A 57671-nucleotide genomic window follows, 5' to 3' on the forward strand; every position below is an offset into this window, starting at 1 on the left:
CATCGCGGCCAGCGGTCGCCGGATGCCACGGATCAGCAAAGCGCAGGACAGCAGGAGGAGGATCGCGACAATGGATGCGCCCGCCAGCGCCAGCCGCCTGCTGCGTGCCAGCCGATGTTCCGCCGCCTCGACCCGCACCGTCTGCAGCGCCCGCTCCTCATCGAGGAAGCCTTGCGTACGGACGGTGATCGCATCCATCAGTTCGCGGCCGACCCCGCTTGCCACAAAGGCGCGCGCGCCGGCGAAATCCCCTGCCCTACCCAGATCGAGCGGACGACGGAGCGCAATGGATCGCTCCGCCATCAACCGGGCGATCTCACGCGTGCGGGCATGCTGGACCGGGTTATCGGCGGTCAGAGCCACGACCCGCGCCATGTTGGAGGCGGCACTCTTGATGCGCTCATCGAACGTCCGCGCATAGGCCGGGTCATGGGTCAGGACGAAGCCGCGCTGCCCCGACTCTGCCTCCCGCAGATCGCCCAAGGCTTCATCGGTCGTCTCGATGATCGCGGCCGAGTGGGTTACCCAGCGAAAGCGACTGCCAGTCTGATGCGCTGCATCGGACAGCAGCCAAGCCAATGACGCGAGTGCCAAGATGACGACAAGCGCGAGTGCGCCGATACGGGTGTAGAGAGAGGTAAACACCCATGTTGGATTATGTCCAATTGGTTAGCAGCGGATTAGCGGCCACTTATAACACCTTGATCGTTGATGCGATTCAGTGGCTTGAGCAATACCCAACAACAAAGCAGGTCAGGCATACACAGCAAAGAACCGCAGGCATAATGCCTCAAAATGGGACACTTTCTGGTTAACACGTTGTACACTGATTGGCTCTTCTTTCTCCTTGGTATGTTCATGCGTGCTGTGCTCGCTACGCTTCGAAGGGGGTGTTGTGTGCACACGAATGAAACGTATAGAATTATAAAGAGGCGCTAACTTGTCCGTTACAATCTACGATCCCGCGCCCTTGCCTTCAAATGAACCCGCCCGAAATCAAGCTGTCTACGCATCCGGATTGCTGGAGAATAGCGACGACACCGCCTTGAACAGGCTATCAGTGCTGGCGAAGGATTTGTTTCGAGCCGATTGGGCCGGCATCACCCTCATATATGATGACGTTCAATGCGTTATTGCCTCATCGGGGGGGCGATTGGGACACTATGATCGCGCGAGGTCGATGTCTGCATATGCGATCCTCGCACCCTCGGAGGTATTTTGCTTAGCGGATGCAAAGGAGGATGATCGATTTGGCGCCAACCCGTTCGTCAGGGTGGGCTTGATCCGGTTTTTCGTTGCTGCCCCGGTCATCGATGCGCAAGGCTATGCGCTTGGTACGCTCTGCGTCTCCAGTCGCCTACCACGACACGCCATCGACCCAGAGGCTCTGGCAAAGTTGCAAAATTTGGCAGCGCAGATTGTCCATAGAGCGGCGGCCTGAATAATGTCTCGACAAACTATCCTGTCGGACACTGCCTTGCATCAACGTCCCACGTCTGGATAAGCTTGTCGAGCAGGTCTATATCGTTTTTCAATACATCAGCCAGTTCGGCGATACCCTGCCGTATTTCTGACTGCCGATTGTCCGGCCATTCTGCTAGCGCGTTCCTGAAAGTACGAAGTTCTGTGTCTTTTTCGGCACGCATCACCAGGTAGGCATCACGCGCTACCCGGTCGGGCTTCTCATTCATATTGCATCCTGACGCACTTGCACCTTCCAACAGCGAGAATGGGATTTGTATTGCGCCTCGCCACCACCATCGGCATTCGATCCTCAACTACTCACACGAATAATTCGTTGCGTCACAGGACGTGATCAACATGTGGTCCAAGATTGTCTTTCTGGCATCGCCGCCTATCGCTCATATGCCCGCACTTCAACCATCAGCGCGTCTCCCGCCAAACTACCAAGCACGGGCCATGGACGCGTGCATTGTTAAATAACGTTCATCTTTGAGCATGAGCAAAGTTAGCAAGGACTAGTTAGTGGTTGCGCTCTACCGTGCCAGCATGACCGATCCTTGCGTTGTCGCAACCGGGCTGGAGACGGCCCGGCTGACGAGCCTGCTGAACATGAAAATCCTCGATACGCCGCCCCAGCAGGAGTTCGACGAGATTACCCGGCTCGCAGCACTCGCCTGTGATGCGGCAAGCGCAGCCATCACGCTGGTTGATGCGGACCGCGGCTGGTTCAAGTCGCGTGTGCGTGTAGGCGTCCCGGAGGTACCACGCGAGCATGCCTTGTGCAGCCTGGAGATTGATCGGCCGACGCTGCTCGTTATTCCGGATACCCATCTCGATAGGCGCTGCGCTGACAATCCGCTGACGCAGGGCGATGATGCGATCCGCTTCTATGCCGGGGCACCCCTCATTACCTCGACGGGGCATTGTATCGGCCGATTGTGCGTGATGGGGCATGAGCCCCGTGTCGGCCTGACCGATGGGCAGCACGGGGCGCTCACCGAGCTCGCCCGTATCGTCTCCGACCGGATCGAGGCGCGGCAAAACCGGCAGATTGGCCTGATTGCCAGCCAGGTCGTGGATGTGACCTCGGACGCCATTCTATGCGCGGACGCGATTGGACGCATCACCTTCTGGAATGCAGCGGCCGAGGCGATGTTCGGGCGGCCGGCAGCCGACGCCATCGGCGCCGAACTCAGCATCATCGTACCCCAGCGCTTTCGAGCAGCGCACCGCGCCGGCTTTGCCGCCGCTGCGCAGGGCGGGCACATGAAGCTTGCCGGCCAGATGGTTGCGTTGACCGCGGTCAAGGCGGATGACTCTGAGTTTCCGATCGAACTCTCGCTCAGCCGCTGGCAGAGCGAGAGCGGCTCCCCTGCCTTTGCAGCGATCATCCGCGACATCTCGGCGCGTAAGCTGCTCGAACGTGAGCGCGAACAGGCCTGGGATTTCCTCAACACCGTCATCGAACACCTGCCAGCAATGCTGTTCGTCAAGGACGTCCAGACGCAGCGCTATCTGCTGATGAACAAGGCCGGCGCTGAGATTGCCGAGCTGCCACAAGCGGACTTCATCGGCCGGACGGACAGCGAATTGTTTCCCGGACGCGGTGAAGGCTATGAAGCGCGTGATCGCGCTGCCTGTGAGGTGCCGGGCGTCCATGTTCACGAAAGCCAGCATGTTCGCACCGATGGTCAGCAAGTCCATCTTCGCACCAAACGGTTGAGGGTCGACTCCCTTGAGGGTCAGCCGCGCTACCTTCTTGGCTTGATCGAAGATGTTACCGAGGCACGCCGCGCCCAGGCAGAAGTTGCTCGACTGGCAACGTATGACTCCCTGACGGGATTACGAAACCGGGTAAGCTACATCGAACGGCTCGGCATGCTGGTCGAAGCACGTTCGCCATTTGCCTTGCTCAGCATCGATCTCGACCGCTTCAAGGCGATCAACGACCAGTTTGGTCACCTGGTGGGTGACGATGTCCTGCTGCGGGCTGCTCTGCGCCTGAGTGGCTTGGCCAGTTCAGGTGATCTCCTCGCGCGCGTTGGCGGCGACGAGTTCGTGATGGTGTTGATTGGTGGCGATGCCGACAAGCGCTGCCGGCGGGTCGCATCCGCAATCGTGACGGCACTGGAGGAGCCGATCGCAACTGACAGGGTTCGTGCTCATATCGGTGCCAGTGTTGGCGTTGCTCTCTTTCCTAGGGACGCCGAAACGGTCGACGCCATACGACAGGCCTCGGACCTCGCCTTATACCGGGCCAAGGATCAGGGCCGTGGTACGGCCTGCTTCTACAGCGAGGCGATGGATGCCACGATGCGCGAGCACCAGATGCTCGAGATTGCCTTACGCGAGGCGATCGAAGCCGATGCCATCACCCTGGCTTTTCAACCGGTTCGATCGCTTGAGACCGGACACATCACGAGCTTCGAGGCGCTTGCCCGTTGGACGCATGATGTCCGCGGCAGCGTCCCTCCGTCCGAGTTCATCCCCCTTGCCGAGGAATGCGGCCTGATCGAGAAACTGGGTGCCGGATTGCTGCGGAGGGCCTGTAACGAGGCAACGCGGTGGCCAGACCACATCCGTGTGGCCGTCAACCTGTCGCCACTCCAGTTCCAGAACGACCGGTTGTGTGAAACCGTACGCCAGGTTCTTAAGGACACTGGTTTGGCATCTGAGCGGCTGCAGCTGGAAGTCACCGAAGGCCTCTTGATCCGCGACGTCGATCGCACCTTCAGGCAGCTGCAGCAGCTCCGCTCACTCGGCATTCAGATCCTGATGGACGATTTCGGCGTGGGCTATTCGTCGCTCAGCTATTTTGAGCGCTTCCCATTCGATAAGGTCAAGATCGATCGTACCTTCGTCGACACAGCGCCGACCTCAGCTGCGTCACAGGCGATTATCAAGGCAGTGGCCCAACTCGGCACAACCCTTGGCATGGGCGTGGTCGCCGAAGGCGTGGAGACGAAGGAGCAGTTGCAATTGCTGACGACCTATGGATGCAGCCATGTGCAAGGGTATCTCACTGGCAGGCCGATGACGCCGGCCGATGCCTATGACGCTGTACTGACGGAGCAGAAAACCGTAGGAAATCAAGACTTTGTCATCTGAACAACACCGGTTAGCGTCCGTTAGATGCTGATGGGAGGCACCAAAGGAATGGTGGAGCATGATCGAAAGGCCCGCCTGGCCCAAGCGATCCTGAACAATCGCAAGCAGCGGCTGGATGGCCTGCCTCACGAGATGTTTGGCGAGTTCGCCTGGGATGCTCTACTCCACCTGTTCGTGGCCGATGCTGCAAGTCAGCGGCTGGACGGTCATGCGCTGGTCAAACGCATCTCCTGCCCGGCTTCCGTTATGCGGCGGTGGTTGGTCTTCATGTCGGAGCAGAAGTTGGTGATCGGCGACGGTGACGGCGATCTGTCCGATCTGCTTACCTTATCAGCCGAGGCACTGGCGGCGATCGAGACCTACCTTGCGCACACCACTGATATGGCAAGAAGCTTGTTCAGCTCACACGCATAGTCTTTAAACAAGGCAGCATATGCGTGACCAGCTTCAATGCAAAATATACTTCGATGAACCCCGTCGCCATCAGACAAATAATTATGATCAGATGTTACCACCACTTTGACATCGATTTTGATTGAAGCGATTGCCGTTGACCCTTACCACATATTGGCCAGATTAGGGCGTAGTAGATGTTTTCGGGGGAGGCAATTTATGTCACGAACGCTCAAGGTCGCTGATGGCAAGGAACATGTGGTCAGCACCACCTCCACGATCAAGCTTGCCGAGCGCATGCTGGCATCGTCACGTGTGATTGCTTGCAGCTTGCCCCCCGGCTTGCACCCACCATCCCCAGTCACGATCCTGCTGGAGCTGTACCTTGCCGAAGACGAAGCACTTTATCCCAAATCGTCAGGTTTGGGGCTGACCGATCATATGCACCCGATCGTGGCGGAGCGCTGGGTTGCAGCTCTCCTGAAGCAGGGACTGGTCGAGCAGCAACACGGCAGGGTTGCTCTGAGCGCCGCAGGATACCGAGCAGTGACGGATATGCTCGAAGTCCTGTTTGCGGTTCAACGCGCTTTGGACTGAGGAAGCCGCATCAACTCCTCCAGACGGGCAATTGCCGTGGCAACGTGCGCGGCGACAGCCTGATCGCAGCGATCCGCTTCACGGAGTGCCGCCTCGAGCAATTGCTGTAGGTGAGCAAGTTCGGCAGGTGGTTGCTGTGTCATGCCCATGCCTCGATCGGGTGAAGATAAGCGGGTCTGAAATCGCACGCCCTACGTAGGGCATCTACATCCTGGATGCGCAGAGTTCCATGGCTAAACTCAACAAGCCCTTCGTTGCGCAGCTTCTGCAAAACGCGATTGGTGTGGACGCTGGTGATGCCGACGGCGTCGCCGATATCCTGTTGGCTCAACGGAATACGGCACCGCCCAATCTCCACCAATCCCACATTATCGGCCCGAGTGTGCAACTCACATAGCAGGTGCGCCACTGCCTGATAGGCAGAAGCGGAGTTAAGCAGCCAAGTGCGCAGCTCATCGCTGTATAGCTGAAACGCCCCGTCGCGCATTTGATTCAGCCTGACTCATGCGGCTTGCGGGGAACCCGGCCGCCGGCATGATTACGACATGGATCACACCATCACCCATGCCTGCGGCCACCTGCAGATCCACCACGTGCTGGGGTTCACGCAGCAGCAGCTGCGTAAGATCGCTCGGCTGGAAAGTGCACCTTGCGATAATTGTCGACGGGCAGCCAGACAGGTGAGCAGCACGGCTTATGGTGCGGAACAGGCTGCAACGCTTGCCCACCTTGCGCTTGCCAACCTCAGTGGCAGTCCGCGTCAGGTCGCCTGGGCAGAGAGCATCCGGGTCACTCGCCTCACCAGCCTGCTTGCTGATCGTGAGGACGGCACGCCAGAGGCATGCAGAGCTTGCGCTGCCGTTACAGAGGCCCAGTGGTGGATCGATCACCGCGATTTGCCCTTGGCCGACCTTGCTGCTGGCGCGATAGCGGCCGCTACGATCGGCAGGAAAACGGTTGCCGCCGCAGCCTGAGGCAAGATTACGCGCTTCAACTGTGTCCCATTATCGGCATCCGGGCCCCTGCCCTAACCGCATGGCTCATGCTACAGGCATGGCCATGCTGAAATCTCGAATGAAGCGGCTCGACCATGCCCGTGAGCAAGCAGCGATGCGTCTTGCCGATGTTGAAACCTCACTGCTGAGCCTGGACAATGAGGATCTGCTTGATATCGCAGATATATTTCGAAGCCAGCCGATGTCTGTGATCGGCCAAATAGTCTTGGCGGAGATGAGAAAGCGTCATATCAGCCTCTAGTGCGCGCTATGCGGACATGTTGACGTGAGTATGATGTATGACTGAGCAAACGAATATTGTTGAGCTGGCGACCGAGCTGACCATTGCCTGGCTGAGCAATCCCAGCACTCGCACCAGCTCCGAAGACGTGCCTGCCTTCCTGCGGTCGATGCACAATGCCTTGGCGAACCTCTCCTCGCCGGAGGCCAACACGCCTGAGCCGAGCAATGAGGACGTGATCCCTGCCGTCAGCGTGCGCAAGTCGCTGGCCTCGCGTGATCACATCATCTCGATGATCGATGGCAAGCCGTACAAGACGCTGCGTCGCCACCTCGCCACCAACGGCCTGACCCCGCAGGAGTACCGCGAGCGCTACGGTCTCAAGGCCGACTATCCGATGGTCGCACCCGCCTATAGCGAGAGCCGCAGCGCCATGGCCAAGACGATCGGCCTTGGTCGCAAGCCCAAGGCGGCAGCGGACGACGCTGCCGAGTGAAGAAGAAAGGGCGGGTCACCTCCACCCGCCCTTTTCCAAGGCGCGACGGCTACAAGGCATCACTCACGCATGAAGGCGTTTAATCCCGGTCTATCGACATCAGAGCGGGCGTCGCCATAAATCCGGCTTTATGATGTGAGTGCGGCAGCGTGGCCGCCGCGGAACCTGCCCTTGAGTGTCAATGACCCGATTGTTCTGGACACGTGAGAAAGAGATTGAACTGGCCAGGCGCTATGTCGACGGTGAGAGCATCGACGACATCTGCAAAGCGTTTGGCGCCACACATAGCATGGTCAAGGGGCGGCTCAGTACGCTTGGCATCCGCCGACGGGTGACCAAAAGTGATGCCGATCGGCACGGCAATGCGGCTTTGCTGCTTGGTCAAGCATTGCGTACGGCAATGCCAACAAAAGCGGACAGCTTTGCCGACGACCTGTTGGAGGCCCTCGATACCGTCAACAAGGTTTAGTGACCCTCCGCAGTCGTCATCGCCGGTGTAGAGACATGAGGCGCTCCGAATGTCGGGGGGACATCGGAGCGCCGAACCGGAGCGGCAGGCCGTTCGGTTCGCACTCTTTATAAAACGATGATTGCCTCCCTTGTCAAAACGGGGCGAGATCAAGGCTGAAGCAAACTCCCTCGCCGCTGTTTGTTTACGGTCCACTGGCTTCCATGGCTTCGGTTTGTTCCGACATTTGATGGTCAGATTGGGTCGCAAGCTTGGCCCGATGCAGTGCCGTTACGCGTTTGACCTGCGCGATGCTGCAGCCGGCGAGGTCAGCTGTTTTGGCAATGCTCATGCCGGCTTCACGGAGACCGATAATCCGGCGGTGATGCGCCAGGTCGGGCTTGCGACCGGTATAGCGCCCTGCCCGCTTTGCAATCTCGATGCCCTCACGCTGCCGCTCTCGCCGGGTTTCATAGTCGTCACGCGCGGTCTGCAATGCAACCCGCAGCAACATGTCCTGTACAGCTTCGAGCACGATGCGCGCGACACCGGCGCTGTCAGCCACCAGATCCGACAAATCGACGATCCCCGGCACTGCCAGCCGCGCGCCCTTCCCTCGGATCGTTGCAACCAGCAGTTCCGCCTCAGGCAATGGCAAACGGCTGATCCGGTCGATCTTCTCGGCAATGACAACCTCCCCGGGCTGGAGGTCTTCAACCATGCGCAGCAACTCAGGCCGGTCGGGCCGCGCCCCCGACGCCTTTTCCCGGTACACCGCTGCTACATAGAAGCCGGCTGCCCGCGCTCCGGCCACGATCGACTCCTGCCGCGCCAGATCCTGTTCGTCGGTGCTGACCCGCAGGTACACGCGCGCCGCCCTCACCGCATTGCTGTTTTGCTGGTCCGTCATCGTTCCTCGGCTAAAGGGGGTATACCCAAGATAGCTATGTCTCGCGGTTATGGCTACTAACCGGGAGTAGCCGTGCTGCGTAGCCTAGCCAAGCTAACCGGCTCATATGAGCCATTAGTCGCTCTCTGAACGTCGCATCTAGAATATCGTACTCAGACCGACACTTCGAATGTCATTCTGCAATGACACCAGATCGAGGTTGTGGTACCTTTTTCATTGCTGGGTCGTAATGAGGAATTGGCAAGGTGGAAGCGCAGCGGGTCAAGATAGTCGAAGGCGGAAAATTGGTCATACCAGCCGTCATGCGTCGAGAGCTTGGTATTGGCGCTGGGGATACCGTCATGGTTGATATCGACAACGGCGAGCTGCGGGTACGATCCATATCGAAAGCATTGGAGCGTGCACGGGCTATCCTGCGTCGACATATCCCCGAAGGATCGAACTTGGCTGATGAGCTGATCATGGACCGGCGTGCAGAGGCTGAGTGTGAGTAACAGGATCGTACTCGATGCATCAGCGCTCCTCTGCCTGCTCAATGATGAGCCCGGAGCCGATAGGGTCGCAGAGGTTTTAACCCGATCATTGATTGGTGCCACGAACCTCGCAGAGGTTGTGTCCAAGCTGCGCGAACGTGGCCTTTCGCTCGATGAGGTCAAGGAAGCCCTGGGCGGACTGCATCTCGACGTCCGGCCGTTGACCCCCGGTCAGGCGATGCTGATCGGTGACCTGCGTCCCGCCACCCGGCCGCTCGGCCTATCGCTGGGAGATCGCGCTTGCCTGGCTCTGGCGATCGAACTCGATGCAGAAATCTATACGACCGATGCCGCTCTGACAAAGGCGGACGTTGCCATCACCGCGACAAATATACGTAGCTAGCTGTCGGTATGGCAGAACTGCTACAGCGTATCGGCCCGTACCACACATCGATCTATCGTTGTATCGGCATGTGCATGTTTCCCAGGAGAGTGCCTGTTGGCGCAACAAACCCTTGCGCATGGCATGCGGGCATCCTTCGTTGCCAGATCGCGGCACCAATTGCTCGGCGCGAGGCAGAACAAGCGGTTCTCGGCAGGTAGGGCAGGGCGCCGCCAAACGCAGCCACTGAATTAGCTGGACGTATCCCAATTTGCTTCGTCGGTTGCCGCTTCGGCAACTGTTTGAAGGTGCGTTGCGTACTTTTCGAACAGCGGCACGGTGAAGGTGACGATCACAGGGTCGGCTTCGGGCTCCTTGAATGTCAGGACGACAAACCGGGTACCCGTCTCATCGATCATGAGGCCGGTTTCCATAGCCCCAGGTCCACTGGGGGAGATCACAACCTCGGCCATTGGTCTGTTCGCCTTCTATCTATCGCTTCGGGGAAGGGCTCAACGTACGGCGGTCACTTTCGGCGTATGACGATCGGAAACGTGATTGTCGATCGCCTCAAAAATACCGAAATTGCTGATCAGGCCGGTTTATCGTTGATCCGATCCACCAAATGCCGGGACTGAACACCGAGACGCGGCCACCGGAACCGCGTCGGTCCTTTCAAGGTTAGAACGAGCGGAAGCGAGGAAGTCGGCATGATCGCATGCCTGCCTCCCCAAAGCGAATATAAGAATGGTCGAAGTCGGCCGGCATATTGCCCTTATGGATCCAGGTGTGACCCGTAAACGGGCATTCACGCCCCTTTTCCACCCCCGCTCAGGCGTCCGTTCACCTCCGCTTCTATGCTCCACTTGATGCATCCGAGGCGGCGGGAAGTCTCGCGATCGGGCCAAAGGCCGAACATCGGTCGCTAGAAAAGCCCAGCGAAAAGACGTGATTTTAATATCCATACACAGTGGATTTAATGTCTAATTCTACCAGATACGCGGTAGTGGGCACACACCCGGAGGCAAGTGGCTGTAACGCCACGACACGACCTCTGAAGGCCCTCCGCCCTGTTGCCGTCGCGACGATCCGGGTTTTTATCGAGCCGTTACTGGAATGAGGGGCCTTCGGCCCGTTATTCAGCTCCTCAACAGTTACCCGCTTCCGCTACTTCGCGACCGTCTTCGGGTTGATCCCCAGTTCACGGCTTAGCATCGCGAGCGAAGCTTGCGATCGCTGTATCGCTGCTCGGACGGCGTACCTGTCCCGCACGGCTTCCATTCCAACGAAAGGATCGCACTATCAAACCGTGGGATCAAACACCTAGGAAGGAACCATGTGCCCGGCATTAACGTCGCCAACGCAGAGACGCGTACCAGAAACGACGAACCAGCAAGCCCCAGCTCACGTGATGCGTGTGTTACACGCCACGGCTTACCGCGTAATCTAGCCCAGGTCTATTTTTCAATTAGTTCCAGCGACCGCTCATGATAAAAATTCATGCGATCAAAGGCGTCATCTGAAAGCCTAATTTTGTCACCGTCCGTTTCAGCCATGCCTTCGTTAGTCAAATGCTTGATCCAGCGATCTCCGATTGATTTATTTTTTGACGTCAAGTTGACAATATTGTCAATGTACATAATTTGACATCTCAGGCCGGCAATGTACATGTGAAGCATCATGTCCCAAGCATACTCATCGAATATATCTGCTGGAAAGTGACCGTAACGCAATGCCCGCAATGCAACCTGTGTTTTGGCCAAATCAAGGGTATCATTGAATGCAGCCATAGCCAGCTCCTAGCAAGCGGAGCGGTGGTCACTACGCAATGGACGTGATACCAGCATTATGTTGGCTGCCTACCCCTCGCCAGCTTGGTGCTAAAATGCCTGATAGCAAAAACCTAGAGCGTCTCCTCGGTATGGTGCGGGATGCGCTAGCTGAGGCGGATCGACAGAACAACACGCTGGTCGCGCGCTGCTGGCGGAATGTGAGGAAGCGCTCCGTCGAAGCCGCCTCGATCCTTAAACGGCCTGCATAAACGGGCTTGCTAATGCCGCTGCTAACGAACGATCCCTCGAGGACCAGAGTGGCTCGCGCTTGCCCCGCATCCTGAGGCTGAGACGCCCGCCCTGGAACTCGGCGACGGAGTGCCGAGATTGACCGCACCTGCCGCTCCGACCTAGTCAACTATCGGATACCCTTGGTCAGGCGGGCGTCGCTGCTGATCCTTCGCAGGTCTCTATCGGTCACCATCTTCTCCAGCACCCTCAGCGCCTTGCGACTGTCCACGCCAAATCCTTCGATCGTCGATTGCTAGGGTCCAGACCCAATTATCCGATAAGCGGATAATTGTCAGTGACGACGAGGCATAGCGTAGGATTTTACGGCTTTTTGGGACGCTTCCCCGCTGGTTCCTCGTTGCAGAAGAAGGCGACATAACAGTCATAAGCGTTAATTTCGTCGTCGAGCCAGCAGTGGATGACCACCCCGTATTCCGGGCCACCTTGCTCAAGACCGCCATACCGAACAAGAGTTCCAGGCAGCAAATATGGGCCTGACGTGGCTTTATCTTCGGTCATGATCTACCTTCACTTTTCAACGCCGTCATAGCCAGAACGCGACTGCGGTAGCGAGGGCCACACCGCAGAGGAAGTTGGCAGCGAGCTTGTCATAGCCGGTGGCGACACGGCGGAAGTCCTTGAGGCGGCAGAAGGCGTTCTCGATGAGGTGGCGGCCGGCGTAGCGGTTTTTGTCGTAGCGGATGGCGCGCTTGGGGTTGCGCCGGCCCGGGATGACCGGGACGGCGCCGGCATCGCGGGCCAAACGAAGGAGCCGGTCGGCGTCGTAGCCTTTGTCAGCAAGGAGGTAGAGCATGCGACCGGCCCGTTCGAGAAGCGCAGGCGCTGATTTCACATCGCTGACATTGCCGGCCGTCAGCATCAGCGCCTGGTCGCGCGCGTGACCTTCGATGTATGCCATGCTCACAGCATACGCCGATCCGCGATCAGGCGGAATCGCAGACGTGCCTTTTCGCACGGTCTGGAACGGCCAGCGAGACGGTGCGGGCGTTCTCGGAATCGATCGAATATTGGGAAACCTATCGCGAGGCGATCACGTTCAGCAAAGCGTCCGCAGCTTTCGTGCGGTAGCGCTCCTTGTGTCGTAATCCGAAGAAGGGGCGAGGCTCGAACGCGGTCGGGGCGACGTGCAGCGTACCTGCCTCAATGGCCGGTCCCACCGCCAGCGCCGACAGGACGGCGACGCCCGCCCCCGCCTCCACAGCCGTCCGGACGCTCTCGTTAGAGGGCATTGTCAGTGCCACGTCGAGCGTGGTCGGATCGACACCCAAGCGGCGCAGGTGGCGGTCGAACGTCGAGCGCGTGCCGGACCCCGATTCGCGCAGCACCCAGCGCGCCTGACGCAGCCAATCGGCGTCGATCGGCGCATTCCCGAACGGGCTGGCTCCGACCAGTAGCAACCGATCCTCGCCGATCGGCCAGTGCGCCAGCGCCGGATCGTCGATCTGCCCCTCGACGATGCCCAGGTCCGCCTCACCGTCATGGACGCGGGCGGCTGCCTGCTCGCTGTTGCCGATCGCAAGGTCGATATCGATCGCCGGGTGACGCGCGTGGAAGGTCGCGAGGAAGGGCGGCAGCCAATAAGCGGCGATGGTCTGGCTGGCGACGACCCGGAGCGTGCCGCGCTCCAGCCCGCCCAGTTCACGCAGCACCGTCTCGGCCGCTTCCGCCCGCGCCAGAACGCCGCGCGCTTCTGCCAGGAACATTCGCCCGGCCTCGGTCAGCATGATACCGCGCCCGACGCGGTGGAACAGCTTGATCGCATGCCGTTCCTCCAGTGCGGCAATGGCCGCTGAGGCCGCTGACTGGGTGACGTTTAGGGCGCGGGCAGCCGCCGTCATATGCTGGCGCTCGGCCACGGCGACAAAGGTGCGAAGCTGCTCCAGCGTCATTGAGCGTTGCTACCGCGATCGATCAAATTTGGCGATCGGAATCACAATATACATGCGTTGGATCGATCGGTGATCGCGGCATAGATGATGCGGCGGAAGGAACATCCCCCGTGACCACCGTTGCCCGACCCACTGCTGTAGCCATCGGCCGGTCTGACCGACTGCTCGCCCTTTTGCCGGGTATCGGTCTGTGCCTGGCCGTGACCGGCGCCGCCTATGCGCTGGAAGCCGGCGAGCGCGCCATCGCGGGCAAGGCGTGGCTGGAGGCGCTGGTGCTCGCCATCCTGATCGGCACCGCGATCCGCAGCTTGTGGACGCCCAGTGACAGATGGCACGACGGCATCGCGTTTAGCGCCAAATATCTGCTGGAGGTCGCGGTCGTCCTGCTCGGGGCCTCGGTCAGCGCCGCCACCATCCTGGCCGCTGGCGTACCCCTGCTTGTCGGCATCGCCGGCGTGGTGGCCAGCGCGATCCTGCTCAGCTTCGGCATCGGTCGCCTGCTCGGCCTGCCGACGCGCATGGCGCTGCTGATCGCATGCGGCAATTCGATCTGTGGCAACTCGGCCATCGCCGCGGTGGCACCGGTGATCGAGGCTGACAGCGATGACGTCGCCGCTTCCATCGCTTTCACCGCCGTGCTGGGTGTCGTCGTGGTGCTGGGGCTGCCGCTGCTCGGGATCGCGCTCGGCATGAGCGGCATCGCCTTCGGGGCGCTGGCCGGACTGACCGTGTACGCGGTGCCGCAGGTGATTGCGGCCGCCTCGCCACTGGGCGCTGCGGCTGTGCAGATGGGGACGCTGGTCAAGCTCGTCCGCGTGCTGATGCTGGGGCCGGTCTGCCTCGTCCTGTCGCTGATCGCACCGCGCCTTGCCCCGCAGGAACCGCCCGCGGGAGAGTTTGTGGCAGGCACCGCAGCGCCAAGGAAGTTCGACCTCGCCCATCTGGTCCCGTGGTTCATCGTCGGTTTTCTCGTGATGGTCGCCTGCCGGTCGTTCGGGCTGGTGCCGACCGCCGCGATTCCGCCGATCGGCCGCATCGCCACCTTGCTGACTGTGGTGTCGATGGCAGCGCTGGGACTTGGCGTGGACGTTCGCACTGTCGCCAAGGCAGGCGGCAAGGTGACGACTGCCGTGGTGCTGTCGCTGCTCGGCCTGGGCGCGATCAGCGTGTCCCTGCTGGCGCTGTTGCACATCGCCTGACGGCCAATCGCGGCCGAAGCGGATCGAATACCATGGGTTTATGTTGAGCCGGATGCGTGGATCCGCCGTGTCCGACCGAATGGAGTTGCCGATATCGTGAGAATCCCGCTCAAGACAGCGCTCGCCGCTGCCGCTCTGTTCAGCGGGGCGGCGCTGGCCCAGACCAGCGACTTCGCCACCGCGATGGCCGGCGCAATGCAGCGCATGCATCAGGCGATGGCAGTTCCATCGACTGGCGATCCCGACCGCGACTTTGCCGCGATGATGATCCCGCACCATCAGGGCGCCATCGACATGGCCGAGGCGGAACTCCGCTTCGGCAAGGACGAGCGGCTGCGCCGCCTGGCGCAGGGAATCATCGTCGAACAGCGGCAGGAGATCGCCGTGATGCAGGCCATTCTAAACGAGAAGGGCGGCGCTCCCGCTGCGCCTCAATACCACCACCCGGAAGGAACCCATCGGTGAAGCAGCTGATCCTCGCAGCCCTTGCCGGCACCATGCTGGCCCCCGTCGCGGTCACCGCGCAGCAGGTGCCGAACGCCCAGCCCGACATGCCCGTGTCGCCCAGCGACCGATTCTATACCTCGGACCAGTTTTCCAACACCGTGTCGGTCATCGATCCATCCGCCAACCGGCTGCTCGGCGTCATCAAGCTGGGCGATCCGACGCCGGTGAACCTCAGCCCGCTGTATCGCGGGCAGTTGCTGGTCCACGGCATGGGCTTCTCGCCCGACCGGCGGACGCTCGCTGTCGTGTCGATCGGATCGAATGCGGTCAGCTTCATCGACACCGCCACCAACAGCGTGCGGCACACCACCTATGTTGGCCGCAGCCCGCACGAGGCCTTCTTCCGCCCCGATGGCCGGGAGGTCTGGGTCAGCGTGCGCGGTGAGGACTATATCGCCGTCCTCGATGGCACGACCTACAAGGAGACAGGGCGCATTGCCGTCCCGAACGGTCCCGGCATGACGATCTTCTCCCCGGACGGGAAGTATGGCTATGTCTGTTCCAGCTTCTCGCCCGAAACCCTGGTGATCGACACCGCGTCGAAGCAGATCGTCGGCCGGGTGAAGCAGGAAAGTCCCTTCTGCCCCGACATCGCCGCGACGCCCGATGGCAAGCAGGTCTGGCTGACGCTGAAGGACATCGGCAAGGTCATGGTGTTCGACGCCAAGCCTCCGTTCGCGGTGCTGAAGAGTTTCGCGACGGGTGCGATCACCAACCACGTCAATATCGCGAAGACGCCGCGCGGGCAGTTCGCCTATGTGACGGTCGGCACCGAGAATGTCGTGAAGGTGTTCCGCACCGATGATTTCACCCAAGTCGCGACGATTCCGGTCGGCGCGTTGCCGCACGGCCTGTGGCCCTCGGGTGACGGCAGCCGCATCTATGTCGGCCTGGAGAATGCCGATGCGGTGGCCGCGATCGACACCGCGACGAACAAGGTCATCGCCACCGTGCCGATCGGGCAAGGCCCGCAAGGGGTCGCCTATGTCCCGGGTGCGGTGCCGTCAGGCGACGGCATGGCCGGTCTTCAACCGCTCGCCAAGGCAGGCGAGAAGGTTCAGCTGACGCTTTCCGGCACCGGACGAAGCCAGGTGACGTTGTTCGATCAGGGGCAGGTGCAGATCCTGCAAGCCGCCGTCGCAGGCCTGCCGCCAAAGATGCCGTTCGTGTTGGGCCTGGCTACCAACCCCGATGGTGACGGCCCGGTCGAACCGCTGGCCAAGTTCATGACCAACCCCGCCGGCGGTTCGATCGTGAATGCGGTTGGACCGCTACGACAGATCGTCACGCAGGCCGCCCCCGCAGGATCGCGCCGCTATCTGGTGATCGCTTCCGGTCAGCCGGACGCGGTGGGCAATGTCGTTCAACGGCAGGTCAAACAGTAACGGAAACCCGTTCTGAATCGAGTATCGGGGACGCCCCCGATGCTCGATTCCAACTACCCATTTCCAAAATGAACGGCGATTGAGATAGCTCAGGCTTTCTCAGCGGGATCGAATATCGGGAAAGGAATGACCTTCTCAAAATCTCGATACGATGTCCGAGTTGATACGCCGGCAGCCCTGATCTGAAACGACGGCCTCCGCCGCGCACCCGTTTAATCGCCTCAAATTTGGCCAGCGTCCTGCGCTGCAATTCTCTCGTATCCGCCCGCCTCATACCTAGCTAAGGCTATGCAGGTCCGGGGGGACGGCCATGCTATTGAAAGGGGCGGGGATTGCCACAGAGTCAGGCTGCACGTCGTGCAGGCGCGCTAAGAGAATTGGCGGTGCTCGACACTCTTGAAGAGCAGGCGTTCGACGACATCGTGTTCATTGCGTCGCGGACGTGTGACACGCCGATCGCGCTTATCAGTCTCCTCGATCATAACCGGCAATGGTTCAAGGCGCGCGTAGGCCTGGACGTGGGAGAGACAGAAATCGCCCAGTCGGTGTGCCAGATCGACATCGATGAAGCCGATATGCTCGTCATTCCCGATCTGACCTGCGATCCCCGCACTGCAAAGAATCCGCTGGTGACCGGCGAGCGGGCGTTCCGCTTCTACGCCGGCGCGCCGCTGGTTCTGCGCTCCGGTGTCGTCGTCGGACGTCTATGCGTGATCGATACGGTACCGCGCCCGGAAGGCCTGACGCCCGAACAGTTGACGCTCCTGCGCGCGCTCGGACGGCAGGTGTCCGACCAGCTTGACCTTCGACGCGCCGGACAGATCAGCGCCCGCCTGCTGGAACTGCAATCGGCATTGATCGAAATCAGCGAGTGCATCCGCGCCAGCGAGGAGGCAGTCGAAATGACCTCCGCAGCGGCTGCCGTCGTCGGTCGCGTCCTTCAGGTGGAGCGAGCGAGCTTCGGCCTAGTCGATCCCGACGTGGAAATCGTCGATGTCGAAGCGGACTGGACCGCGCCGGGCGTCGCCAGCATCGCCGGGCGTCACCGCTTCGCGGATTACGGCGCTTTGCGCGCCGATCTGGTAGCCGGCGAACCACTGGTCATCGAGGACGTGGCGACCGATCACCGCACGTCGGCCAATACCGCTGCGATGTACGCACTGGATATCGGCGCGCTGGTGAACATGCCGGTTCTGGAACGCGGGCGCACGGTCGCCATCTTCATCGTCAATGCCGCACGACCACGGACATGGACGCCCGACGAGCTGCTGTTCCTCCGCAGCGTTGCGGACCGTCTCGAAGCCGGTGTCGCCCGCCTGCGTGCCGAGCAGCAGCAAAGCATCCTCAACGGCGAGATCAACCATCGCCTCAAGAACATGCTCGCGATGGTGCAGGCGATCGCCAGCCAGACGCTGCGCGCCGTATCCGAACGCGAGCCCGTGGAGAGTTTCGAGCGCCGCCTAGTCGCGCTGAGCGCCGCGCATGACGTGCTGTTGCAAAAAAGCTGGAAGGACGCGGACCTGCGGACTGTTGCCGAGGCGGTGGTGGAGACGGTCGGCTTCGGCGAGCGCGTGACCCTTGATGGTCCTTCGGTGCCGCTGGGCGCGCGCGCCGCGCTGTCTTTTTCGCTCGTCATTCACGAGCTGATGACGAATGCGTGCAAATATGGCTCGCTCTGTATGGAGGGCGGACACGTCGAACTCACATGGATCATCGAGGGCAGCGGCCCCACTGCATCGCTGATCGTTCGCTGGCGCGAGCGCGGCGGTCCGCCGGTCGTCGCGCCGAGCCGGAAAGGCTTCGGCTCCAAGCTGATACGGCTCGGCCTGACCGGAACGGGCGGAACCGAACTTCGTTATAAACCGGGTGGATTCGAGGCCGACCTGCGGGCCTCCGTCGAGCATCTGGCACAGGCGTAGCAGGAACCGATGACCATCTCCCATCAAGGCTCCGTACCGATTGTCCTCGTCGTTGAGGACGAGCCGCTGCTGCGGCTATTCGCGGCCCAAGTAGTCGAGGACGCCGGCTACGAACCGCTGGAAGCGGCGAATGCTGCTGAGGCTATCACGATTCTGGAGAGCAGGCCGGACATCCGGATCGTCTTCACCGACATCGACATGCCCGGCGGGCTGGACGGCATCAAACTGGCCGCGTGCATCCGCGACCGGTGGCCGCCGATCAAGATCATCATGACATCGGGGAAGCCCCTCCCGCCGCGGACGGTCATGCCGGCGGAGACGGTGTTCTTCCCGAAACCGTACCGGCAGGACCGTGTAATCGCCTCGCTCCACAAGTTGGCCGCATAAGGCTTCTTCAGATCAGGAGTTCCAGTTGACGGTCGGGGATCAGGGCGACCGGAGCATTCCTACAGCACGGTTGATTGACGATCATTGAGGGCTGGCAAGTCATGGCCGGATCGAGAGGAATGCACTACGCATCGTAAATGACTGATCCGCTTTCGTTCGCCGGAGATGGCAAGGCGTCATGCCAGTTGCGCGCGTTCGATTGGGGTGAGTCCCCGCTCGGTTCGCAGGAACAATGGCCGGCGACCTTCCGCTTCCTGCTGTCGCTGATCCTCGCATCGCCGGAAGCGATGTGGTTCGCATGGGGGCCGGAGCGGCTGTTCTTCTTCAACGACGCTTACGTGCCGCAGCTCGGCAACAAGCTGACTGGTGCGATCGGACGCCGTTTCGCGGATGTGTGGGCCGACGTGTACGAGGACGTGCGCGACGCGATCGACCAGACGTTTGCGGGCACCGCATCGAAGTTCACCGAGCGGCCGCTGCTAATGGATCGCGACGGCTGCGGCATGGTCGAAACCTTCTGGACCTTCTCCTTCTCACCCGTACACAGCGATCAGGGCGAGATCGTGGCGCTGCTGTGCATCGCCATGGAGGAAACCCAGCGCAAGGAACGCGAGCGGGAGGGATCGACCGCGTTGCAGCTGTACCAGGATATCGTTCGATCCGACCCCAACCCGGTGTGCGCGTTCGACGCGCACCATGCCGTGATCGCCTTCAACCAGGCATTCAGCGACGAGTTCTTCCGGGTGTACGGGCATCGCGCCCGGCTTGGCGACACCTTCCCTGAGCTGTTCCTGCCCGACCAGGGCGTGCTTATCGGAAGCTACCTGGATCGCGCACTGGCGGGCGAGGACTTCACCGTCACCCAGCGGTTCGGTCATCCGGATCACGCGGTGCCGATGTGGGAGATATCCTACAATCCGTTACGCGATGCGGAGGGGCACATTGTCGGTGCGGTCCAGCATGGCGTCGATATCAACGATCGGGTCCGCGCTGAGGAGGAACTGGCCGAAGCGCAGGAACAGCTTCGCCAAAGCCAGAAGCTGGAAGCGATCGGGCAGCTTACGGGCGGAGTGGCGCACGACTTCAACAACCTGCTGACCGTCATACGGGGCTCGGTTGATCTGCTTCGTCGCGACAACCTCCCGGCAGAGAAGCGGGGCCGATACATCGACGCGATCGGCGATACGGCGGAGCGAGCGGCCAAGTTGACCAGTCAGCTTCTCGCCTTCGCGCGTCGCCAGTCGCTCCGGTCGGAGGTATTCGACGCCGGCAGCTCGCTGGAGGAAGTCGCCACCATGGTGCGGACCATGACCGGGTCGCGCATCGTCCTCGACATCAAGGTGCCGGAAGCGGCCTTCTTCATCGATGCGGACCGCAGCCAGTTCGACACGGCGATCATCAACATGGGCATCAACGCCCGTGATGCGATGAATGGCGAAGGGCATCTCACGATCGCGACAGGACCTGTGTCCGGCATCCCGGCGCTTCGGGGGCATGCCGCCCAAATTGGCGACTTCGTGGCCTTCACCATCACCGACACGGGAAGCGGCATCCCCGCCGATGTGGTTGAGCGCATCTTCGAGCCTTTTTTCACCACGAAGGGCGTCGGCGAAGGCACTGGCTTGGGCCTCAGCCAGGTCATTGGTTTCGCCAAGCAGTCGGGCGGAGATATCAAGGTGAATAGCTTGCCGGGCGAGGGCACGACCTTTACCCTTTATCTCCCACGCGCCTATCCGGACGGCCGCGAGGTGATCGATCTGAAAGCGATCGAGCGGGTCGATGGTGAAGGCGTGTGCGTCCTCGTGGTGGAGGATAACGCGCAAGTCGGCGAGTTCGCGACGGCTGCGCTGGCGGAGCTGGGCTACGACAGCGTCCTGGCGACGGACGGACACGCTGCGCTCAGCTTACTGCAGGAAGACTGCGACCGCTTCCACGTTATCTTCTCTGATGTAGTGATGCCCGGCATGGGCGGGATCGAGCTGGGCGGAGAGGTTCGTCGCCTTTATCCCGACGTGCAGATCATCCTGACCAGCGGCTATAGTCACGTACTTGCGCAAAATGGGCAGCACGGGTTCGAGCTGCTGCATAAGCCCTACTCGGTCGAGCAGCTATCCCACGTGCTGCGCAAGGCGATCACCTGGCAAGTTCGCAAGCGAGTTGTCCCGATAGTCTAACCCTCCATCCATTCTCTAAAACGAAGGGCAAGAGAGTGGCGAGCGTCGACTGGTGAGCTTCCTTTCGCCTCAGGTACGGCGCTTTCCCAAAATCCGTCCCCGAAACCATTTTCCCGAAATTGCCCTACGGACATGGAGTTTCGGGAAAGGCAGGATGGCCACGATAGGTCTTCGCCGAAAGGTCCAGCTGATGATCCCCCCTGCCCGCCCCTCCCGCAGAATTCTTCCTTGGCTGACCTGATCCCGGTGCCTTTTGGGTATACCCTCAGCGTTCCTACGCTGGCCGGTCCGATTTGCGCCGAAAACGAACGTCTAAAAATTTGGCTAAAATTGCCCGTCGGTCTGCCTGGAGCCCTAGCCAAGGAAGACCATACGGCACCCTATCAAACTGCACCGCAGCAGCTCCATGGGGGCGTCACATAAAGCGGACCCAGATATACGCTAACGCCTCGTCAGCGCACCGTTGAGCATCCCCATTGTGATCGCGAAATGGGAAAGTCGGGTCATTCCCAAAACCTGGTTATGCCGGAGTTTTGGGGCACCTTGAGGGCGGGGATCATCCTTGTCGACCGGTCGCCAGCCGAATGGTGACGCCGAACCCGCTGCCGCTTCCCGACAGGATGGCGTTGCCGCCATGCCCGACAGCGATTGCGCGGACCAGTGCGAGACCAAGCCCGTGCCCATCGGTTGAGCGCGACGTTTCAGCGCGGGCAAAGCGCTGGAACAGGCGTTCGGCATCGGTGCTCGGAGCGCCTGGTCCGTCATCCTTCAGCGTCACCTCGATCGCATCGCGCGTCGTTCGGGCAGACAGCGTTGCCGTCGTGCCTTCCGGTGTATGGCGCAGCGAGTTTTCCAGCAGGTTCGACACCGCCTGCGCCAGCAGGCGGCGGTCGCCCTCGACATGCAAACCGGGAGCGATGTCGGTCGCGAGGTGATGACCGGTGGCCTCGAAATCGGGGCGGTAGGTTTCGGCCATGTCGTCGAGCAGCGCCGACAGGTCGATCACGGCCATCGCGCGTCGTTTCGCCAGTCCTTCCACCTCGGCGATGCGCAGCAGCGCGGCGAAGATCTCCAGCAGGTCGTCGGCTTGACGCCGAGCGGCATCGATCGCCTCCGCATCGCCGGCCGCTGCGCGATCGAGGTGGTTGCAAAGGCGGGTGAGCGGCGTGCGCAGGTCGTGCGCGACGTCGGTCGATACCTGCCGCAGATTGTCCATCAGCGCCGCCATTCGGTCGAGCATCCGGTTGAGCGTCGCGGCGAGGCGATCGAACTCGCTGTCGGACCCGTCGCGCAGCACCCGCTGCATCAGATCTCCGGCGATGATCGCCTGCGCGGTCGCATCGATGCGAGACAGGCGGCGACGGGTGAGCCATCCCACCAGCACCGCCGCGCCGATCCCCAGCGCCAGCACCGCGCCCAGCGCTCCAGCGAACAGCGCCGCCAGCTTGCTGTCGATCGCGTCCAGGTCGCGACGATCGGCGACGACGACGAGAAGCCCGCCGGCCAAGGGCGTGGCGAGGGCTTGGCCGACGCCGGTGGTATCGCCGCGGCGAAAGCCGAAATGCTCCTGGTAGCCGGGTTCGGGCGGCGCGAGCGGGGCGATGGTGGCGGCGACCGTCCGCCCGTTGCGGTCGACCAACAGATAGTCGAGACTGGCTTCGTTCCGCGCATCCTCGCGCAGGCGGATGGCCTCGGCCACCCCCGCCAGTCCCGCTTCGCTCGCCTCGGCAACGAGCGCGCGCGTTTCCACCGCGACGCGGTGGTCGAGCTGTTCCTCCAGCGCCTCGTGCGTCACCTCATAAGCGACCGCGCCGATCGCGAGTGTCGCCGCGGCGAAGGCCAGCGCGACCAGCACGACGATGCCGAAGGTGGAGCGCCCAAGGCGGCGGATCATCGTCACGCGTCCCGGATCATGTAGCCCGCGCCGCGCACCGTCTCGATCGCGTCCACGTCGAACCCGGCGTTGAGCTTGGAGCGCAGCCGGCTCAGATGTGTCTCGACGATGTTGGTCCTGGGATCGAAGTCGAAGTCCCAGACGCGTTCGAGCAGCATGGTCCGCGTCATCACCCGGCGGGGGTTGCGCATCAGCTCGGCCAGCAGCGCGAACTCGCGCGGTTGCAGGGTCACACGCCGTCCGGCCCGTTCCACCGTGCGACGATGCAGGTCGAGCACGATGTCGCCGACCCGGAGCAGGTGCGCGTCGCCGCCGCGCGGTGCCGGCCGGCGCGCCAGCGCATTGAGGCGTGCGGCCAGCTCGGAAAAGGCGAACGGCTTGACGAGATAATCGTCGGCGCCGCCCTCTAGTCCCTCCACGCGATCCGCGATCCCGCCCACCGCGGTCAGCATCAGGACCGGCGTCGCGTCGCCGGCCGCCCTCAGCGCCCTGACCAAGGCGAGGCCGTCGAGGCCTGGCAGCATCCGGTCGACCACGATCGCGTCGAACCCGCCCCCGGTCGCCTGGAACAGGCCATCCCGGCCATCGGCGCTGACCGCAACCTGGTGCCCGGCCTGGCCCAGCCCCTGCGCCACGAAGGCGCGGGTGTCGGCATCATCCTCGACGATCAATATCCGCATCGCCCGGTTATCGCTTGCCGGCGTCGGTTCGCCAACCGCCGCCCAGCGCACGGAACAGCGCCACCTCATTCTGCGACACCGCCAGATCGGACTGGACCTGTTGCAGCGTCGCCGACGCGGTGGCGCGCTGCGCATCGACCTGAAGCAGGCCGGGCGCGTCGCCGAGGCGGACCCGCGCACCGGCCCGCCGCGCGTATGCCTGCGCCTCACGCGAGGCGGTCGCCAGATCGAGGTTGCGGCGCGTCTCAGCATCATAGGCCGCCAGCGCCGTCTCTACCTCGCGCAGAGCACGGAGCACGGCCACGTCCCATCCGGCGAGCGCCGCGCGCTCGGTCGCGCGGGCTTGCTCCAGGCGAGCGCGGGCGGGCGCCTGATTGGGGAACGCCCAGCTGACGAGCGGCGATGCGACGGCCTTAATCCCGCCCGACAGCAATCCGATCGCTCCCCCCAGATTGACGCGCGGGTAGAGGTCCGCCCGCGCCACCCCGATCCGCGCCGCAGCTGCGGCAAGGCGTCGCTCCGCCTCGCGGACGTCAGGGCGCCGGAGCAACAGCGCGGTACCGTCGCCGATCGGTGCGGCAGTCTTGAGGCGCGGCGCGGCGGTGCAGGTGAAGGCATAAGCACGCGCTTCCGCTGGGGGGCGTCCCTGCAGCGTCGCGAGCCGATACAGCGCGTTCGCCCGCTGCGCCTCGAACGGCGCGATGGCCGCGCGAGTGGCAGCGGCAATGGTCGCGACCTGTGATACTTCCAGCGGCGACACTTCGCCCGCCCGAAACTGTTCGCGCACGAGCGCGACCGACCGGTCCTGTGCCGCCGCGACTTCGCGCGCGGTCGCGATGGCGCGGGTCGATCCGCACAGGTCGACATAGGCCAGCACCGTGTCGGCCACCACGGCAACGCGCAAGCCGTCGACGACGGCGGCCTGCGCTTCGGCATCCGCGCCCGCCGCGGTCGCGGCCGATCGCAGCCGGCCGAACAGATCGAGATCCCAGCTCGCCGTCGCGGCAATATCATAGTCCGTCGTCGGCACGTTGCCCGACGCGCTCGGTTGCGAGGCGGGGTTGTCGACCCCCAGCGCGCTTTCGATCGTCGTCTGGGGCAGCCGCACCGCCCGTGCCTGCCGCAAAGCGGCGCGCGCACCGTCCAAATTGGCGTAGGCCACGCGCAGATCGGCATTGGCGGCCAGCGCCGATCGCACCAGTCCGTCGAGGACGGGATCGTCGTAGAGCTGCCACCAGTCATCCGGCACCGGCGCGATCGACGCGACGGGAAGCCGGGCGAATTCGCCCGTCGCGCTAGGCGGGGCGATCGTCGGCGGAGGTGCGGGCACGCTCATGCACGCGGAGGCGAGCAGCGCAACGGCGGGAAGAAGGCGACGGATCATGCCAGCGCCTCCTTGCCTGCGGTGGCAGGCGGCACGGTGCGGTCCTCGCCATAGCGGGCATAGAGCGCGGGCAGCAGCAGCAGGTTGAGCGCGGTCGACGAGATAAGGCCGCCGAGGATCACGATCGCCATCGGATGCTCGATCTCGTGCCCTGGCGCGTTGCCCGCGACGATCAGCGGCACCAGTGCCAGTCCCGCGCAGGCGGCGGTCATCAGGATCGGCACCAGTCGCTCTTCCGCGCCACGCAGCACCAGCTCGCGCCCGAACGTCATGCCCTCGTGCCGTTCGAGATGCCGGTAGTGCGACAAGAGCATGATGCCGTTGCGCGCGGCGATGCCGATGACGGTGACGAAGCCGACCAGCGAGCCAAGCGACAGCACCCCGCCGGTGACGGCGACGGCGACCACCCCGCCTACCAGCGCGAACGGCAGGCTGACACCGACCAGCGCGGTGATCCGGCGCGAGCGGAACTCCATCCACACCAGCAGCAGGATGCCGACGAGGCACAGCGCACCGATGCTCCAGAGGCGGCTGCGCGACTCCTTCAATGCGGCATATTCGCCCAGTACCTGCGGATGGTAGCCGGTCGCGAAGGGCACCTTCGCAACCGCGGCATCAACCGCCTGCGCGACCGTGCCCAAGTCCGCGCCAGCGACGTTCAGCGTCACGTCGAGCCGGCGCTGGCCGTTCTCGCGCTTCACTTCGTTAGGTGCGGGCGCGATCTCGATATCGGCGATGTCGCCGAGCCGCACCGGCGCCCCGGCGGCCGCATTGCCGGGAGCGGGCACCTGGATCATCAGGTCGCGCAAGGCGTGGACGCTGTTACGCACGGCGGGCTCGCCCCAGATTGCCACGTCGAAGGCACGCTGGTCGCGGTAGATTTCACCGACCTTGGCCTGCGCGACGAGCACCTGCGCCTGCCGGCGGACCTCGCCCGCGGTCAGGCCGAACCGCGCCAGTTCGCCCGCGCGCGGCCGGATGCGGATTTGCGGCACCAGCACTTGGGATTCCAGCTTCAGGTCGGACACGCCCGGGATGCCGCCGATCGCCTCGCGGACACGGGCCCCGGCCGCGCGCAGCTCCGCCTGATCCGGGCCGTAGATGCGCACGACGATCGTCGCGCCCGCGCCGGTCAGCACCTCCTTGATCCGCTCGCGCAAATAGGTGAGCACGTCGCGATAGAGGCCGGGATAGCCCTCGACCACCTCCTTGATGCGCTTCACCGACGCATCGTAATCGGCATTCTCGTCCAGGCTGATCCAGAGTTCGGTGAAGTTGGGGCCGACCACCTCGTCGGCCTGTTCGGCGCGACCGATATGCGCGCCGAAGTTGCGGACGCCGGGGATGCTGCGCAGCTCCTTCGACGCGCGGATCGTGATCCGGTCCATCGCCTCGATCGACGTCCCCGGCTTCTCGACGAAGTGCATCAGGAAATCGGTTTCGCGGAAGTCGGGCAGGAACTGGTCCTTGAAGGTCGCATAGCCGACACCCGCCAGCAGCAGCCCACCCGCGACGATCCCTACTGCCAGCGCTGGCCGTCCGACAACGCGCGGCAGAAAGCCGACATAGCGGCGCTTCAGTGCGGCCACGATGCGGGTGTCGCGCTCCTCGGTCAGCGGCGCATTCGGCAGGAGTAGCAGACACATGGCGGGCGTGACGGTCAGCGCGACCAGCAGCGACATGCCGATCGCCAGCACATAGGCGATGGCGAGTGGCTGGAAGAAGGTGCCGGCGACCCCGCCCAGGAAGAAGATCGGCACGAACACCAGCATCACGATCAGCGAAGCGAAGACGACCGCCGAGCGCACCTCAAGCGAGGCAGCCAGCACCACCGCGAACGCCGGCTTCGGATCAGCGGATTCGCGGTTCAGCCGCAACCGCCGCGCGATATTCTCGACGTCGATGATCGCATCGTCGACCACCTCGCCCAGCGCGATGACGAGGCCGGCGATAATCATGACGTTGATCGTCGCGCCCGACCACAGCAGCATCAGCCCCGCGCCGAGCAGCGACAGCGGGATCGCGACCAGGCTGATCGTCGCCTGCCGCCAGTCGCGGGTGAACAGGAACAGCACCACCGCGACCAGTGCGCAGCCGATCATCAGTGCGCGGGTGAGATTGTCGATCGAGCGTTCGATAAAGGTCGCCGGCCGGAAGATCGTCGTGTCGACCCTCACGTCCTTGAGACCCGGCTTCAGCTCGGCGAACGCGGCCTCGACCGCGCGGGTCAGCTCCAGCGTATTGGCGGTCGGCTGCTTCTCGACGATCAGCATGATGCCTGGGCCGTCGTCGATGATGGCGTTGCCGATCGGCGCATTGAAGCCATCGACCACGCGGGCGACGTTGCCGATCCTGACCGGCGCTTCGCCTCCCTGCCTGACGACTGCCTGTGCCAGCTCGGCCGCGGTCTGGACGGTGCCCGTCTGCTGGACGGCGAGGCGCTGGTTGGGCGTGTCGACGAAGCCGCCACCCCCAACCAGCACCGCGTCCCCCGCTGCCGCGCGTACCTCCGCCAGCGTCACCCCGGCCGCGCGCAGCCGGTCGGGATCGACGAGCACCTGCAACTGCCGATCGCGCTGGCCCCAGACCGCGACGTTCGCGACGCCGGGAACGGCCATCAGCCGCGGGCGGATCGTCCAGCGCACCAGCTCGGACAATTGCATCTGGTCGAGCTTCGTCGACGATAGCCCGACCTTCATCGCGCGGCTCGTGGAGGACAAGGGCGGCATCAGGACCGGCTGCCGCGCCGCGAGCGGCAGCCGCGGCTGCACCTGCGCGATACGCTCGCCGACCATCTGCCGTGCGCGGATCACGTCGGACCCGCGCTCGAACAGGATCTGCACCGACGACAGGCCCAGCACCGACTTGGATCGCAGCGTCATCAGTCCGGGCACGCCGTTGACCGCAGTCTCGATCGGCACCGTGACCAGGCTCTCGACTTCCTCGGTCGACAGGCCCGGTGCCTCGGTCTGGATTTCCACCATCGGCGGTGCGAACTCGGGAAATACGTCGAGCGGCACGTCGCGCCCTGCGCGAACGCCGAGGATCACCAACAGCGCGGCGAGCGCGAGGACGAGGATGCGCTGCGCCAGCGCGAAATGGACGAGCCGGCCGAGCATCAGTGCGCCGCCCCGAACTCGGTGCCGAACAGCTCCGCCGCGCCATTGGTCACGACCTGCGCCCCAGTGGACAGTCCGCGCGCCAACAGCGCCCGTCCGCCGCTCTCCGATGCCACCTCCACACGCTGGCGGACGAAGCTGTCGGGCGCGGTCTTCTGATAGATCCACTCGCCGCCATGAATATCACGAAGGATCGCAGCAGACGGTACCGACAATCCCTCGGTCTGCCCGGCGAACGGCAGGTCCACCGCGACCCGCTGGCCGACGCGGAAGGCGCGGTCGCGATTGTCGACGGCGTAATACAGGTCGACCGTGCCCGCGACGGTGTTGGCCGATGGCGGCGCCTGCACTGGACGGGCGCTGCGCGGCGCGCCGGCGTCCCCGAGCGTGCGGACCATCGCCGCGGCCTCTCGACGCACATTGCCCATGTCACTGCCGAACACCGACGCACGGACCCATAGCACTGCTTGCGAACCGAGCGAGGCAACCGCAGGCCCAAGCAAACGACGCTGCTGTCGTGCCGCGCCCAGCGCCGCCTGCGCTGCTGCGAGGGCTGCTGCGGCTTCGTCGCGCGCCCGGACACTGCCTGCTTCCTCGCGCACCAAGCTTTCGGCCCGGTCCAGCGCGATCCGGGCAAGGTGGGCCTGCGCCGATGCCCGCGCCAGTTCGGCATCGGCCGCGGCCTGCTGGCTGCCGATTTGCTGGAGATTGGTCGTTGAGTTCACCGGCACACCATTGGCGCTGATCGGCGGGACCACGATTTCGCCAGCTACTTCACGCGTTGCGGTAGCGGATCCTCCGCCGACGCGCACCAGGCTGATGCCCAAGCGATGTTGCGCCTCGGGCGTCAGCGTTAGCTTTAGCAGCTCGCTTTCGTGCGCGATCGTCTCGGTATGGGCAGGCGGTGCGGGGGGCTTCGCGGTCTTCTCGCCGCAACCAGCAAGCAGCATCGGGATCAGAAGAATGGTCTGGCGCATCGTGACGGCTTAGTCGCGAAAGAGTGGGCGCTACTGGAGCCGACTATACAAAGTCCCAATGTAGCGGCACCCGCTCTGATTGAGGACGAAGGGACCCAAGTTTATCCCCGACTCTTATTCGGTTTCTGCGGCGCGTGAAGCTCACACCCTCTTCAGGCGACGCCACACAAACCATATTGCCGCCAGCACGATCGCCCCCAGCAGAACCAGGTCAATCTTGTGAAACAAGCCCGACAATCGCGGGTCCGTCTTCCAACGGCTCCCAAGCACTTGGCCGGCATAGGCCAGCCCTAAGCACCAAGGCAGTGACCCTATGAATGTGTAGAGGTGAAAGCGCAGCAACGGCATCTGGGCGATCCCCGCAGGTAGCGCGATGAACGAGCGAATGCCTGGCAACATTCGACCGATCAGAACAGCCGCACCGCCAAAGCGTTCGAAAAACCGTTCCGATCGGTCAAGATCCTCAGATGTGAGCAGGAGCCAGCGTCCGTAACGCTCGACCATGGGACGGCCGCCGTGAAGCCCCGCCTCATACGCAAGAGCTGACCCGAGATTACAGCCGACCGCCCCCGCAATCGCAACCAGCCAGAGGTCCAGACGACCGGTTGAGACCAGATAACCGCTGAACGGCATAATGATTTCAGACGGCAGCGGGATGCAGGCGCTTTCAAGAGCCATCAAACCGATGATCCCAAAATATCCGGTCGCAGCGATCGCGGCGACGATCCAGCCCGCCAGCGTCGCAACCAAGTTGCTGATCGCAGTCATATCAAAGTTCCTATGTGCGGATCGCGATCGTCGGGCTTAGACAACCGGGCGAGGGCAGTATCCAGGCTGATCGGATGTGAGAGCATCACGCCGCAGATATCTGCGACAGTGCAAGACCGTAGGACAAACTGTCGTATGGCGTCGCCGTGTACGACGTTTGCGTCCGCGACGTGATGGCGTGCACGTCAGCGTGATCGCCGGGAAACACGATTGCGAGATCAAGTTCGGCAGCGGTTCGCACGAGTGAGGATAGACGATCAGGCTCGTACGAGACGAGAATCACGGCATCGAACACGCTCACGTCAAGGTTGGGGGGCAGGTCGGCTGACAAGAATGCGACGATTGCGTCGACGCCCAGCGCCCTTGCCCAATGTTCGAGCCGACGCCGGTGTCGACCATAGCCGATCATCGTCAAGCGATCACCCAGCTTCCCGCTGAGAGCAAAGGCCCGGATGGCAGTGACATAGCCCCGGCGATCGCCGGCCTTGCCAACGGCGAGGTAGCGCGTCGGCGTGCATGATCGCCGACGTGCGCCATCCGGGCCGTCACCACGTCGCACCGAGCGACGACACGCTTGCGCAGCGAGGTTTGATCCAGTCTGGTCAGTCGGTACAGTTTGGCTTCGAGACGGCGCAGGAACCAGGCACTGTTGGCTGCGGCAGTTTTCATCTTGCTGGACGTGTCTGCCGGCTCGCTCCGGCTGATCGTGCTCACAATGTTGGCGCCGATTTCCAAAGAAGCGTACCAGCCAGTTCACTTGGGTTCACTCACGCGAAGCGTCCGCTTCCCGAAGGTTCGTGATCCTCCGCCAATTCGTCGGGCGAAAACCTGGGTAACGGTGGCCGTCCAGCCCAAGCCGATTGCCCAGCCAGCTGCAACATCCGTTGGCCAGTGGACGCCAAGGACGATCCGCGACGCACCGATAGCAAACACCAAAAGCATGGCAGCGACGGCCACCAGATTCCATCGACGTCCGCCATCAGACCCTGCCACAATGGCGATAGCTATCGAGCCATAGACGAAGGCGGAGTCCATGGCGTGCCCGCTTGGAAAGCTTGCAGTCTGAACATCCACGAGATGCGAGACTACCATCGGCCTGGGCCGGCCCACCGCCGCCTTGATCGCACTGATGATGACGGCCCCGCCTGCGGTCGTGCCTGCGAGATAGGCGCACCATTGCCAACGTCGCCTTATTGCGCACACTGCGATCGCGACCGCAGTCGCGATCCACAGGGTGGCATTGTTTCCCATCACCGTCACGACACGCGAAAAGGCGATCAACCAACCATGATCGCCGGTGTGCCTGCGCATCCATAATAGAATGGCCGGATCGAAACCCGTCACGCGGCCCGTCTCGATTAGTGCTGCGACGCCAAATAATAGCCCTCCGCCAAGCGCAAGCAGTGCGGCCTTGGCGAGAATTTGTGCCGGCGCAGCGGTCCGGGTAATTCCACAAGGCCCGGTCACGCCGGCTTCACGACCAAGACCTTGAACGTGTCAGGCGTTGCGACCGGGCGGGCGCCAGGTTTGGCCGGCGGGCCAAACGATGCTGTCGGCAGGTAGATGGCACCACTTTCCGGATCGAGCGCCCCCGTCCTGGCACCTTCGGCAGTCTTGATACGTCCAACGCGCTTCACGACGGCGCCCTCGAGAGACAGGACGTCCAGCACTCCGTCCTTGCCGCAGGGAATGAGCGCCAAGCGACGCTGCGGATCCAGAATGACGGCATCGGGGCCTGTGGCGATGTCGACCAGCTGCGAAAGTTTGCGGTTCGAGCCGAGGACGATGGCCGCCTTACCGTTGGCACAGGCGGCGATGAGGCGATCCGTTTTCGCGTCATAGGCGAGGCCAGATGGCTCGGTGCATCCTGGTAAGGCGATCGGCGCAGCGACCGTACCGCGTCGGATGTCGACGACCTCGATCTCGTTTGCGTCCTCGTCATTGACGAACAGCGTGCCGTTCGGCGTCAGCGCGGCATATTCAAGGCCGGGCTTGAGCTGCACAGTGCGCAACGTCCGCATCGCTGTCGTGTCGATGATCGATACCGAGCCGGCCTTGGCATTCATGACAAAGCCGGTCTTGCCATCAGCGGAGACGATCGCAGCGTCGGGCTTTTCGCCGACCGCGACACGGCCCAGTTCCCGACCATCGGAGGTTGAGAGAAAGCGGACCGAGGCATCGTCGCCGCTCGTCGCCATGATGCGCCCGCCGGGAAGCGGTACGACCGCATGACCGTGCGCGAAGGTGCCGATCGATCCGACTGCCCGCTCACGTCTAGTGTCGATGACGGTGACCGACGTCGACCGCGCGATGTAGAGGCGGTGATCAACGGGATCGACGCGGGCATAATCCCATCCCCCGCCGTCTGGACTGGAGATCGTAGCTGCGACGCGGTAGGCTGGCACCCGCGGGGCAGCCCCCGCCGCAGCGAAGGATGCCAGCGCCAAGATGGCAGTCGTAAGTACGCTCTTCATGGTGCGGTTCCCTGTTCTGGAATGGCAGGATCATGGTCGGAATGCGGTAGGGTCAGCCGAACGAGCACCGGCATCGCCAAGAGCACGAGCGGATATTGCAGCAGCAGGCCGGCGATGATCGCGATCGCGAGCGGCTGCTGGATGCCCGCTCCCTGACCGATCGCGAGCGCCAGCGGCAGCAGCGTCAAAATCGCCGCCAGCGTCGTCATCGTGATCGGGCGCAGGCGATTGCGGCTTGCCTCGCGCGTCGCGACGACGGGCGGCATGGTGTGGCAGAGTTCCTCGAACTCGGAGACGTAGAAGATCGCCATCTCGGTGCCGATGCCGATAATCATCGTCATGCCCATCAGCGCCGTGATGTTGAGGTCGACGCCGGCGAGCCACAGGGCGGTGAATACTGCCGTGGTCGACAGCAGCGAGCAGCCGATGATGATAACGGGCAACCAGAACCGCCGGTAAAGCACAAGGAGCAACACCAGCTCGGCGACGAGGGCTGCGCCGAATATCTTGATGAGGCCTGCGAAGGCGATCTGCTGCTGCTGATAGAGGCCGCCCAGCTCGTAGCGGATGCCGGGTGCCAGTACGCCTGGCTGGTCAAGGGCCTTGGTTACGTCACCAACGGCAGCGCCGATCCCACGCCCTTGGATACGACCGGTCACGGCCACCATCGGTTCCAGGTTCTCGCGGGCGATCTGTGGTTGTCCGACGACCGCCTCGATGGATGCGACGCGCGACAGCGGAAACACATGGCCGTCGGTGGCACGGATGGGCAGTTGCGCAAGCCCCGCCTGGCTGATCGTCATCGCCTGCGGAAGCCGGACGCGCACGTCGATGGACTTGTCGGGTCGGGCAAGGGTTGTGGCGACAGTGCCACTCAGGGCGGTCGACAGCTGTGCCTCAACGTCTGCGGGCGCGACCCCTTCCACGCCGGCGCGGACCGGGTCGACGCGGACATCGAGTGCGTCACCTGCCAGTTGAACGCCGTCCTTCACCTCGACGACGCCGTCGATCCTTTCGATCAGGGCAGCGACCTTCTTCGCCTGGGCATCGAGCACGGTCGGGTCGGACGAGTAGAGTTTGACCTCGATCGGCTGCGGGACGGCCGTGAGATCGCCGATCAGATCCTCGATGAGTTGTGCGACCTCGACCTGGACGCCTGGCACCTTGACCCCGATCTCGTCGGCGACGCTGGCGGCCACCTCCTCGGTCGGGCGGCTGTGGTACGGCTTCAGCCGGACGAAATAGTCGCCGTGATAGCTCTGGCCGAGATCGCCACCGAGGCCGGTGCCGAGCCGCCGCGAGAAGGTCAGCACCTCCGGATTGGCCCGCAGCAGCTGGTCGATCTGACCGACCTGACGCCCGCTTTCGTCAAGCGAGGTGCCGGGAGCGGTGTAGTAATCCATGACGAAGCCGCCTTCGTCGACCTTCGGCATGAAGCCTGTCGGCACCTTGGAATAGCCGATATAGCCGACTGCCAGGAGCGGGACGAGGATGACAAGGAGCAGCCACGGTCGGGCCGACAGGCGATCAAGGCCCTTGTCGTGAATGACGGCGAGGCGTCCCTCGCCGGCGACGCCGGGGTCTCGCCATGTACGGAAGTCCACCAGCCACCGCACGAGGACCGGTACGACGAAAGCGGTCATCGCCCAGGAAATGGCGAGCGCGGCCGCCATCGTCACTGACAGCGCCTTGGAGAACGCGCCGGTCACACCGGTCAAGAACGACAGCGGCAGGAACACGATCAGCGTCGCCAGGCTCGATCCCGTCAGCGGTGCCATGAACTCGCGCGCGGCCGGGATGACAGCAGCGTTGCCAGCGACTTCCCCATCCGGCTTCATCTCACCGGCGCGTCGGGCGATATGCTCGACCATGACGATGACGTCGTCGATCAGCAGCCCGACCGCGGCTGCGATGCCGCCGAGGGTCATGATGTTGAAGCTCATGCCAAGGATGCTCAGCACCAGCATCGTGGTCGCCAGTGTGGCCGGTACGACGATGATGGCGACGAGCGTCACGCGCCAGCTGCGCAGGAACAGGAGGAGCACCAGCGCGGCGAGCGCAAGGCCGATCAGCACAGCGTCACGAACGCTCGCGACCGATTGGGTTACCAGCTCGCTCTGATCGTACCAGTTGACCAGCTTGACCCCGGCCGGCAGCTTCACGCCCGCCAGCTTTTCCTGCACTTGCCTTGCGATCTGGACCGCGTTGCCGTCTGGCTGCTCGTAGATATTGAACAGTACCGCGGGTTTCCCGTCCTCGACGATCCGCTGCCAGACGGGCACGGCACCGGTCTGCACGGTCGCGACATCCCGCACCCGAACGACCCCTGCCGGGGCCGCCTTGACGACGATGTCACCCACCTGCACGGCGCTGGCGACACTGCGATCGGCAATGACAAGCGAGAGCCGACCACGATCCTGGACTTGGCCCACCGCACTCAACACATTGCCATTGCGGATAGCGGTCGCAAGGTCCGCCATCGCCAGGCCGTAGCTTGCGAGCCGTTGCGGGTCCGCGAGTACCTCGACCTCCGCGGTGTCGCCACCCTGCACACCGACCTTGGCGAGACCGTTAATCGAGGACAGCAGCGGGGTGATCTGAAGTCGCGCGAAGTCCTGGAGCTGGGCCGGATCCGCTGTATCGGATACCAAGGCATAGGAGATGATCGGGAAAACGGTCGGGTCCATCCGGCGGACATTGTACTGCGTGCCAGCAGGCAGCGATGGCAGGATGCGGCCGACCGCGGTGTCGACCAGCAGCGTGCTCGCGATCATGTCGCGCCCCCAACCGAAGTCGATCGAGATCTGCGCCGTCCCGCGCGCTGTCTCGGAGCGGACGTTGTTGACACCGGGGATGACGCGGATCGCCTCTTCGACGGGGCGGGTGACGGTCAGCGCGGTCTGATCGGCGGGACGGCTCCCTGAATCGAGATCGACCACGACCCGCGGAAACGACACTTGCGGGAAGAGTCCGATCGGCAACGATAAGGCTGCGACGATCCCCGCGAGCGCCAGGGCCAGGCCGACAAGGACGAAGGCGCGCGACTGGGTGCGGAGGAGACGCTCGAGCATTACCGGCTCCGGACCGCGTCGCCGTCAGTGACCTGATAGGCGCCTGCGACGATCAGCGGGAGGCGCGGTGAGAGGGCACCGTCGACCACGTCGCCGGCGTCCGAGGAAAGCCGGACGACGACCGGAACCGCCTTGGCCTTGCCGCCCCGGATCTGGAAGATGCGCGGGCGACCGCCCGCGGTGACTACCGCCGCGTGCGGCACGACCCATCCGCCGACCTCGCCGGTACGGATGTCGACCTGCATCGGCTCACCCGGCAGCAACGCCCCCGCCGGAAAGGACAGGTCGACGTCGACCATCTTGGTCACGGCGTTCAACGCGCCGTCGACCCGGACCACACGACCCTCGAGCGTGCCGCCCCCGGACAGGCGCTTCAACGACGCACCTTGGCCGACGGTGACGCCTCCACGCTGCGAAGGATCGATCCCCACGGTTACGACGATCCCGCCTGACCGCGCGACCGTCAGGATCGTGGCGCCGGCAGCGGTGCGATCCCCTTGCGCCACGGCCACGGCGGTGACGACGCCAGAAAACGGTGCCGTGATGGTATGAATCGGCGCCCCGGCGCCCTCTGCCCGAAGCGCGGCCAGCACTGTTCGGGCGTCGGACACCGCCTTGTCGGCCTGCACCAGCTGATCGGTTGTTGCGAGCTGCTGCGCTAGAAGCTGCGCCGTGGTGGCGCGCGCCTTCTGCGCTGCGGCGAGAGCGCTCACCGCTTGTTCGTAGGTGCTGCGCGAAGTTGGCGCAGTGACGAAGGTTGCCAGCGGCTGACCCGTCTTCACGGCGCTGCCGGGCGCGACGAACAGCCGCGTGACCTGGCCCGGCTGCGCCTCGCTGAAGGTGCGGGTGCCGATCTCGGACGGTGCCACGGAACCGTAAGCGGTGACGATCGCCGGCAGCGCACCCTGGCGGGGTGCGACGGTGCCGACGAGGACGCTCGGCGTCGGGGTATCGCTGGCATCCGGCGTGGCGGACGTTCCGCTGCACGCTGCGACCAGCAGCAGAAGAAGGGCAGCGGAGATCCTCGTGGGTATTGGAGTCACCGGACCGTGCCCGCTTGCTCTGGCGGCAGGTCGGCCGTCGGCAGGCCGTCGCCGACCAGCGTCTGGATGGCGATCTGCCGATCGAACAGCGCGAGTTTCAGGGTCATGATCTCCTCTTCCTTGGCGAAGCGGTTGGAGACGAGGTCGACATAGCCGCGCTCGTCGATGTTGGAGGCGCCGAACGCCGCCTGCGCCCGGGCCGCGGCGGTACGAGCGGCAGGCAGATCGCGGCGCGCGATCGCAAGTTGCGCCGCAAGCTGTTCATATTCCCGCAGCAGCGCGCCAACCGTACCGGTAGCGGCCGCTAGCCGCGCCGCATAATCGGCTTGAAGCTGCGCCCGCGTCGCCTGCGCGATCGCGACATTGCCCTGGTTGCGATCGAAGATGGGCAGGCCGACCTGCACGTTCGGCCCACCGTTGATGACCTTCGAACTGTCGCTCGACGCCGAGCCGCCAAGAATCAGGTCAGGAAACTGCGACAGGATCGCGACGCGCAATTGCTCGTCCGCGGCGGCATAGCCGAGGCGCAGCGCGAGCAGGTCGGGCCGGCGATCAGGAAGGGTCGCAAGCTCAGCACGGATCGCCGTAAGGTCGAACGGCGGCAGGTCGGGCGCGGTTGCGAGCGGCACGACCGCATCGGGCGTCAGGCCCAGCAGGGCGTTCAGCTGGTGACGCTGTGAGAGCAAAGTCTGGTCGAGCGTGTTGAGCGATGTCCGCGCCGCCTGAAGCGCAACACGGTCCGGGGCGACGGTAACAAGCGTCACGGTTCGCGCCGCCAGCGCGCGCTCGAGCTTGCCGTTCCGGTCAGACAGGAGATCGTAGGCCGCGACATAGGTCGGGCGGCTGCGCGTGCCGATGATGATGTCGGTGGCAAGCTGGCGCGCCTGTCCGGCGACCTGCCATTCCTGCCAGACGAGATCGGCCGCGACCTGCCGGGTGCTCGCAGTGGCAGCGCGGCGTCGCGCACGATAGGTGACGAGGTTCTTGATGTCCTGTGCCAGTCCCAGATTCCAGGCCGGGACAGTGCCCGCCCCCGAAAGCAGAGGCAGGAAAGCGCCCGACAGGGACGGATTGGCGAGGATCGAGGCTTGCGTCGCCTGGCCCTCGGCAATGCCCCGCTTCAGGCGCGCAGCGCGAAGGTCCGGGTTGTTCGCCAGCGCCAACGTAACGACATCGCCAACCGACAGCGCTCCATGATCCTCCGCGGCCCCCTGGAGCGCACCGATTGACGGCGCGAGCGGTAAATCTCGCGTGAGCGGAAGTGGGGTGTAATGCGCGCATCCCGCCAGCAACGCTGCGAGCATAACGGGCTGAACGCCCTTCCTGGTCCCCCTGATCAGCATCTTTCTGTCGCGCCTCATGACCGGTGACGCTGGCCAATGCGCCGGCATCTCGATGTTGGTCAGTCCGGGGTTTTGCTCTCCGCAACATTCTCGAGGATCGCGCCGCTTCGCGCATCGATACCAACTTCATAAGGCTTGCCGTGGCTGGTGATGTCGAAGGAATAGCGCAGGCCGCTGCCGCCCTTCTCTTTTTCCAATTCCTGGTCGGTAATCTTGCCGGGACGCGCCTTGAGCGCGGTCTGCCGAGCCGTCGCGAGAGAGACTTTCGCCTCAGCGGCGTATTGGTGTCCTTTCAGTTTCGTTGGTGCCGCAGCGGCTGTCCCACTCATCGCTGCGACGGACAGCACACCCAGCATCAATCGCACCTCTTTCATGACACACACTCCTTGAGGCAGGTTACACCGTGCCCTTCTAGGAGCGGCAACCTTCGCCGCAGGTGAGGACAAGATTGATTATGCCCAACTTGCCGTCTCCGGCGCGAAACCGGATTATCCGTCGATGAAGCTCTTGTTGCTCGAAGACGATGCCGTGACGCGTGAGGACCTGCAGCGCGTGCTGAGCAGTGCAGGCCATGTCGTCGACGCCTGTACGACCGGGCAGGACGCGATCTTCCTGGCGTCTTCCAGCGATTACGCCGTTCTGATCCTCGACCGGATGGTGCCCGGCATTTCCGGCCTGCCGGCGCTCAAGGCTATCCGGGCGGCGGGGATACGAACCCCGGCACTCTTTTTGACGGCCATGAACGGCGTCGAGGACCGGGTCGAAGGGCTCGAGGCGGGAGCCGACGACTATCTGGCGAAGCCATTCGCGGCGACCGAGCTGCTCGCGCGGATCAATGCACTCGCCCGGCGCCCCCCGATCTTGGAAGTCGCTGCCACGATTGCGGTCGGTGACCTCGTCCTCGACCGAATCCGGCGCAGCGTCACGCGCGCGGGCCAGCGGGTGGAATTGCAGGCGCAGGAATTGAAGCTGCTCGAATATATGATGCTGCACGCGGGCGAGGTGGTGACGCGCACGATGCTCCTCGAGAATGTCTGGTCGTTTCACTTCGATCCCAAGACCAACATCATCGAGAGCCACATGAGCCGGTTGCGCGCCAAGGTCGATCGGGGTTTCGGACGTGAACTGATCCATACGGTGCGGGGCGCTGGATACCGGATCGATGCGGGTTAGGTCGTTCATGCCGGCCGCATTCGGAAGCGCGGCCTTTCGCTTCGCGCTGATGCTGGCGGTCGTCGTGGCGCTCGGCGCAGGCGCCCTGTTGTTCACCGTGGAGCGGCAGGTCGGTTATTTCGCCCGAGAAGCCAGCGATGGGATGCTGCGAGCAGAATCGTCGGTCCTGGCCGCGGAATATGCCCAGCTGGGTCTCTCGGGACTGACGGATGCCATCGCGCGGCACCGGGGAAGCGACGCTGATCCGCCCTATCGATATCTCCTGACCGACAAAACGGGACACCGACTGTCCGGCGACCTGCCGCTGCAAGCCGCCAGGATCGGTCAAGGAAGCGTTGCGGTGCCCGAGGATTTCGACGGCTCGCGACACGTCGAACGTCTCGCGACGCAAGTAACGCAGCTGCCCGACGGATTGCTGCTCGTCGTGGCGACCGACAGCTTCGACGTGCAGCAATTGCGGCACCGCCTCGGACGCTTCACGATCTGGAGCGGCATCGCCATCGCCGCCTTTGCATTGATCGGCGGGTATCTGGTGGGGCGCGTCTTCCTGCGTCGGCTCGCAACAGTCAATCGCGCCATCGACCGGATCATCGATGGGGACGGCGCGGAAAGGCTGCCGATGATCGGGTTCGGTCCGGAGTTCGACGACCTCACCCGGAACCTCAATCGCATGCTCGAGCGGAAGGCCGCTGCGATGGAGGCTTTGCGGCAGGTGTCGACGGATATCGCGCACGATCTGCGCACGCCACTCACCCGGCTCCATCAGCGGCTCGAACGACTGCAGGTGGCAGGTGCCGGCGATCCCGACAGTATCGATGCGGCCGTGAAGCAGACCAACGGACTGCTCGCGACGTTCGAGGCCCTGCTGCGGATCGGGTCGATCGAGGGAGGTGTCGGGCGACGTCGTTTCGCGACCGTCGACCTGACCGAACTGCTAGACCGTATCCATGCGGCCTATGTGCCCGTGGTCGAGGACTCCGGGCAGACGTTCATTGCCAACCATAGCGCAGGGGTCACAGTCACCGGCGACCCTGACCTTCTCGCGCAGCTATTCACCAACCTGATCGAGAACGCGATCGTCCACACCCCGGGTGGAACGCGCATCGTTTCCCACCTGCGCACCGTCGGCACCGAAGCCGTGGCGGAGATATGCGACAACGGTCCCGGTATCCCCTTCGATGAACGCGAGAAGGTGTTTCGACGCTTCTACCGGCGGGATGCCAGTCGCAGCACGGAAGGCGCGGGTCTTGGCTTGGCGCTAGTATCAGCCATCGCCGCCCTCCATCAAGCGAAGTGCACCATCCCGGGCGGCCCAGAGGGCTTGTGTGTGCGGATCGCCTTCCGTCTGCCTTCTGCGATCGATCAGGTAACCGACGCCCCGAAGCACCATGGCTTACCGTGATCGCCGATGCCTGGACGATCGGGAGCATACCCACGGCCCGTAAGGGGCACGAACATTGCCCAGCCTAGAGAACATGCGACGGCGCTACCGTCAGCCTGCTTCGTGAAGACCTCCAGCCGCTCGGTCGCCGTGGAGGGGCCGATCGGCATCACCAGGCGCCCGCCGGTCCGCAACTGATCGAGCAGCGGGGCCGGAACGCTCGCGGAACCCGCAGTGACGATCACCGCGTCGAACGGCGCGCGCTCGGGCCAGCCTGCGAAGCCGTCCCCGACGCGGGCGTGGACCTCTCTATAGCCGCGCCGACGCAACGCCCTGGCCGCTTGGCGTGCCAGCTGCGGGACGATTTCGATCGTGTATACCTCTGCACCCAACTCGGCGAGGATCGCGGCCTGATAGCCGGAGCCCGTCCCGACCTCCAGAACGCGGGACCCGCGCTGCACTTGCGCCGCGGCCGTCATGATCGCCATGACGTAAGGATCAGAAATCGTCTGCTGCCACCCGATTTCCAACGGTGCCCCGATATAGGCTCGCGGTCTGGCGGCGCGGGGCACGAAATCCTCACGCGGAAGCTTTGCCTCCACCGCGACTGCCGCCTGGAAAAAGCGGTCATCTCGCAGTGCCGGAACGTCGGCGGCCGCTGCCTTGATCGAGCCGATCATTCGCGCACGCTCACCTGCCCGGTCCGGAGCGGCGGATCCGATAGTCGCCGCAGCGGCCAACAGGTAAACCAGGCCAAGAGAAATCTTCTTCAGCACGCCGATTACGGCTCCATCGGAAACTGCCGGCTCACCAACGATACTACCTGGCGATGCTGGCTTGCTGACGTGCTTACGCCTACGAGATTACCTGACGATCGCAGTGGCTATGAGATTTGCCAATGTTGGAAGGCTCACCGATCAGTGCGTCGCCGTGACCGCGCGATGCATTCTCAATTGGGAACGACCAACGAGACGGCCGGCGCCGTCTCGTTTGGGATCGTTTTAGAGAACGTTGGAAAGCGCCCAGAACCCGACATTCAGGTTGATGCTGGCTGCGTCTGAAACTTGCCATCCGTTCCGGGAAATGCGTTCATGCAGAACGCATAAGGTGAGGTACGGAAGCGGGAGCTGTCGATCCCTCCCGTTTCGCCAGTTGAAAGCCTATTGAGCCTCGGCAAATTCGAGCACCTGCGGAGCTTCAGCACCCGCACGTGCATCATCAGATCGTATGATGCCCAGCGCAAGCGTACCCCGCAGCATCATGGTGCGTTGAAGGTCGACCTCACGAACGGAAATGCCGGTCGATCGGACGCGCGCAAGAAACGCCTGGGAGTACCGCCCCGCTGGCACGAGTTCGTCGCGAGCGAGCACCGGCCCGGTCATCTGCTCGTAGTTGAGGAGCATCGGCGGTGCTGCGAGCAAGGTGGCGGGATCGGCCTTACCGTGGATCAGCCCGTCCATGACGCGTACCGCCTCCTGCACCTCCGAACTTCCAATCGTCGCGACGGCGAAGACGGGCTTGCCCGCCCTGATCGCGATCAATGGCGCCATGTCGCTTGGAACGCGACCACCGGCCGGGAGGCGGATCAGCGCGTTGCGGTACAATCCTGCCGGGGCGGGGATCGGTACGCCTTCCACGACCAGCCCGGTATCGCCCCACAACGGCGTGTTGCTCGAATGCACGAGAGCAGCGACATTGCCCCAGCGATCGATCGCCACGACTGAGGCGCTATGATGGCCGACCGCCGGCGGTGCGTTCCCACCTAGTAGCGTCTTGAGCTTCCCTGCGGCGGACGCCCCGAACTCAGGTGTCAGTCGTGATGGGCAATCAGCCCCGGTTCCTAGTTGCTGTTGGACGGCAGCTCCTGCGTCGGTAGACCAGCCGAGGACCGTCGCTAGCCGAAGCGTGAGAGCAGTGGTTCGGAACGACTGCGAATCCTCCCAGTACGGTTTCTCGGGTCCAGCATGGTTCAACACGTTCAGCGCCGTCAGCATGGAGCATCCGGCGGTGTTTGTCTCACCCGGCGAGAGCACGTTCACATCACCGATGTGCAGGTCAAGCGGCGACGTCCAGCGGACTCGATAGTCAGCGAGGTCTGCCATCGTAGCATTCCCACCGGCAGCGTTGACCGCAGACACGAAGTGCTCAGCCCAGCGACCTTGATACATCTCCGATGAACCGTGTGCTTGGATGCGTTTCAGGAGTTGCACTAGTTGTGGCGACGCGTACCGGTCACCCAGCTTCGTCTGATGAGCACCGTCCGGCATGAGGAAGCGTCGCCCCTCCGGAGTTTGCGAGAGGCTTCCCGCCGCCATAGGGAAGTAAGCGGCCGTGAGCGGCGTGACGGGTACGCCTCGCTTGGCGTAGAAGATCGACGGCGCCAGCAATCGGCCAAAAGGTAGTCTACCGAAGCGGGCATGCATGGCCGACATGCCCGCCATGAAGCCGGGCACTAGCGTCTTGCGCCCTGCCGCTCCGGACGCATCGACCGCGGCACCGGTTAGTGCACTCAAGTCGGTGCTTGGGATAGTTGCCGGCGATCTCTCGCCCTTCCACCCGTTCCAGCCGGCGTCCATCGCGTAGACCTGATGCGTCTTCGCGTCATAGTAGACCAGCTGAGCAACCCCGGCGAAGGACACGTTCGCGCCGAGCATGGTCGTGATCTGCGTAAACGCAGTCGCCACTGCGGCATCGGCAGCCGTCCCGCCAGCCCTCAGCACCTCGACGCCGGCATGGACGGCGATCGGTGACGCAGTCGCGGATACGAGCCCCTTCGAACTGCTCGCATTTGCGGCCGCGCTGGGGAAGATGGCTGCCTCGCGCTGCTCCAGCCGTTCCCGGTCGGCAGCGGTCCATGTGGCTGGCGATTGCGCTGCCGTAGATGCCGCCGTTGCCAGCGCAAGCGTTCCCATTAGCGCCCGAAGGCACTTTGATTTGCTCATCTCCATCATCCTCTCAGTTCGCGGAAGGGTCGGGCTCCGCTGCCTCAATGATCTCGCGCAGGTAGTTGGTGTGGTTCCGGAACGCGCTGGCGCCGGCGGGTGTGATGTGCAGGCGTGTGCGAGGCTTGCGACCGGCTAGTTGCTTTTCGACGGAGAGATAGCCGGCGTTCTCCAGCGTCGTCAGATGACTTCCCAAGTTGCCGTCGGTGGCCTGAAGCAGCGCCTTCAGCTTAGCGAAATCGAGGGGTTCGAGATCGCGGGCGGCATACAGCGCGGCCATGATCCGCAGCCGGAGCGACTGATGGATAATCTCGTCGGGCGCCGCCATGTCACACCGTTCGCAACCAGACGCCGCCGAGCATCAGCCCTCCGCCGCCGGCCAGCGCGATGCAGAACGGAAGGTAAGATCCCGCGAAGAAGTATGCGCTCATGCTCACCACGAACATGCCTGCGCCTATCCAGCCGAGCCGTGGCCATCCGTAGACGCCGATGACAACGTAGATGAGTGCGGTGACCAGAGCGGGGAAGACCAGATAGGGCGCGAGCGTTGCGGGCTGGAACACGAGGTAGACCGCCAAGAAGAACAGCGCGATCGAGACCGCCATCACCAGTGATTTGATGGGTGTGGCGCCGAAACGTACGTCGCGGGTGCGTGCTCGCCGGCCGAGCACCGTTGCGCCGACAGCGCCCGCGAGGACCAGTGGGAGCCAGACCAGACTCAGGGACCGCGGATCGACTAGTCCGGTGAAGGTGTACCCGACCAGCCATACCGCTCCCCACAGGATGAGGTGAGGACCGGCCATCGCGTAACCGCCGGCCGTCCGCGTCCGCCGCCCGACCGCATCCGCTTCGCTCAGCGATGCAGCCGCTTCCGCCTTCGAGATCATCACCAGTTCTCCTCTGCCACACAGAGTAGACTTCCCGCTTACTCTGTCAAGCAGAGTCGATCTGCTGATCTGGTTTCCTGCGGCTGCGCTCACGCCAGCGGTCAGAGAGGTTTGCACCGGAACCGCTCCTACAGTTCGCGGCGAGGCGGTCGACGCACCCGAGGGCTTTCCTATGGTCGTAACAGCAGCGACTAGAGGTCGACCATTGTGCCTGCTCTCAGGGCTTCAGTCCGGAATGCTGACCCCGGCAGACCCCAAAGTAGCCGGCCGCTCATCACTACCTCTGGCCATTCCTGAAACAGCATCCCAATGGGGATGACCCGACCTTCTCGATCGCCGTCCGTTTGTGGGAAGGGTAATCGGACCGCCTTTGCGCAGATTTAAGACGTTTGGCTCGATTGGAGGCGAACCCGGAACCGAGACAGAAGCGGAACGACTCAATCTCCGGGTAGAGGTTTCGGCTCATGAAATGCTGACGGTTGACAGGTAGCTCTTGCGCTTCGTTTCACCGTTCCTAGAACTTGGATAACCTGATCGTCGGCAAGAAGTCTGCTCTTGCGGCTAAAGGTAGTCAGTCTGGTCTGGCTGCCTGCATGTACATCGGCCAGCTTGATTGGGTCTGACAACCGATCTCTAATTGCATACGTCTGCTCTGGCTTACATTCCGCGTAGCAGTAATAGCCCGACTTAAGGTCCATGCTAAACGTCAGCGAATAGGGCACGGTCTTGGGTGCGCCTGTACCCGCTTCGATTGTTTCCGTCCCGCTGCATGTCTCACCGATGCGGTCTTGCCCGAAGGCTGGGGTCGATAGGAGAACCGCTAAAACTAGACCAGCTACCAAGCGCGTCATTGCACTGTCCTCGCCACGACATTGATGGTGCGTCTTACCTGCGTCACCGCTGTATCCGTTAATAACAACTTAGTCATCTATGACGGCGGCATCGCTTACCATCATCGAAGCCCCATCCATTCCCAATCAACGATCCAAATGGGAATGCCCTGGCCGTCTCGCTCGCGGTTCCTAATCAGAAAGGCGAGACGTTATGCCTGTAATATGCTACGGCAATGCGTAGAGGAGCCGGTGTATGGGTATGCTGGTGGTTTCGGCAGTTTTTGTCGTGATAATCGCCGTCTTGGCTTGCCGCGCGAATATGCGATTCCGTAGCGAAAGCCGACTTCCCATGCAGTGGGGGATCACAGGGGCGGTAAACTGGTCCGCACCTCGATCTGTCGCACTTGCCTTCATGCCGATACTGGCGACTGTGGTTCTTGGCTTTCAGGTACTCATGGCAATGAATGTTCCTACCCGAGCCGGGCAGGAGGCGCTTGTGTTTCCCGTGTTGGTCGGAACCGGTGTGACACTTGTCGCGGTCCAGCTTCTGCATTTTTGGTTGATCGATAGGACGTTACGAAGCAAGGCCGGGTAGGTCTTGCTCGCTGGTCAGGTCGCCGTTCCTGATCAATCATCGTTCCTAGGAATGCTGGCGACTACGGATGCACCTAGTAGCGGACACCAGCGCAAGTGGTACATACTGGGGCAGCAACGATGTCGGAGGTCTAGAATGACGAAAGCAGATCGCTTGTGCATCAAGATCGCGCTAGTGCCGACCGCGACATTCGTCGTGGGCCTCCTCAGTTTCATGGCCCTGCGAACGGCGAGCGGCACCAGCCCACTTCCCGCTGGTGCTACTCAATACGTTACTAGCGCAAGCCTTCTGGTGACATTCGGCGCTATCCTGGCCGCCAACCTTTTGCGTGTCAGGCTCAACCGCTAAAGCTGCCTGCTTTCACAGCACGTTCGGCATTCCCGTAATTCGATCCCAATTGGGGACCTGCGCGACCCTCGCGCCGCTTGCTGGCTCGCTGGCCACCCTTTAGGGATGGATGGTCCGTTTGGAGCCGTTCGTGATTAAATCGTCTATCGCGTATCCAATCGCAGTTGGCGTCTCAATCTTTCTGGTTTTGATATTTCTAGACGCGCTGCACATTGGCGAAAACTCGCTTTGGCGAGCGGGGTTAGTGGGCGCGCTTTGTAGCATTGCCGTCCTTTGGGCCGGATCGAAGACGACCCGAAAATCAACCCGCTAGCTCTTTCCAAAATACTTTCCCTTTCGAGAATGTCGTATCACGGCTTAGCGGTATTTAGTCCGCTGTTGGCTTCCGCACGAAGTCAAGGCCTACCTTCCCGAAGAAGTCAAAGGACCGCGTTACGTGCAAAACAAGGTTAAAATCTTCTGTTGCTGCGTTATGCTGATCGGGGCGCTCCTGATAGAAGTGATGAGCATCGTTGGTCGGCAGCACGATCCTCTCCGGCAGGGGGTGGCGATTTTCGCAGGTATTCTGGCCGTGAGCTTACTGCGGGCCGAGTTTCGTAAGCCGGTTGCGCGGGGTGGTTGAGAGATATCCTCTCAACATCGCGTACCCCTGAACACGCCCTCACCGCTGATTGGGTGTTCCGGCAAATCCTATTTCTCGATCCCATTGGGAAGCTGCCGGAGCCGGTTACAGGGATAGACGATAGCGCCGCATGTGGAGGTCGCCCCGTGCATATAGGTCGCTGTCGACCGGGACTGCTAATGTTCCCTCAAAGCTGGCTCCGGCCTTTTCCAACGTGCGGCAAGAGGCAGTATTGTCCGGCCGAACGGTGACCCAGATTTCGTCAAAACCGTGGTTCCGAGCGATCGGCCCCAATGCCGCCAGCGCCTGGCTCGCATAGCCGTGCCCTCGATGTTCCGGCTCGACCTTGTATCCCACATGCCCGCCATACAGGCGCATGTAGTCAGTATTGCCGAGGCGAAGTTGGATCGTGCCAACCACTTCGCCGCCAGCAATTATGTCGTAGAACTCGGCCGGTGCCCAACCACGCTCCGGGTCAGCCTCCGTCACCTTCTGCAACCTCAACGTGACCGCCATAAACGCCTCTGCTACCGCACAGCCTTCATGTTTTCGGCCATATTGCTTACGTCGGTCGCTTTCATTCTCTTTCCTGAAACTCGATGGTCAATTGGGAATACAGTGCTTCTAAGCGTTAGATGTGACGTGGCGTATTCTCACCAACCCATCGGGGATCGGCCGAGTTACAGTGAACAAGCGCATCGGGCGTATTCCACCCTGACGGTTCGACGATGCCGACGGCCCCGCCGCGCCGCAGTTCGCTAACACGGTAGCAGAGGTTCGGTGGGGTTAGCGTACCCGCATAATACGCGTGGTAATCTCCGGTCGATAGAGGAAGGCCCCAAGTGCGCAGCCCGTAAGGACTGACCCACGCATGGTATCCTCCACGACCCCGTATCGAGATTGACGGCACCGCGTACAGCATATTGCGCGTCTCATGCGGCAGATAGACGAGCTCATAATAGCTATAAAACTGCTCACCGCTGAATGATGCCATCATGCCACAGATTGCAGCGATGCCGAACCCGAATATTCCGACTAATATACCTAGGCCGGCATAAGCGACCTTCCAATTCCCCCACATGAAGAAGCCGAAGAAGGCAAAATACGAAAGCGTCGCAGATATGCCAACGTACCAGTGCAAAAAGGACTTATTGACCGGAGTGAAGAGGTGAGGCGGATCGAAGAACGGCAACTGGGGCGCTGCGAACATCGCGACTATGGTCAGCCCAAAAATCGCACGCGGCACCCCTATGAATTTCAACGTGTCCCTTAATGGCTCAGCCACGGGGATTGCCCAGAAGGGACACAGGCATCGTCGATGGACCGACTTCTAGAAGCGGAGGACCACCCGATGGCGCGCCAATACCGTTAATTCTCCATTTGACGTCGCTCACAACGTAGCTGCTAGCGACCGGTCGACGTCGCGCGTCCTTTGCAGGCGTGAAACGCCCACGGCGAACAGCCAACATGCAAGTAGCGCGATCGAGCAAAGGGTGTCCGCTGCCATGAGTGACATGGCAGCCCACGACCTTTCCTTCCGGATCAATCGACAGCATCACGGAAACATCGCCCTCCTCTGCACCGCGCATTGATGCAGGAGGATAGTCATCAGTGTGAAACCACTGTTTCAAGGGAATCAGCGGCACTGCGGGAAGCACAGCCGTTTGCGCAAATGCCGCTTGGGAAAGCAGCGTCATCACTGCGGCGAGAAAATATGGCTTCATAGAGCATCCCTCACACGACCTGCGGCGGTGAAGTATACGATCGGACTTACAGTCGCATTACGAGCGGATGAATTCCACCAGCGGCCTCCGTGCCTACGGCCCTTCACACTTACAGCATATTCCCGATAGGTAACGGCCGGTGAGACAGCCGGGCCATTCCCGTTGGGATGGTTGACCGGGAGTGAGCGCGGTGATGCTTCCTCTGGTCTACTGTCTGCGCGGCCCTTATCCATGCCGTGTCGCGACCCTAGGTCGCTGTTACGAGATTGCTCATCCGATAGCATTCAGGGATGCAATCCGAGAATACAGCCTTATAGGCTCTTGTTCGGCTGTTCGGTTAAGGCCGAGATCACACATGAGACTTGTATGACAAGCGACGATTTTGAGATACTGCTTGATTGTATGATCGCATCGATCGCGCTTTCTGCGGCGATTTATAGTTTATCATTCCTCCAATCATACGTATCGTTTATTGGCGGCGCGCTTGTAAGTGCATTTATATTCAATACGAGAAATCATAATCTATCCGACAATATCGGACTTGACCTCAAGAACGCTCACTACCTCATCATACCAGCGCTAGTCCTGAGCATAATTTGGCTCGGCGCCTTGAACGTAAAGGAATCTCAATCCTCCTGGCCTGTTATTGCTGGCCTAGCGTGTGCCACGCTGTACATTAAGGATGCTCTCCGAATTTATCAAAAACGACGATGACGGCATTCTCAATTTTTCCCACAAGTGAACGACCAACGAGACGGCCGGCGCCGTCTCGTTTGGGATGCTCAAACGGGAAAGCCGGTCCGGCAGATACCGCTCTGGCCAGCGACTGTTCACGCGCTCCAACCACCGTCGATATTGTAGGTCGCGCCGGTTACGAACCCCGCCTCGGGCGAAGTCAGGTAGGCGACAAGACTCGCAACCTCATCTGGCGTGCCATGTCGGGGGATAGCAAGCGGGCTTCGATTTGCGACGGCGTTTGGTCCATCTGCGGGGTTGCGCTCGGTGTCTATTGGCCCCGGCTGCACTAGGTTCGCGGTGATGCCCCGCTCGCCCAAGTCGCGAGCTAGGCCGCGTGTCATCCCTCCCAGCGCAGCTTTGCTTGCCGCGTACACCGTGCCGCCAGCGCCGGGCATTCTATCTGCCACGATGCTTCCGATCGTGACGATCCGCCCGCCCTCCGTCATCAATTCTGCCGCCCTCTTCGCAGCAAGGAAAGGCGCTCTGACGTTGAGCGCAAACGAGCGGTCGAATGCATCGTCTGGGTAAGCCGAAAGCGGACCTACAATCGCCGTCCCTGCCACGCTCACCAGAATATCGAGACGGCCGAAATGCTTGGCGATCCGGTCCATCGCGTCGTTGAGCGCCTCGGCATCGCTAACGTCCGCCTGCACCATCAAGGCATGATGGCCTGCCGAACGCAATTTATCCGAGAGACGCTCGGCGTCACCCGACCGGCTTAGGAATGTTGCCCCAACCGACGCGCCATCAGCCGCCAACCTTCGGGTGATTGCCGCACCAATGCCGCGCGTTCCGCCGATGACAATGGCAACCTTCCCGTCGTGAACTCGCATGGTTTTCCCTCGGCGAACGTCTTGGCGAAGTTTTAGGGTAGCCACATCGCGGGAGCTGTCACAACGGCGCCGTTCGATCTTCTCACAAACGAAGGGCGAGAGATTGGCGGGCGTCGACCGGTGAGCTTCCTTTCACCTCAAGTACGGCGCTTTCCCAAAATCCGTTCCCAAAACCATTTTCCCGAAATTGCCCTACGGACATGGAGTTTCGGGAAAGGCAGAATGGCCACGATAGGTCTTGGCCAAAAGCTCCATCTGACGATCCCCCCTGCCCGCCCCTCCCGCAGACTGCTGCCTTGGCTGACCCGATCCCGGTGCCTTTTGGGTATGCCCTCAAGGCACCACAAAGCCCCGGTCTCTTTTCCGTGCAAATTTGACTTTATCGAAACAGCACCGAATCTGCTCTCAGTCCTTTTAGATTCTAGAACTATAGAGGACCATCGAGCACCCAGGCTATCAGTACCGCGTCTGGTAGGCGACCGTCACAAACTGCCTCCACTGAGTAGCCTTTTCACCCGCTCTCAGCCACGTCATAGCACGATCGGAAATGCGACGGATCGCAGCGCCAGCAGACATTGATGCCTCGCGAGGTGTCGCGTTTCTGGTGCCGTCGGCTGATAACGAAAGGGCTTTGTGGCTGTACTATTCACGCAACGATCGGGAACACCGACGCGCCGCGATCCACCGTTCGTGATGAGGTTCGCTCGACTGGGATTTGCGATCCTCGCCTTGTCGGTGTTGTCGGGCTGCGCGGCACTCGACCACGGTATCCTCAACGCGCAGGGGCCTGTTGCCAGTCACGAACGGCACCTGCTGCTGGTCGTGTCGGGTATCCTGTTTGAGCTGCCCCCCTGTGAGTGGTCCATCGACTATGACAGTCTGGACCAAGGAAGGGACGACGAATGCCTGCCAAGAAGCACAAGCCCGAGGAAATCATCGGGAAGCTGCGCGAGGTTGAGATCATGCTGGGTCAGGGCGGCACGACCGCCGAGGCCTGCCGGCGGATCGCCGTCAGCGAGCAGACTTACTATCGGTGGCGCAAGGAATATGGCGGCCTGAAGACGGATCAGGCGCGTTGGATGAAGGATCTGGAGAAGGAGAACGCCCGGCTGCGTCGTGCGATCTCGGATCTGACGCTCGACAAGCTGATCCTGCAGGAGGCAGCAAAGGGAAACTTCTGAGCCCCGCACGGCGCCGACGCTGCATCGACCAGGTCCGAGAGGTGCTGGATGTATCCGAGCGACGGGTATGCCGCGTGCTTGGGCAGCACCGGTCGACACAGCGCAAGGTGCCGTGTGGGGCAGATGACGAAGAGGCGCTGACCGAGGATATCATCGCCTTGGCCAGGCAATATGGTCGCTATGGCTATCGCCGAGTGACGGCGCTGCTGCATGCCGCTGGCTGGTCGGTGAACCATAAGCGGGTGGAGCGGATCTGGCGACGGGAAGGACTGAAGGTCCCGCAGAAGCAGCCGAAACGCGGGCGGCTTTGGCTGAACGACGGTTCGTGCATCAGGCTGCGACCGGAATATCCGGGGCATGTCTGGGCCTATGATTTCGTCGAGGGGCGCACCCACGACGGGCGCAAGTTCCGCATCCTGACCCTCATCGACGAGGCCAGCCGGGAATGCCTGGCGCTGGTGGTTGCGCGCCGGCTCAACCATGAAGACGTGCTGGCGGCACTTGCAGAACTGTTCATCGAGCGGGGCCCGCCAGCCCATATCAGGTCTGATAACGGCAGCGAATTCATCGCCACCGCGGTCCAGGCATGGCTCGGGCAGATCGGCGTGAAAACGCTCTACATCGCGCCCGGTTCGCCATGGGAGAACGGCTATAACGAGAGCTTCAACGGGTCCCTGCTCTACGAACTGCTCAATGGCGAGATCTTCTACAGCCTCGCCGAGGCCAGAGTGCTGATCGAGGCATGGCGGCGCCACTACAACACCGTCCGCCCGCACAGCAGTCTGGGCTACCGTCCGCCGGCCCCGGAAGCAGCCGCGCCGCCACGGTCGGTCTCCGGTTCCGCTTCGCTCCACCTCCGACCGACCGTGGCGGCGGAGACCACAATGCACTAACTATCAACCCGGACTACCCGGTGGGGGCCGCTCAGCTGCGCACGCCGCTTGGGTCGAACTGCAGGAGCAGTCCTGCAAGAAGGCCCGCAAGCAGCACGGCAGCCACGAAGATCGGCATGACCGTCTTCAGGTAATTGAGGGTACCAAAAGTCATAGCGAGATAGGCCGTGGCTGCGATGAAAGGCACGGCTGCGTGAAGAAGCGTGTGGTGACGTGATGGGGCGCCTTGCTCCCCTTTGCGTAGATCGCCAGTGAGGCGAGCGACATGACCGCGAAACCGATCATGAAGACGGTTTGATCCATATAGGCTACCCCTGTTCGAGCTGGCTGATTTCCAACCCCGTCAGGCGCTAACGCAAGTCAGCGAACTTTGAGCCAAGGGGGTAATGATAGCGGAGATCAGCCAATATTTTTCGGATAAGCGACTAACTAAACTTTGGAACCGCCACGACCGGGGCAGTTTGGGAATGCACCGCTGGTGGCCAGTACGCTTGGGGTGAAATGACACCTTCGAATTTGGCAATCGCGCCTCATTGAATTGTTCATGAAAAAGCCAATCAGGATATGTTCCACTCCGTTTTGCGTGTGATCGTCCAATGCTCCAGTTGCTTGTAGACGATCACCTTGTTGCCAAGCAGATCACCATGCCGACGACAGAATAGGTCAAGCTGATCGCGATCGCCGACCAGCTCGACGCAGATCGTCAGATGCGGATCGGCAATCTCCGACCCATTTTCCCGGATCCGGCCGCGATTGCTGAAGCCGTAATGGGTATTTTGCGCGACGGCGTTGATGATGCCGTCCGCCTTCGCGGTGCGGATCAGCTCGCGATAGAGCGGCTTTGCCCCCCAGAAGCGACGCGGGCCGATCTTGTCGGACGGCTTCAGATAGATGCGCAGCATCCCGACGTCGCGGTGATGGACGGTGAAACGGTTGGGCATGACGGGCTTTCGACAGGAAACAGGATCAGGCGCGCGTGCGCCGGTGAGAAGCGCGGTGCGTGCGGGCATCGCGCAGGGTCGCGTCGGGTGTGAGGTGTGCGGCAGGTACCTTTGGCACAGCGACGCGCTGCGACAGGTAGATGCCGTTGTGGCCTGAGCAGAGGTAGGCGACGAAGCACGCGACTGCGATCGGCACGGCATAAGTCGCGCCAAACAGCTCGATTCCCATAAAGGTGCAGGCAAGCGGTGTGTTGGCTGCACCCGCGAACAGCGCGACGAAGCCGATCGCTGCGAATACCCCCGTCGGCACTCCGAACATGGGCGCGAGCGCATTGCCGAGCGCCGCGCCAATGAAGAACAGCGGCGTCACCTCTCCGCCCTTGAAGCCACCGCTCAGGGTGACGACGGTAAAGAGCAGCTTCAGTGCCCAGCTCCACGGGTGCGTATCGGGGCCGAAAAAGCTGGCAATGGTCAGGTTGCCCGGCGTTGCCGCCAGCGTGCCCAGGCCAAGATACTCTCGCGTGTCAAACAGCCAGACCAGCGCGATCACGGCGACACCACCGATAACGGGCCGTAGTGGGCCATAGGGTATCACGCGCTTCAGCCATTCGCCGAGCGCATGGTTGGCCTCTGCAAAGGCCAGCCCAACCAACCCGAATACGACGCCCGCAATGCTAACTTTGGCGACGAGCGACGCGTCGACCGGTATTATCGCATCGACATGGTAGACGCCGTGATGAATGCCCCAAGCAAGACAGGTCCAGTCACCGACCAGCGCCGCGACCAGGCATGGCACCAGCGCGCGATACTCGACCCGACCGATCGCCAGCACCTCCAGTGCAAAGACCGCGCCCGCAATCGGCGTACCGAAGACCGCGCCGAATCCCGCCGCGATGCCGGTCATCAGCAGGATGCGCGTCGCTTCCGCATCCAGCTTGAGCGCGCGTCCAAGCCCGCTGGCAAGACTGCCGCCCAACTGCACGGCGGTGCCTTCACGGCCCGCCGATCCTCCGAACAGATGTGTCACGACCGTGCCGAAGAAGATGAGCGGGGCCATGCGCAGCGGCACACCGCCCCCCGGCTCGTGGATTTGCTCGACGATAAGGTTGTTACCGCCTTCGACCGATCGCCCCGTCAGGTGGTAGAGCAGTCCGACCACGAACCCGCCGATCGGCAGCAGGTAGAGCAGCCAGGGAAAGGCAAAGCGAAGCCGGGTTACGGCATCGAGGCTCCACAAGAAGGCCGCGCAGAGCGTTCCCACCGTTGCGGCCATCGGGACCAGAATCAAAGTCCACCGCAGCACCGACATGGCATGGGTGCGGCGATCGCGAATGAACGCTGCCATGTTGAACTGGTCGTAGAGATTGCGAAACGTCGCGCGCACGATTCCTCCTTGCTGCCTTGCGGCGCCTGGTAGGAATCATCGGCCCTTGCAAGGGCGGTTCGGCCAAATAGCCCGGCGGAAATCCATCGCCGTGCCCGAGCATATGCTGTCCGACGGCGACTTGGTCAACCAACCGCAGGGTTACGATAAGACCATTGTTTTGCTGAGGATCAATAATTGGCTCACCCATGGAATAAGCCCCGACGAGCATCGTCTACGCTTTCGAGACTGATGCGCCGGAGGCTTATGCATAGACGAGATTGGATGCTGGGTCTGACTGCTTTAGCCCTGCTCACCGGCGCAGCCGCGGCCGCCCCCGCCGATGGCTACGCCAGCATGGTATCTGCCGCGATGGATCGGATGATGGCGGGCATGATGGTCAAGCCGTCCGGCGACGTCGACCGCGACTTCGTCGCGATGATGCTTCCGCATCACCAGGGCGCCATCGATATGGCGGTGGCAGAGCTGCGCTACGGCCATAACGAGCAGCTCAAGCGCATTGCGCAGGAGATCATCATCGATCAGCAGCAGGAGATCGCCGCCATGAAGTTGGCGATCGGTCAGCCGCTACCCCCTTCGACGCCAGCCCCGACGCAGGGCGGCGACCACCACAGCCATATGGAGCACTGACATGATCCGGACATTTATGCGCTCGGCCGCCTTGCTGATGAGCGCCGCACCGGGCCTCGCCATGGCCCAGCAGGCGCCGTGGAACGCCAAGGACGTGCCTGTCAGCCACCGCGACCGCGTCTATGCATCCGAACAATTCTCCAACACGGTGTCGGTGACGGACCCGGCCGACAACCGGCTGCTCGGCGTCATCAAACTCGGCGATCCCCAGCCGATGAACTTCTCGCCACTCTACAAGGGGCAAGTGTTGGTTCACGGCCTCGGCTTCTCACCGGACGGGAAGACCCTCGCGGTCGTGTCGATCGGATCGAACGCCGTGTCGTGGATCGACACCGCCACCAACACCGTCAAGCACACGACCTATGTCGGGCGCAGTCCGCATGAGGCGTTCTTCACACCGGACGGCAAGGAGGTCTGGGTCACCGTCCGCGGCGAGGACTATATCGCCGTGCTCGACCCTACGACGTACAAGGAGACGGGCCGCATCAAGACGCCCGGTGGTCCGGGTATGACGATCTTCTCGCCCGATGGCCGATACGGCTATGTCTGTTCCTCGTTCAATCCGGTGCTGGCCGTGTTCGATGTCGCGACCCACGCGCAGGTCGGACAGGTGGCGCAGCCAAGCCCCTTCTGCCCCAACATCGCCGCGACGCCGGACGGCAAGCAAGTGTGGTTTACGCTGAAGGACATCGGCAAGACGGTCGCATTCGATGCTCGGCCACCCTTCGCGATCCTGAAGGTGCTGGATACCGGGCCTATCACGAACCATGTCAATTTCGCCCGCACGGCCAAGGGGCAGTTCGCGTATGTGACGGTCGGCGGAGAGAATGTGGTCAAGGTGTTCCGCACGTCCGACTTCACGCCGGTGGCAACAATTCCGGTCGGCAAGATGCCGCACGGTGTTTGGCCATCGGGCGACGGCCGGCGCGTTTATGTCGGGCTAGAGAATTCCGATGAGCTGGCCGCGATCGACACTGCCGGCAACACGGTCGTCGCTACCGTGCCGGTCGGACAGGCACCGCAGGCGATCGCCTATGTGTCGAACGCAGTTCCGACAGGCCCCGGCACCGACAATCTCCAGCCGCTCGGTACGGCCGGCAAGGCGGTGCATCTGACCATGGGGCCGGTTGGCGGCAATGGTGCGGCAAGCAGCATTACCTTATTCGACCAGGGCATCATTCAGGTCGTGCAGAGTGCCGTGACCGGTTTGCAGCCGAAGAAGTCTTACATGCTCGTGCTCACCGCCAACGCGGATGGCAGCGGCGCGGTAGAGCCGCTTGCGAACTTCATGAGTAACCCGGCAGGTGCGGCGATCGTGAATGCGTCGGGTCCGATCCGGCAGATCGTGCAAGGCAGCACCGCGGCACCCCGGCGTTTTCTGGCGGTCGCCGAGGTAGTGAATGGCGCACCGGGCCGCATCGTGCAGGTGCAGCGCGACTGAGATGGACCCGCTTGCTGCCGCGATCGAGCCCCTGATCCCCGGTTTGCGCCGCTATGCCCGGTCGTGGTTGCGCGATCGGGCGATGGCGGATGACGCGGTGCAGGATTGCCTTGAGCGCGTAGTCGGGCGCTGGCGACAGCGACGCGGGGTGGAGGTGCGCCCGTGGGTCTATACGATCCTGCACAACCTGTTGGTCGACCATCAGCGGCAGCATAACCGGCGAGGCACGGCGGTTCCGCTCCACCTTGTGGACGACGCTGCGCTCGGCCGCCCGGCCGATCAGGATACAGGCCTGCACCACCGCGACCTGCTGGGCGCGCTTGATGCGTTGCCTGAGGAACAGCGAACGGTGCTGCTCCTCGTCTCGGTCGAGGGCCTGCCCTATGCGGAGGTCGCGGCCGTCGTCGGCGTGCCGCTGGGCACGGTGATGTCGCGCATATCGCGGGGGCGCGACCGTCTGGCGACGCTCCTCCGGGAGGGTGAACGTCCGCGATTGAGGAGCGTGCAATGACTAGCCCGATCGGCGAGGACGATCTGGCCGCGTGGATCGATGGCAGACTGTTGCCCGAGCGGCAGCGTCTGGTCGACGCCTACCTTGAAGGCCAGCCGGACCTGCATGCCCGTTTGCGGGAGCAGGCGGAGCAGGCGCGAGCCCTTGCATCGCTGTTCGCTCCCATCGCGGATGAACCTATTCCGGCGACGATGCGCGTCGCAGCCATCAGGGGACGGCAACGCCAACCGCGTTGGCAACTCGCCATCGCCGCGTCGCTTCTCCTGGCGGTCGGGTTTGGCGGGGGCTGGTCGAGCGCGCGTTGGAGCGGCGAACCTCGCGCGGGCATCGCGGCGCTGGCCAACGAGGCGAGTGACAATTTCCGTGTCTATGCCGCCGACCGGATCCGACCGGCGGAAATTGGCCCCGACCAGCGCGCCATGCTGATCCGGTGGACCTCCGCCCGACTGGGTGAGCGCGTGACCATCCCGGATCTCAGCACAGCCGGCTATCGCTATGGCGGGGGGCGATTGGTCGCGACGCCTCACGGCCCTGCGGCACTGCTCCTCTATGATGGACCGCAAGCGTCGAAGCTTGCGGTGCTGACGAGGCCTATGCAGATCGACAAGACCGCGAGCATGACCAGCACGTCCAGCGGGACCATGGGCCGGGTAACATGGGCGGTCGACGGGATCGGCTACAGTGTGGTGGGCGAGCGGCCTGCGGCCGAGCTGCATCCGATTGCCGATGAAGTCCGGCGGCAGGCCGATGCTGCGCTGGTGTCCTGACAGCGCCTTGCCGCTTCCCTGCGCCGACGGGCACTGGGCTGGC

54 protein-coding genes, 2 pseudogenes and 1 riboswitch are annotated in these 57671 nt (G+C 62.8%); of the genes and pseudogenes, 23 read left to right on the forward strand and 33 right to left on the reverse strand.

Annotation, left to right across the window (positions count from 1 at the left end; all coding sequences use genetic code 11):
- The coding region (locus tag BRX43_RS07705) for a CHASE3 domain-containing protein (RefSeq protein ID WP_206433146.1) at positions 1–645 on the reverse strand (645 nt) is incomplete at its 3' end.
- 295 nt (positions 646–940) lie between these two features.
- On the opposite strand from BRX43_RS07705, the gene BRX43_RS07710 reads away from it, so the two are divergent.
- Entirely contained in the window at positions 941–1441 is a 501-nt protein-coding gene (locus BRX43_RS07710; RefSeq protein ID WP_125994285.1) for a GAF domain-containing protein, read from the forward strand.
- 16 nt (positions 1442–1457) lie between these two features.
- Here BRX43_RS07710 and BRX43_RS07715 read toward each other — a convergent pair whose 3' ends face one another.
- Positions 1458–1691: a hypothetical protein gene (locus tag BRX43_RS07715; RefSeq protein WP_125994286.1), complete on the reverse strand. Its 234-nt coding sequence runs from the start codon at positions 1689–1691 to the stop codon at positions 1458–1460.
- Between the two features lie 319 nt (positions 1692–2010).
- On the opposite strand from BRX43_RS07715, the gene BRX43_RS07720 reads away from it, so the two are divergent.
- The 3 genes from BRX43_RS07720 (at position 2011) to BRX43_RS07730 (ending at position 5562) form a co-directional block, all read left to right on the forward strand.
- Positions 2011–4572, forward strand: coding sequence for an EAL domain-containing protein (locus BRX43_RS07720; protein ID WP_125994287.1), 2562 nt, complete (start codon positions 2011–2013; stop codon positions 4570–4572).
- A gap of 24 nt (positions 4573–4596) precedes the next feature.
- Positions 4597–4986, forward strand: a complete 390-nt coding sequence (locus tag BRX43_RS07725; protein ID WP_125994288.1) for a hypothetical protein — start codon at positions 4597–4599, stop codon at positions 4984–4986.
- Between the two features lie 198 nt (positions 4987–5184).
- Positions 5185–5562 (forward strand): hypothetical protein, encoded by a 378-nt coding sequence (locus tag BRX43_RS07730; protein WP_125994289.1) that lies wholly within the window; start codon positions 5185–5187, stop codon positions 5560–5562.
- Between the two features lie 139 nt (positions 5563–5701).
- Here the strand turns inward: BRX43_RS07730 and BRX43_RS07735 are convergent, their stop codons facing one another.
- On the reverse strand, positions 5702–6049 hold the full coding sequence (locus BRX43_RS07735) for a helix-turn-helix domain-containing protein (RefSeq protein ID WP_125994290.1): 348 nt from the start codon (positions 6047–6049) through the stop codon (positions 5702–5704).
- Positions 6050–6107: 58 nt separating this feature from the next.
- Here BRX43_RS07735 and BRX43_RS07740 point away from each other — a divergent pair, with 58 nt between their 5' ends.
- From BRX43_RS07740 to BRX43_RS07755, 4 genes are all read left to right on the forward strand, one after another.
- Positions 6108–6536 carry a hypothetical protein gene (locus BRX43_RS07740; RefSeq protein ID WP_125994291.1) on the forward strand — a complete coding sequence of 143 codons (429 nt, stop codon included), beginning with the start codon at positions 6108–6110 and terminating at the stop codon, positions 6534–6536.
- Between the two features lie 79 nt (positions 6537–6615).
- Positions 6616–6819: a hypothetical protein gene (locus BRX43_RS07745; RefSeq protein ID WP_241214844.1), complete on the forward strand. Its 204-nt coding sequence runs from the start codon at positions 6616–6618 to the stop codon at positions 6817–6819.
- A gap of 37 nt (positions 6820–6856) precedes the next feature.
- On the forward strand, positions 6857–7294 hold the full coding sequence (locus BRX43_RS07750; RefSeq protein WP_125994292.1) for a MucR family transcriptional regulator: 438 nt from the start codon (positions 6857–6859) through the stop codon (positions 7292–7294).
- A 181-nt stretch (positions 7295–7475) separates the two neighbouring features.
- A complete protein-coding gene (locus tag BRX43_RS07755; protein ID WP_125994293.1) occupies positions 7476–7763 on the forward strand; it encodes a hypothetical protein in 288 nt (95 codons plus the stop codon).
- A gap of 184 nt (positions 7764–7947) precedes the next feature.
- Here the strand turns inward: BRX43_RS07755 and BRX43_RS07760 are convergent, their stop codons facing one another.
- The gene (locus BRX43_RS07760) at positions 7948–8652 is read right to left on the reverse strand and encodes a recombinase family protein (protein WP_125994294.1); all 705 of its coding nucleotides are present in this window, start codon (positions 8650–8652) and stop codon (positions 7948–7950) included.
- A gap of 245 nt (positions 8653–8897) precedes the next feature.
- Here BRX43_RS07760 and BRX43_RS07765 point away from each other — a divergent pair, with 245 nt between their 5' ends.
- Together BRX43_RS07765 and BRX43_RS07770 are read left to right on the forward strand one after the other, a co-directional pair.
- On the forward strand, positions 8898–9146 hold the full coding sequence (locus BRX43_RS07765) for an AbrB/MazE/SpoVT family DNA-binding domain-containing protein (RefSeq protein ID WP_125994295.1): 249 nt from the start codon (positions 8898–8900) through the stop codon (positions 9144–9146).
- A complete protein-coding gene (locus tag BRX43_RS07770; protein ID WP_125994296.1) occupies positions 9139–9528 on the forward strand; it encodes a type II toxin-antitoxin system VapC family toxin in 390 nt (129 codons plus the stop codon). The genes BRX43_RS07765 and BRX43_RS07770 overlap by 8 nt, the downstream gene beginning before the upstream one ends.
- A gap of 230 nt (positions 9529–9758) precedes the next feature.
- Here the strand turns inward: BRX43_RS07770 and BRX43_RS20260 are convergent, their stop codons facing one another.
- The 5 genes and pseudogenes from BRX43_RS20260 to BRX43_RS07795 form a co-directional block, all read right to left on the reverse strand.
- Positions 9759–9926: a hypothetical protein gene (locus tag BRX43_RS20260; protein ID WP_164523558.1), complete on the reverse strand. Its 168-nt coding sequence runs from the start codon at positions 9924–9926 to the stop codon at positions 9759–9761.
- Positions 9927–10964: 1038 nt separating this feature from the next.
- Positions 10965–11297, reverse strand: coding sequence for a hypothetical protein (locus BRX43_RS07780; RefSeq protein ID WP_125994297.1), 333 nt, complete (start codon positions 11295–11297; stop codon positions 10965–10967).
- A 594-nt stretch (positions 11298–11891) separates the two neighbouring features.
- Positions 11892–12089: a hypothetical protein gene (locus BRX43_RS20510; protein ID WP_206433147.1), complete on the reverse strand. Its 198-nt coding sequence runs from the start codon at positions 12087–12089 to the stop codon at positions 11892–11894.
- A gap of 25 nt (positions 12090–12114) precedes the next feature.
- Positions 12115–12453: pseudogene (locus tag BRX43_RS07790) on the reverse strand (transposase); the annotation flags it as partial.
- A gap of 154 nt (positions 12454–12607) precedes the next feature.
- The gene (locus BRX43_RS07795; RefSeq protein ID WP_125994298.1) at positions 12608–13480 is read right to left on the reverse strand and encodes a LysR substrate-binding domain-containing protein; all 873 of its coding nucleotides are present in this window, start codon (positions 13478–13480) and stop codon (positions 12608–12610) included.
- A gap of 110 nt (positions 13481–13590) precedes the next feature.
- On the opposite strand from BRX43_RS07795, the gene BRX43_RS07800 reads away from it, so the two are divergent.
- The 6 genes from BRX43_RS07800 to BRX43_RS07825 all read left to right on the forward strand — a co-directional run bounded on the left by BRX43_RS07800 (position 13591) and on the right by BRX43_RS07825 (position 21051).
- The gene (locus tag BRX43_RS07800) at positions 13591–14679 is read left to right on the forward strand and encodes a putative sulfate exporter family transporter (RefSeq protein WP_125994299.1); all 1089 of its coding nucleotides are present in this window, start codon (positions 13591–13593) and stop codon (positions 14677–14679) included.
- A 96-nt stretch (positions 14680–14775) separates the two neighbouring features.
- Positions 14776–15144: a DUF305 domain-containing protein gene (locus tag BRX43_RS07805; protein WP_346962855.1), complete on the forward strand. Its 369-nt coding sequence runs from the start codon at positions 14776–14778 to the stop codon at positions 15142–15144.
- Positions 15141–16571 (forward strand): YncE family protein, encoded by a 1431-nt coding sequence (locus BRX43_RS07810; RefSeq protein ID WP_164523559.1) that lies wholly within the window; start codon positions 15141–15143, stop codon positions 16569–16571. The genes BRX43_RS07805 and BRX43_RS07810 overlap by 4 nt, the downstream gene beginning before the upstream one ends.
- Positions 16572–16954: 383 nt before the next feature.
- Positions 16955–18490 (forward strand): GAF domain-containing protein, encoded by a 1536-nt coding sequence (locus tag BRX43_RS07815; RefSeq protein WP_164523560.1) that lies wholly within the window; start codon positions 16955–16957, stop codon positions 18488–18490.
- Between the two features lie 9 nt (positions 18491–18499).
- Positions 18500–18877 carry a response regulator gene (locus BRX43_RS07820; RefSeq protein ID WP_125994301.1) on the forward strand — a complete coding sequence of 126 codons (378 nt, stop codon included), beginning with the start codon at positions 18500–18502 and terminating at the stop codon, positions 18875–18877.
- A gap of 137 nt (positions 18878–19014) precedes the next feature.
- The gene (locus tag BRX43_RS07825; RefSeq protein WP_125994302.1) at positions 19015–21051 is read left to right on the forward strand and encodes a PAS domain-containing protein; all 2037 of its coding nucleotides are present in this window, start codon (positions 19015–19017) and stop codon (positions 21049–21051) included.
- Positions 21052–21607: 556 nt separating this feature from the next.
- Here BRX43_RS07825 and BRX43_RS07830 read toward each other — a convergent pair.
- The 13 genes from BRX43_RS07830 to BRX43_RS07890 all read right to left on the reverse strand — a co-directional run bounded on the left by BRX43_RS07830 (position 21608) and on the right by BRX43_RS07890 (position 38178).
- A complete protein-coding gene (locus tag BRX43_RS07830; RefSeq protein WP_125994303.1) occupies positions 21608–22945 on the reverse strand; it encodes a HAMP domain-containing sensor histidine kinase in 1338 nt (445 codons plus the stop codon).
- 2 nt (positions 22946–22947) lie between these two features.
- Positions 22948–23625: a response regulator transcription factor gene (locus tag BRX43_RS07835; protein ID WP_125994304.1), complete on the reverse strand. Its 678-nt coding sequence runs from the start codon at positions 23623–23625 to the stop codon at positions 22948–22950.
- 7 nt (positions 23626–23632) lie between these two features.
- The gene (locus BRX43_RS07840; RefSeq protein WP_125994305.1) at positions 23633–25009 is read right to left on the reverse strand and encodes a TolC family protein; all 1377 of its coding nucleotides are present in this window, start codon (positions 25007–25009) and stop codon (positions 23633–23635) included.
- Positions 25006–28128 carry an efflux RND transporter permease subunit gene (locus BRX43_RS07845; RefSeq protein ID WP_125994306.1) on the reverse strand — a complete coding sequence of 1041 codons (3123 nt, stop codon included), beginning with the start codon at positions 28126–28128 and terminating at the stop codon, positions 25006–25008. Before BRX43_RS07845 ends, BRX43_RS07840 begins: the two co-directional genes overlap by 4 nt.
- Positions 28128–29105, reverse strand: a complete 978-nt coding sequence (locus BRX43_RS07850; RefSeq protein ID WP_125994307.1) for an efflux RND transporter periplasmic adaptor subunit — start codon at positions 29103–29105, stop codon at positions 28128–28130. Before BRX43_RS07850 ends, BRX43_RS07845 begins: the two co-directional genes overlap by 1 nt.
- 141 nt (positions 29106–29246) lie before the next feature.
- Complete coding sequence (locus BRX43_RS07855; protein ID WP_125994308.1) at positions 29247–29873, reverse strand: DedA family protein; 627 nt, start codon at positions 29871–29873, stop codon at positions 29247–29249.
- Positions 29874–29958: 85 nt separating this feature from the next.
- Complete coding sequence (locus tag BRX43_RS07860) at positions 29959–30282, reverse strand: hypothetical protein (RefSeq protein ID WP_125994309.1); 324 nt, start codon at positions 30280–30282, stop codon at positions 29959–29961.
- A 344-nt stretch (positions 30283–30626) separates the two neighbouring features.
- Positions 30627–31340 carry a phosphatase PAP2 family protein gene (locus BRX43_RS07865; RefSeq protein WP_206433149.1) on the reverse strand — a complete coding sequence of 238 codons (714 nt, stop codon included), beginning with the start codon at positions 31338–31340 and terminating at the stop codon, positions 30627–30629.
- Positions 31337–32347: a YncE family protein gene (locus BRX43_RS07870; protein WP_125994311.1), complete on the reverse strand. Its 1011-nt coding sequence runs from the start codon at positions 32345–32347 to the stop codon at positions 31337–31339. Before BRX43_RS07870 ends, BRX43_RS07865 begins: the two co-directional genes overlap by 4 nt.
- Positions 32344–35418 (reverse strand): efflux RND transporter permease subunit, encoded by a 3075-nt coding sequence (locus tag BRX43_RS07875; RefSeq protein ID WP_125994312.1) that lies wholly within the window; start codon positions 35416–35418, stop codon positions 32344–32346. Before BRX43_RS07875 ends, BRX43_RS07870 begins: the two co-directional genes overlap by 4 nt.
- A complete protein-coding gene (locus BRX43_RS07880) occupies positions 35418–36461 on the reverse strand; it encodes an efflux RND transporter periplasmic adaptor subunit (protein ID WP_346962856.1) in 1044 nt (347 codons plus the stop codon). Before BRX43_RS07880 ends, BRX43_RS07875 begins: the two co-directional genes overlap by 1 nt.
- On the reverse strand, positions 36458–37765 hold the full coding sequence (locus BRX43_RS07885) for a TolC family protein (protein WP_125994313.1): 1308 nt from the start codon (positions 37763–37765) through the stop codon (positions 36458–36460). The genes BRX43_RS07880 and BRX43_RS07885 overlap by 4 nt, the downstream gene beginning before the upstream one ends.
- 98 nt (positions 37766–37863) lie before the next feature.
- Positions 37864–38178, reverse strand: a complete 315-nt coding sequence (locus tag BRX43_RS07890; RefSeq protein WP_125994314.1) for a PepSY domain-containing protein — start codon at positions 38176–38178, stop codon at positions 37864–37866.
- A 124-nt stretch (positions 38179–38302) separates the two neighbouring features.
- Between BRX43_RS07890 and BRX43_RS07895 the strand changes: the two genes are divergently transcribed.
- Positions 38303–38977 carry a response regulator transcription factor gene (locus BRX43_RS07895; protein WP_125994315.1) on the forward strand — a complete coding sequence of 225 codons (675 nt, stop codon included), beginning with the start codon at positions 38303–38305 and terminating at the stop codon, positions 38975–38977.
- Positions 38978–38984: 7 nt separating this feature from the next.
- A complete protein-coding gene (locus BRX43_RS07900; protein WP_226341932.1) occupies positions 38985–40379 on the forward strand; it encodes a HAMP domain-containing sensor histidine kinase in 1395 nt (464 codons plus the stop codon).
- Here BRX43_RS07900 and BRX43_RS07905 read toward each other — a convergent pair.
- From BRX43_RS07905 to BRX43_RS07940, 8 genes and pseudogenes are all read right to left on the reverse strand, one after another.
- The gene (locus BRX43_RS07905) at positions 40340–41134 is read right to left on the reverse strand and encodes a protein-L-isoaspartate(D-aspartate) O-methyltransferase (protein WP_206433150.1); all 795 of its coding nucleotides are present in this window, start codon (positions 41132–41134) and stop codon (positions 40340–40342) included. The two genes, BRX43_RS07900 and BRX43_RS07905, sit on opposite strands and share 40 nt — an antisense overlap.
- A 384-nt stretch (positions 41135–41518) precedes the next feature.
- A complete protein-coding gene (locus BRX43_RS07910; RefSeq protein WP_164523561.1) occupies positions 41519–43300 on the reverse strand; it encodes a gamma-glutamyltransferase in 1782 nt (593 codons plus the stop codon).
- A gap of 13 nt (positions 43301–43313) precedes the next feature.
- Positions 43314–43628, reverse strand: coding sequence for a transcriptional regulator (locus tag BRX43_RS07915; RefSeq protein ID WP_125994317.1), 315 nt, complete (start codon positions 43626–43628; stop codon positions 43314–43316).
- A 1-nt stretch (position 43629) separates the two neighbouring features.
- Positions 43630–44190: a hypothetical protein gene (locus tag BRX43_RS07920; RefSeq protein ID WP_125994318.1), complete on the reverse strand. Its 561-nt coding sequence runs from the start codon at positions 44188–44190 to the stop codon at positions 43630–43632.
- Between the two features lie 2500 nt (positions 44191–46690).
- Positions 46691–47107: pseudogene (locus tag BRX43_RS07925) on the reverse strand (GNAT family N-acetyltransferase); the annotation flags it as partial.
- A 109-nt stretch (positions 47108–47216) separates the two neighbouring features.
- On the reverse strand, positions 47217–47795 hold the full coding sequence (locus tag BRX43_RS07930; protein WP_125994320.1) for a hypothetical protein: 579 nt from the start codon (positions 47793–47795) through the stop codon (positions 47217–47219).
- 67 nt (positions 47796–47862) lie between these two features.
- Positions 47863–48309, reverse strand: coding sequence for an energy transducer TonB (locus BRX43_RS07935; protein WP_125994321.1), 447 nt, complete (start codon positions 48307–48309; stop codon positions 47863–47865).
- An 830-nt stretch (positions 48310–49139) separates the two neighbouring features.
- The gene (locus tag BRX43_RS07940; RefSeq protein WP_125994322.1) at positions 49140–49880 is read right to left on the reverse strand and encodes an SDR family oxidoreductase; all 741 of its coding nucleotides are present in this window, start codon (positions 49878–49880) and stop codon (positions 49140–49142) included.
- Between the two features lie 902 nt (positions 49881–50782).
- On the opposite strand from BRX43_RS07940, the gene BRX43_RS07950 reads away from it, so the two are divergent.
- Positions 50783–51954, forward strand: a protein-coding gene (locus tag BRX43_RS07950; RefSeq protein WP_125994323.1) for an IS3 family transposase whose coding sequence is annotated in 2 segments (ribosomal slippage) — positions 50783–51047 and positions 51047–51954 — 1173 coding nt in all. Because the reading frame shifts where the segments join, the coding sequence is not laid out codon by codon here.
- A 31-nt stretch (positions 51955–51985) separates the two neighbouring features.
- Here BRX43_RS07950 and BRX43_RS20515 read toward each other — a convergent pair.
- The 3 genes from BRX43_RS20515 to BRX43_RS07960 all read right to left on the reverse strand — a co-directional run bounded on the left by BRX43_RS20515 (position 51986) and on the right by BRX43_RS07960 (position 54279).
- Positions 51986–52141, reverse strand: coding sequence for a hypothetical protein (locus tag BRX43_RS20515; protein WP_206433159.1), 156 nt, complete (start codon positions 52139–52141; stop codon positions 51986–51988).
- A 370-nt stretch (positions 52142–52511) separates the two neighbouring features.
- Positions 52512–52964 (reverse strand): DUF190 domain-containing protein, encoded by a 453-nt coding sequence (locus BRX43_RS07955; protein ID WP_241214846.1) that lies wholly within the window; start codon positions 52962–52964, stop codon positions 52512–52514.
- Positions 52921–54279 carry a voltage-gated chloride channel family protein gene (locus BRX43_RS07960; protein WP_125994324.1) on the reverse strand — a complete coding sequence of 453 codons (1359 nt, stop codon included), beginning with the start codon at positions 54277–54279 and terminating at the stop codon, positions 52921–52923. Before BRX43_RS07960 ends, BRX43_RS07955 begins: the two co-directional genes overlap by 44 nt.
- Positions 54280–54302: 23 nt before the next feature.
- Positions 54303–54379, reverse strand: a riboswitch (Fluoride riboswitch).
- 164 nt (positions 54380–54543) lie between these two features.
- On the opposite strand from BRX43_RS07960, the gene BRX43_RS07965 reads away from it, so the two are divergent.
- From BRX43_RS07965 to BRX43_RS07980, 4 genes are read left to right on the forward strand one after another with little or no spacing between them, the layout of a single operon-like run.
- Positions 54544–54909 carry a DUF305 domain-containing protein gene (locus BRX43_RS07965; RefSeq protein WP_078462353.1) on the forward strand — a complete coding sequence of 122 codons (366 nt, stop codon included), beginning with the start codon at positions 54544–54546 and terminating at the stop codon, positions 54907–54909.
- A gap of 1 nt (position 54910) precedes the next feature.
- Entirely contained in the window at positions 54911–56350 is a 1440-nt protein-coding gene (locus tag BRX43_RS07970; RefSeq protein WP_125994326.1) for a YncE family protein, read from the forward strand.
- A gap of 1 nt (position 56351) precedes the next feature.
- Complete coding sequence (locus BRX43_RS07975) at positions 56352–56861, forward strand: RNA polymerase sigma factor (protein WP_125994327.1); 510 nt, start codon at positions 56352–56354, stop codon at positions 56859–56861.
- Complete coding sequence (locus BRX43_RS07980) at positions 56858–57628, forward strand: anti-sigma factor (RefSeq protein ID WP_125994328.1); 771 nt, start codon at positions 56858–56860, stop codon at positions 57626–57628. The genes BRX43_RS07975 and BRX43_RS07980 overlap by 4 nt, the downstream gene beginning before the upstream one ends.
- Positions 57629–57671: the final 43 nt, after the last annotated feature.

Source organism: Sphingomonas sp. S-NIH.Pt15_0812, from assembly GCF_003951315.1.
Classification (GTDB): domain Bacteria; phylum Pseudomonadota; class Alphaproteobacteria; order Sphingomonadales; family Sphingomonadaceae; genus Sphingomonas.

Bases quoted from the DNA above. Each gene is read 5' to 3' on its own strand.
- BRX43_RS07715 (WP_125994286.1), bottom strand. From the start codon at position 1,691: ATGAATGAGAAGCCCGACCGGGTAGCGCGTGATGCCTACCTGGTGATG.
- BRX43_RS07720 (WP_125994287.1), top strand. From the start codon at position 2,011: ATGACCGATCCTTGCGTTGTCGCAACCGGGCTGGAGACGGCCCGGCTG.
- BRX43_RS07725 (WP_125994288.1), top strand. From the start codon at position 4,597: ATGCTGATGGGAGGCACCAAAGGAATGGTGGAGCATGATCGAAAGGCC.
- BRX43_RS07730 (WP_125994289.1), top strand. From the start codon at position 5,185: ATGTCACGAACGCTCAAGGTCGCTGATGGCAAGGAACATGTGGTCAGC.
- BRX43_RS07735 (WP_125994290.1), bottom strand. From the start codon at position 6,049: ATGCGCGACGGGGCGTTTCAGCTATACAGCGATGAGCTGCGCACTTGG.
- BRX43_RS07740 (WP_125994291.1), top strand. From the start codon at position 6,108: ATGGATCACACCATCACCCATGCCTGCGGCCACCTGCAGATCCACCAC.
- BRX43_RS07745 (WP_241214844.1), top strand. From the start codon at position 6,616: ATGGCCATGCTGAAATCTCGAATGAAGCGGCTCGACCATGCCCGTGAG.
- BRX43_RS07750 (WP_125994292.1), top strand. From the start codon at position 6,857: ATGACTGAGCAAACGAATATTGTTGAGCTGGCGACCGAGCTGACCATT.
- BRX43_RS07755 (WP_125994293.1), top strand. From the start codon at position 7,476: ATGACCCGATTGTTCTGGACACGTGAGAAAGAGATTGAACTGGCCAGG.
- BRX43_RS07760 (WP_125994294.1), bottom strand. From the start codon at position 8,652: ATGACGGACCAGCAAAACAGCAATGCGGTGAGGGCGGCGCGCGTGTAC.
- BRX43_RS20260 (WP_164523558.1), bottom strand. From the start codon at position 9,926: ATGATCGATGAGACGGGTACCCGGTTTGTCGTCCTGACATTCAAGGAG.
- BRX43_RS07780 (WP_125994297.1), bottom strand. From the start codon at position 11,297: ATGGCTGCATTCAATGATACCCTTGATTTGGCCAAAACACAGGTTGCA.
- BRX43_RS20510 (WP_206433147.1), bottom strand. From the start codon at position 12,089: ATGACCGAAGATAAAGCCACGTCAGGCCCATATTTGCTGCCTGGAACT.
- BRX43_RS07795 (WP_125994298.1), bottom strand. From the start codon at position 13,480: ATGACGCTGGAGCAGCTTCGCACCTTTGTCGCCGTGGCCGAGCGCCAG.
- BRX43_RS07820 (WP_125994301.1), top strand. From the start codon at position 18,500: ATGACCATCTCCCATCAAGGCTCCGTACCGATTGTCCTCGTCGTTGAG.
- BRX43_RS07825 (WP_125994302.1), top strand. From the start codon at position 19,015: ATGACTGATCCGCTTTCGTTCGCCGGAGATGGCAAGGCGTCATGCCAG.
- BRX43_RS07830 (WP_125994303.1), bottom strand. From the start codon at position 22,945: ATGATCCGCCGCCTTGGGCGCTCCACCTTCGGCATCGTCGTGCTGGTC.
- BRX43_RS07835 (WP_125994304.1), bottom strand. From the start codon at position 23,625: ATGCGGATATTGATCGTCGAGGATGATGCCGACACCCGCGCCTTCGTG.
- BRX43_RS07840 (WP_125994305.1), bottom strand. From the start codon at position 25,009: ATGATCCGTCGCCTTCTTCCCGCCGTTGCGCTGCTCGCCTCCGCGTGC.
- BRX43_RS07845 (WP_125994306.1), bottom strand. From the start codon at position 28,128: ATGCTCGGCCGGCTCGTCCATTTCGCGCTGGCGCAGCGCATCCTCGTC.
- BRX43_RS07850 (WP_125994307.1), bottom strand. From the start codon at position 29,105: ATGCGCCAGACCATTCTTCTGATCCCGATGCTGCTTGCTGGTTGCGGC.
- BRX43_RS07855 (WP_125994308.1), bottom strand. From the start codon at position 29,873: ATGACTGCGATCAGCAACTTGGTTGCGACGCTGGCGGGCTGGATCGTC.
- BRX43_RS07860 (WP_125994309.1), bottom strand. From the start codon at position 30,282: ATGATCGGCTATGGTCGACACCGGCGTCGGCTCGAACATTGGGCAAGG.
- BRX43_RS07870 (WP_125994311.1), bottom strand. From the start codon at position 32,347: ATGAAGAGCGTACTTACGACTGCCATCTTGGCGCTGGCATCCTTCGCT.
- BRX43_RS07875 (WP_125994312.1), bottom strand. From the start codon at position 35,418: ATGCTCGAGCGTCTCCTCCGCACCCAGTCGCGCGCCTTCGTCCTTGTC.
- BRX43_RS07885 (WP_125994313.1), bottom strand. From the start codon at position 37,765: ATGCTCGCAGCGTTGCTGGCGGGATGCGCGCATTACACCCCACTTCCG.
- BRX43_RS07890 (WP_125994314.1), bottom strand. From the start codon at position 38,178: ATGAAAGAGGTGCGATTGATGCTGGGTGTGCTGTCCGTCGCAGCGATG.
- BRX43_RS07895 (WP_125994315.1), top strand. From the start codon at position 38,303: ATGAAGCTCTTGTTGCTCGAAGACGATGCCGTGACGCGTGAGGACCTG.
- BRX43_RS07900 (WP_226341932.1), top strand. From the start codon at position 38,985: ATGCCGGCCGCATTCGGAAGCGCGGCCTTTCGCTTCGCGCTGATGCTG.
- BRX43_RS07910 (WP_164523561.1), bottom strand. From the start codon at position 43,300: ATGAGCAAATCAAAGTGCCTTCGGGCGCTAATGGGAACGCTTGCGCTG.
- BRX43_RS07915 (WP_125994317.1), bottom strand. From the start codon at position 43,628: ATGGCGGCGCCCGACGAGATTATCCATCAGTCGCTCCGGCTGCGGATC.
- BRX43_RS07930 (WP_125994320.1), bottom strand. From the start codon at position 47,795: ATGTTCGCAGCGCCCCAGTTGCCGTTCTTCGATCCGCCTCACCTCTTC.
- BRX43_RS07935 (WP_125994321.1), bottom strand. From the start codon at position 48,309: ATGAAGCCATATTTTCTCGCCGCAGTGATGACGCTGCTTTCCCAAGCG.
- BRX43_RS07940 (WP_125994322.1), bottom strand. From the start codon at position 49,880: ATGCGAGTTCACGACGGGAAGGTTGCCATTGTCATCGGCGGAACGCGC.
- BRX43_RS07955 (WP_241214846.1), bottom strand. From the start codon at position 52,964: ATGCCCGCACGCACCGCGCTTCTCACCGGCGCACGCGCGCCTGATCCT.
- BRX43_RS07965 (WP_078462353.1), top strand. From the start codon at position 54,544: ATGCTGGGTCTGACTGCTTTAGCCCTGCTCACCGGCGCAGCCGCGGCC.
- BRX43_RS07970 (WP_125994326.1), top strand. From the start codon at position 54,911: ATGATCCGGACATTTATGCGCTCGGCCGCCTTGCTGATGAGCGCCGCA.
- BRX43_RS07975 (WP_125994327.1), top strand. From the start codon at position 56,352: ATGGACCCGCTTGCTGCCGCGATCGAGCCCCTGATCCCCGGTTTGCGC.
- BRX43_RS07980 (WP_125994328.1), top strand. From the start codon at position 56,858: ATGACTAGCCCGATCGGCGAGGACGATCTGGCCGCGTGGATCGATGGC.